The organism is Dysgonomonas sp. Marseille-P4361 (assembly GCF_900343125.1).
Taxonomy (GTDB): domain Bacteria; phylum Bacteroidota; class Bacteroidia; order Bacteroidales; family Dysgonomonadaceae; genus Dysgonomonas.
The window spans coordinates 171,800-229,470 of sequence record NZ_OPYL01000001.1 but is presented as its reverse complement, the minus strand read 5'-3'; the positions used below and the strand labels follow the sequence as shown (position 1 = coordinate 229,470).

The following is a 57,671-nucleotide window of genomic DNA, read 5'->3' as shown; positions in this document are numbered from 1 at the left end:
TGAAATTATCGATTGTCATACCTGCTTATAATGAAGCACCTACTATCCATTTTATATTGGATAAAGTGTTAGCTGTAAATCTAATAAATGGGATAGGAAAAGAAATAATCATCGTGAACGATTGCTCAAAGGATGATACTGTTGAAGTGGTAAAAGCGTATATGGCGAATCACCCCGAGGTCGATATGCATCTTTACGAACAGCCAGTTAATATGGGTAAAGGAGCAGCCCTTCATCGTGGGATTAAAGAGGCGACAGGTGATTATATTATTATACAAGATGCTGACTTGGAGTATGATCCGGAAGAATATAATATATTATTAAAACCAGTAGTGGATGGCTTTGCAGATGTTGTTTATGGTTCTCGGTTTATGGGAGGAAAGCCTCATCGTATCCTGTTTTTCTGGCATTCCATAGGAAATCAGATTTTGACATTTTTCTCAAACATGTTTACTAACCTGAATCTTACAGATATGGAGACATGTTATAAGTTATTCCGTTCAGATATTATAAAATCAATTCCTCTTAAAGAAAGACGATTTGGTTTTGAACCGGAAGTAACGGCTAAAGTATCAAGATGGCCAAACGTGCGTATCTATGAGGTAGGTATTTCCTATTATGGACGAACATACGAAGAGGGTAAGAAAATAGGTTGGCGAGACGGTGTTCGGGCTTTTATATGTATGCTTAAATATGGTCTGTTCCGTATTAAATAAAACAAAAAGAGTCAGGAACTTCCTGACTCTTTTCTTTTTTTATATCGTAATTAGTATTTAGGTCTTCTTGAGCCTCCTCCTCCATTTCTTCGAGAGTCCTTATCTTGTCTTCCCTTTCCGTTGGAATTGCGGTCGAAGCGAGGTCTTCCGGAATCTCTTCGGTCATTTGAAGATCCTCCACCTCCTTGTGCTACCTCAACACTGATGCGTCTGCCTTTCTCTTCTTTTTTGTTTAAAGCTTTGATCACTTTTTGAGCATCTTTTTCTTTCACTTCAAAGAACGAGAAATTTTGCATGACGTCAATTCGTCCGATAGAGATCTTGTCGGGCATATAATCGTTTACCATCCCCATCAATGTGGCAGGGTTTACATTGTCGGTACGCCCTAGATTAATGAATAGACGAGAATATCCTTTTTCTGCTACGCGTGGACCATTTCCGTTGCCTCTGTCGTTGCGGTCGCCACGATCACGATCTCTTCTACGAGAGAAACCGCTATCTTCTCTGGAAGAACTACTTCTTTCTCTAGGAACTTCAATTTCTTCAGCGCCTTTATAGTATTCAATTAAACGGTTGAACTCTAGAGCTACTATACGTTTGATAATATCTTCTTTCTCTAACCAGTCTAATTTTCTGTAAACAGAAGGAAGTAAAGCCGAGATCTCTTCTTCGTCAACTTTAGCTTTCTCTATTCTGTCAACCAGGTTGAATAGTTGTTTTTCACAAATAGCTTCTCCCGAAGGAATTGCTCCTTGTTCAAACTTCTTGTTGATGATTTTTTCTATCTCTCTTACTTTGCTCTTCTCTTTTACATGAACTATCGCTATTGATGTTCCTGTCTTTCCTGCACGTCCTGTACGACCGCTACGGTGCGTATATGACTCTATGTCATCAGGCAGACCGTAATTGATAACATGTGTAAGGCTATCTACATCCAATCCGCGTGCAGCTACATCGGTTGCAACAAGTAATTGTAGATTGCGGATGCGGAATTTTTGCATCACATAATCACGTTGAGCTTGAGATAAATCTCCATGCAAAGAATCTGCATTGTATCCGTCTTGGATTAATTTATCTGCAATTTCTTGCGTTTCACGACGAGTACGACAGAATATAATACCATAAATATTAGGGTAGTAGTCTGCAATTCTTTTTAGTGCCAGATATTTATCCTTAGCATGCACCATGTAATATACATGTTTCACATTACTAGATCCCTCGTTCTTACGTCCAATAGTAATCTCTTTAGGATCGTTCATATACTTCTTAGTGATCTTAGCGATCTCTTTTGGCATAGTTGCCGAAAAAAGGAGCATAAAACGCTCTTTTGGAACTTTAGAAAGTATTTCGTCGATACTCTCTGTAAATCCCATGTTCAGCATTTCGTCAGCTTCGTCTAAGATTACATATTTTACAGCCTCAAGATCTACAGTCTTTCGGTTGATTAAGTCTATCAATCGACCGGGAGTAGCTACAATTATTTGTACCCCTCTCTTAAGCGATTTGATTTGACTGTCTATACTCGAACCTCCGTATACAGGAAGAACCCTTAAGTTGTCAATGTATTTAGAATATTCTGCTAAGTCTCCGGCTATTTGTAAACATAGCTCTCTTGTAGGACAAAGAATCAATGCCTGAGGCACATTTTTCTTAACATTAATTTTTTGTAATACCGGTAGTCCAAAAGCTGCAGTCTTCCCTGTACCTGTTTGGGCTAAAGCTATTACGTCGTTTGTTTCGCCAAGTAAGTACGGAATCACTTCCTCTTGCACTGGCATTGGGTTCTCGTAACCCATTTCTTCGATTGCTCTGCGGATATCCGCTGCAACACCTAACTCTTCAAATGTCTTCATTAAAAATTTCAAATATCTTATGTGGAAAAAACTTAAAGCCGTCTCTCCGCCATAATAATTGAGAGCTAGCCTTTAAGGAGGTGCAAAGGTAGTGATTTGTTTTTTAGTATTTATACGATCTTTTAATTTAGTTTTATCTTTTAACGTATTATTCGGCAGAGAATCAAAACGAAAGGGAGGAAATATTGTATATAATTCTTTGTTTTCGGGCATCAATAAGTTCTGAAGAAAATATTTATAAATAATTTATTACAAGCATAAAGAATCTTATTCTTTAATTATTAACTTTATGATCTGTTCTAAATATCAGCATATTAAGAGAACTGAATGCCCTTTTTAGAAATCTTTAATCTTAATCTAATCATGAAAACGAATAGAATTGTAGTTTTGGGAAGTTGCAATACCGATATGGTAGTTAAATCTGAGCGACTTCCAGTTCCAGGGGAAACTATACTGGGTGGCACCTTTATGATGAATCCCGGAGGAAAGGGAGCAAATCAAGCAGTTGCAGCGAGCAGACTTGGCGGGGATGTAATTTTCGTAACAAAAGTAGGGAATGATCTTTTTGGGAGTAAAGCAGTAGAATTATATAAAAAAGAAAACATTAATACAGATTATATCTTTTCTGATCCTGATGAGCCGTCTGGAGTAGCCCTTATCTCTGTAGATAGTCTTGGTGAGAATTGCATCGTTGTAGCATCTGGTGCGAATATGACACTTTCCCCTGCTGATGTAGAAAGTATAAAAGGCGTTATTATCGGAGCAGATATCCTCTTAATGCAACTTGAAATTCCATTAGAGACAGTAGAGTATGCAGCAAGTTTAGCAAATGAAAATGGAGTTAGGGTTATATTGAATCCGGCTCCGGCACAAGCTCTTTCAAATGAACTGTTGAGTAATCTTCATATTATCATTCCCAACGAAACAGAAGCAGAAATGCTTTCTGGAATAAAAGCCTCAGATTGGGAGAGTGGAGAACAGGCCGCAAGGGCAATCGCTTCTAAGGGGGTTGACATCGTTATTATTACTCTCGGATCACGAGGGGCTCTTCTACTAGAGAACAATCATTGTGTAAGAATTCCGGCATTCAAAGTAGATGCAGTAGATACAACTGCTGCCGGAGATACATTCTGCGGTGCATTAGCAGTTGCTTTGTCCGAAGGTAATAGTTTAGAAAATAGTATTCTGTTCGCAAACAAGTGTTCTTCCATAGCTGTGACCTCTATGGGAGCTCAGAATTCTATCCCATACAGAAAAGATATAAAATTTAACCTTTAATATTAATACTATGTTTATAATAGGCAGTTACGGAGTAGCAGTTTTATTTTGCATCATAACTATGATATGTTGGGGCTCGTGGGGTAATGCTCAAAAGCTTGCCAGTAAAAAATGGAGATATGAACTGTTTTATTGGGACTACACGATAGGGATTCTTTTGTTTTCCATTGTAATGGCATTCACTTTAGGAAGCTTTGGAGAGCAAGGAAGAAGTTTTATAGACGATTTGTGTCAGGCCGATTCTTCAAATCTTATGAGTGCAGCAATAGGAGGTGTTATTTTTAATGCATCTAACATTCTTTTGGCAGCATCTGTATCTATTGCAGGGATGTCTGTTGCTTTTCCTTTAGGCGTAGGGCTTGCTTTGGTGTTGGGCGTGTTTATAAATTATTTTAGTAGTCCTAAGGGTGATCCTGTTTTTCTGTTCATAGGGGTTGCACTCATTGTCTTGGCTATTATAATGAATGGTATAGCGGCAGGGAATAATAAAACGCAGGCAGCGAACAGTAATGGAAAGAAAGGGATATATCTTGCAGCTGCAGCCGGAATATTAATGTCTTTCTTCTATCGATTTGTCGCAGCAGCTATGGATCTGGACAATTTCGAATCGCCTCAGGAAGGAATGATAACTCCTTACACTGCATTTTTCATCTTTGCAATAGGTATATTTGGTAGTAATTTTCTGTTTAATACTATTGTAATGAAAAAGCCATTTGTTGGCAGTCCTGTTAGCTATAGCGAATATTTTAAAGGCTCGTTAAGTACGCATATGGTTGGAATCCTGGGTGGTTGCATCTGGGCTCTTGGAACCCTGTTTAGTTATATTGCTGCCGGAAAAGCAGGTTCAGCCATTTCGTATGCACTGGGACAAGGGGCTCCTATGATTGCTGCTATATGGGGGATATTTATATGGAAAGAATTTAAAGGCGCATCAAAAAGTGTTAATGCTCTTTTATTCTTAATGTTTATTTTATTTATCACGGGTTTGAGTCTAATTGTTCTGTCAGGAACAAATTGACATTATAGTCTAATTACGTAACCTTATTTTTTATGAAAAAAATAGCATTTATACCTGTTCTTATCATTTGCCTACTCCTTCTTTCGTGTCAGGAAGAAAGAAAAAGTGGCAATCATTTGCCAGAAAAGCTAACTATGACAAAAGAGCAACTGTTAGATAAAATAAAAGGAGGTTGGGCTGGGCAGACCATAGGGGTTACATTTGGAGGACCAACCGAGTTCAGGTATCAAGGAACATTTATAAAAGACGATCAGCCTATTGATTGGCGTTCGGGATATGTAAAAGAATTGATGATAGCTTCACCCGGTCTTTATGATGATATTTATATGGACTTAACCTTTGTCGATGTATTGGAAAGGGTAGGGCTAGATGCCCCAGTCGATTCATTTGCATATGCTTTTGCAAATGCAGAGTATACATTGTGGCATGCTAATCAGGCGGCCAGATATAATATTTTGCATGGCGTGAAAGATCCCGGACATTGGTTGAATAATCCTCATGCAGATGATATAGACTATCAGATAGAGGCAGATTATGCAGGACTGATGAATCCGGGGATGGTAAACTCAGCATCTGAAATCAGTGATAAAATAGGACATATAATGAACTATGGGGATGGATGGTATGGTGGTGTATATGTTGGAGCCATGTATTCTCTTGCCTTTATATCTGATGATGTAGAATTCATTGTTACAGAAGCGTTGAAGACTATTCCGGCAGAAAGCAAATTTTATAAATGTATGGCTGATGTTATCAATTGGCATAAGGAATATCCGGATGATTGGAAGCAAACCTGGTTCGAACTGGAACGTAAACATTCAGACGATATCGGATGCTCTGAAGGTGTTTTTTCTCCATTGAATATTGATGCCCGTATAAACGCAGCATATATAATATTAGGACTACTTTATGGACAGGGAAATTTTACCAAGACAATGGAGATTTCTACTCGTGCAGGGCAAGATTCTGATTGTAATCCTTCGTCAGCCGGTGGAATTTTAGGAACCATGTTGGGCTATAATAACATCCCTGAATATTGGTTGAGAGGTCTGGATGGCGCAGAAGATATTGACTTTAAGTATACTACGATGTCGTTAAACAAGGTATATGCAATTAGTAACAAACATGCTTTGGATATGATCACGCGTAATGGCGGAGAGATAAACGAAACAAACGTTACAATTAAAGTTCAGAAGCCCGAAGCAGTTAGGCTTGAGCAAAGTTTTGAAGGGATGTATCCTATAGCGAAGAAACGTTTTAGTAATTCTGATTTCAAAACACTGACATTCGAATTTGAGGGAACAGGCTTTGTCTTAAGAGGAGATGTCCTTAAGCGAAGCAAAGATATGCCTGACGGGTCACTGACTGCAACAATGTATATTGACGGAGAAAAGATAGAGAGAGCTGAATTCCCTACTGCATACCGATATCGCCGTCTTGATTTATTCTGGAGGTATCAATTGCCAAAAGGGAAGCATACAGTGATGATAGAGGTTGAAGGAGCAAGTGATAAATACTATCTCCGTTCGTGGGATTATGTAGTGTACTCCGATGCTCCAATTACCACTGTTCATCCGGAATAAAATAGATAATAATATTGATTAATATAGAACAATGATGAAAACAAAATTTTCTTTTTTTATTATATGCCTGCTACTTCTTGTTGGCTGTAAGAATAATAAATCTGCACAAGCAGAAAAAATAGATCAGGATTCAAATATAATCTCTATCATCTTCGAAACCGATATGGGGAATGATGTAGACGATGCTTTGGCTTTGGATATGTTATATAAATATGTAGATGAGGGAAGAATTAATTTACTCGCAATATCAACCAATAAGGAGAGTGAATACTCTGCAGGTTATATCGATATAATGAATACATGGTATGGTTATCCCAATATTCCTATAGGTGTAATTGCAGAGGGAGCGACAAAGCTAGATGTAGACCCACACTTTGTGAGAGCTGCTTGTACTCTTGAAGAAGGAGGAAATCCAGCTTTTGAGCGAACAGTAAAGAATCATGTTGATTTTCCCAAATCAGTTCCTTTGTATAGGAAGATATTAGCAGCACAGCCAGACTCTTCTGTGGTTATTGTCTCGGTGGGATTTTCTACAAATTTAGTGCAACTTCTGGACTCAGAAGCAGATGAGTATTCTTCTTTGTCCGGGAAAGAATTAGTTGCTAAAAAGGTGAAGTACGTTTCTGCTATGTTGGGATGCATTCTAAGCGAAAATCCTGAATTTAATATAAACTGTGATATCCCTTCAGCCCAAAGATTAATGCAAGAATGGCCCACAAAAATTATTGTTTCTCCTTTCGAAGTAGGAGAGCAAATTCTTTATCCGGGATCAAGTATAGAAAATTATTTTAAATGGAAAGAGCCAAATCCTTTGGTTGTCGGATATGCCAGCTATATGCCTATGCCATACGATCGTCAGACATGGGATTTGACTTCAGTTCTCTATGTTGTGGAAGAAGATAAAAACTTTTTTAATGTCTCCGAAAAAGGAGTTATATCTATTGACGATAAAGGTATTGTTCGTTTCAAACCTTCATCTGACGGGAACCATAACTATTTAATGGTAACAAAAGATCAAGCGGAAGTAATCAAAGACTATTTTGTGCAATTGATAACAAAGAGACCATTAAAGTATCAAAGCGAAAAGTAAGATTTATACTATTTTACGATAAGTTTGCAACAATGGATAGGCTCAGAAAAATAAAATGCTAAATTTGTATTTGAATATAAAAGTATTTAAACGAATTTTGAAACAAAAAGCAAACAATATGAACATGAAAAAACTACTATCTTTCTTTTCTTTTGTATCGCTTATGCTAGTGTCGTCGTTGGCGCTTAATGCACAAGAAAGAACATCTGTTATAGAACTTAAAAATGAAGCAGATTCCGCATCATATGCTCTTGGTTCTGTTATCGTGCAGAGCGGACTAAAATCTTATTTGACTCAAATGGGGGTTTTGGCGGATACTACTGAAGTAGAGGATGCAAATAAACTAGATTCTATAAAAACAGCAAATACCAAAAATCTTTCTGAGTTCTTGAAAGGTTTCTCAGATGCATTGAATCAAGATAAAAGCAGTACTTCATACAATTCGGGTATTGCGATCGGAAGTCAGCTTGCTGCAACAGCCGATAACTTCTCTAAAGAAATTTTAGGCGGAGAAGGTAAATTTAATAAAGATGCTTTCTTTGCAGCTTTTTCCGGAGCATTGAATGAGGAGAAATCTCTGATTGAAAATGGCGAAGAATTGATACAAGAAATGTCTGAAAAAGCAGCTCAAAAGAAAGAGCTGCAACAAGCCGAAGAGCAAAGAGCTCAGTACGCAACAGAGATTGCCGAAGGTGAAAAGTTTATGACTGAAAATAAAACTAAGGCAGGAGTTGTAACCTTGCCTAGCGGTCTTCAATATAAAATATTGACTAAAGGAACAGGAGAGATTCCAACAGAAGCAGATAGAGTTAAGGTTCACTACAAAGGGACATTGCTGGATGGAACTGTTTTCGATAGCAGTATCGATAGAGGAGAACCATTGGTGTTAGGAGTTACACAAGTAATTAAAGGTTGGTCTGAGGCTCTTCAGTTAATGCCGGTAGGATCTAAATGGGAACTTTATATTCCTTATGATCTGGCTTACGGAAGTAGAGATCAGGGAACGATCAAACCGTTCTCAAACCTAATCTTTGAGGTAGAATTACTGTCTATAGAAAAGTAGATTACCTTAGCGTTAGACACATATTAAGATTTTGTTAATATACTGGTAGCAGGGTAATCCCTGCTACTATTTTTATATATCTTTGCATCACTTATAAGAAACATAGTTATGAGAATAATACCAGATTCTGAACTTATAATAAATGACGATGGAAGTGTATTTCATCTTCATCTGAAACCGGAACAGCTATCTGATAAAATAATAATGATGGGCGACCCTGCTAGAGTTGCCCTTACAGCATCATTCTTTGATGAAATAGAATGTGAAGTTCAAAGCCGCGAGTTTCGTACAATCACGGGGAAATACAAAGGGAAGCATATTACAGCCATCTCTCATGGTATTGGTCCCGATAATATGGACATTGTACTAACAGAGCTGGACGCTTTGGCGAATGTTGACTTTGAGACAAGAGAAGTTAAACGAGAATTTAGGCAGCTGACAATGGTGCGTGTGGGAACATCGGGAGGTCTGCAACCTCATTGCCCTATAGGGTCTTATGTCGTTGCCCAAAAATCAATAGGTTTCGACGGTGTCCTGAATTATTATGCAGGGCGAAATAATGTAACTTTACAAGACTTTGAAGAAGCATTTAAAACTTATGTTCAATGGAACCCTCAACATTGTTCTCCTTATGTAGTAGAGGCAAGTCAGGAACTGGTGAATAGGATAGGACATGATATGATTAAAGGAGTGACTATCTCTGCAATTGGTTTTTATGGACCTCAAGGGAGATATGTACGCTTACCTTTGGCAAATCCGGATCTGAATTCAAAGATCGAATCTTTCCAGTTCAACGGCGATGTTATTACCAATTATGAAATGGAAAGTGCCCCTCTGGCAGGATTATCTAGATTGATGGGACATCAGGCAATGACAGTCTGCACTATTATAGCAAATCGTATAGCAGGAGATTCTAATTCAAACTACAAAGGCTCCGTTGAAGAATTGATTAAAACAGTTTTAGAGCGTATTTAATGAAACTTAAAACTAAAAAGCTTCTTAAGCGTATCTTATTGTTTGTTGGGTTGGCAACGCTATGCGTAATTCTGTTGATTGTATTTGCCAATTGGAAAATACCTCACGATACTCAAAAATTTGTTTTTGATAATGTAGAAGATGTGCCAAAGCAAAGGGCAGCATTGGTACTAGGTGCAGCGAGATACATAGGGAATAGAGAAAATCTTTATTTTTCATATCGCATACAAGCTGCAAAAGAATTGTATGAATCGGGGAAAGTAAAGATCTTTGTTGTAAGTGGAGATAATGGGAGACATACCTACAACGAGCCGGACGATATGCGCAATGCTCTTATCGAGGCAGGTGTTCCGGATAGTATTATACATATGGACTATGCCGGGTTTAGGACATTAGACTCAGTAGTAAGGATGAATGCCGTTTTTGGTCAAGAGTCGTTTATCATTGTTTCACAAAAATTCCATAACGAACGGGCAGTCTTTCTTGCTCAATGTTACGACTTAGAAGCTTATGGCTATAATGCGAAAGACTTAGGACTAAATCGCTCATCTTACAGAACTAAGATACGTGAGTTATTTGCCCGAGTTAAAGTGTTTGTAGATATTATTACTAATAAAAAGCCTAAATTCTTAGGTGAACCAATAAAAATAGATTGATTGTGATTATGAAGAAAGTATTGTTTTTGCTTTCCTTTATTTCGTTAGGCTTGTTTGCTTACGGACAAGATTCTAATGATGCTCTTTTAAAAAAACTTGTAGAGAAAAATGTAATTACTCAGGCTGAGGCTGATTCATTAAGCCTGTTTGCTTCAGAAGAGAAAAAAAGTAATCTCTCGCCAAAAAATACACTAGAGAAAATTAAAGAGACTGTAACTTCTCCTGCTCTGCAATTAGGAGGATACTCTCTGTTTATGTATAAATACAGTGATCTGGAAAATGTAAAACATTCGGCCGAACCCAGAGTTGTATTTCTTTCCTTAAAAGGAGAACCTATAAAAAACTTCAAATATTGTGTCTTTGCAGACCTTGCACATGCTACTATTTATGAGTTCTATGGTGAGTGGACGCCGTCTGCTGCTTTCAATGTAAGATTAGGACAGGCAAAGACACCTCTCTCTATCGAGAATCAGCTTTCTCTCACAGCTATAGAAGGTGTCTTGAATACCCGTTCTATTTCAGCCCTGATGGGGATGAAGGATGATGTAATGTATTTACAGGATAAAATAAGTAGTGCAGGTCGAGATATTGGAGTCAAAATATATGGAGAATTGATAAAAACCAAAACTCATAATTTGCTAGGTTATGATATAGGGCTTTATCAAGGAACAGGTCTCAATACAAAAGATAATAACAATACAAAAGACTTCGCTGCGAATGTTCTTCTTCAACCGATTAAGGGATTTAGAATTGGAGGAGGTGCTTATTTTGGTCAGGCAACTTATCTCAAACCGGGAGACTTGGAAGTGAGTGACCATGTTCGTAATCGTTGGATATTCAGTTCCGACTATAAATTCGACCAATTTTATGCTCGCTTGGAGTGGATCATAGGAAATGATGGAGGTATAAAGAAAGAAGGCTTGAATGGTATGGGAATGTATTATTTTGTTCCTTCAAAATTTAACTCTTTCGCTAAAGTTGATTATCTGAATCAAGACAAAAGTACGAATAACGAATTAATGGAATATACGGTAGGCGTGAACTATTACTTTTACAAGACCTGTCGTTTACAGCTCAATTATACACATACCGATTATTCAAAGAAGTGGGGAGCTAGAGATTCGAATGTTGTTATCGCACAACTTCAAATTGTTTACTAAAAAACTTTTGTTTGATAATCAGCGTTATATACAATAGCTTGTTTAGAATTTAAACATTATATATGGAACAAAAAAAGCACTTAATAGGGCTGACTGATGCCCAGGTAAAGGAAAGTCGCGAAAAAAATGGAGCAAATGTTCTGACTCCGCCGGCTAAAGAGCCTTTATGGAAATTATTTTTAGAAAAATTCGAGGACCCTATTATCAGGATCTTACTTATCGCAGCTTTCTTATCATTAGCTATAGCTATTTTCGAACACTTGTCTACAGGAGAAGGTCATTATACCGAGACGATTGGTATTTTCTGTGCAATTCTTCTGGCTACCGGAATAGCTTTTTGGTTCGAGATGGATGCGAATAAAAAGTTCGATATTCTCAATCAGGTAAACGACGATACGCTTGTAAAGGTTATTCGTAACGGCAATGTGATGGAGGTTTCTAAGCAGGATGTAGTTGTAGGAGATATCGTACTGTTAGAGACAGGAGAAGAAGTTCCTGCTGATGGTGAACTCGTAGAAGCTGTATCATTGCAAATAAATGAGTCATCACTCACGGGAGAACCTATTATTGATAAGACTACCAACCCGAAAGATTTCGATCACGAAGCAACTTATCCTTCAAACTGGGTAATGCGTGGAACTGATGTGATGAACGGTCACGGAATATTTGAGGTCAAAAGAGTCGGAGATTCAACAGAATATGGTCAGGTTGCCGAGAAGTCAACCGAAATGACTGGTGAGGAAACTCCTTTGAACAAACAACTTGGCGGACTGGCAAAACTGATCGGTTTTTTAGGACTTATTCTAGCCACTCTGACATTCTCTATTTTGTTCCTGAAAGATATATTTGGAGGAACTGTTTCCTATTCGTTAGGACAATTAGGTCTTCTTGGGGGTGTCATGATCGGGATGGTTATCATGTTGGTTAAGGTATGGATGCCTATATTATATGATGGATTTGAATTAGCAGGGAAGACCAAAGAATTACCGAAGAGTGTTTCTTCGGGTAGCTGGTTGAAGTGGTTCTTGTTTGGAATTCTAGCTTTTGTTCTTATTGCTGCTATAAGCTTCCTTTTTGGAGTTAATCCACTAAATCCAGAATCGTGGGTGAGCATAGAAACAGCGAGCCATATATTACAATACTTTATGGTTGCTGTAACTCTTATTGTAGTTGCTGTACCCGAAGGCTTGCCTATGAGCGTAACTCTTAGTTTGGCGATGAGCATGAGACGTATGCTTAAAACAAATAATTTAGTTCGTAAGATGCATGCTTGTGAAACAATGGGGGCTGCAACTGTTATCTGCACAGATAAGACTGGAACCTTGACCCAAAACCAAATGAGAGTGCATGAAACTCAATTCTATACACTACAAAATCAAGAGATTGGTGATGATGAAGTAAGCTGTCTTATTAAAGAAGGTCTATCGACAAACTCTACTGCCTATCTGGATTTTACAGATCCTAATAAAATAAAAACATTAGGCAACCCTACCGAAGCAGCTCTTTTGCTTTGGTTGAATGCGAATAAGATAAACTATTTAGACATTAGAGAAAATACTCCGATCGTAGGTCAGCTAACTTTTTCTACAGAGAGAAAGTATATGGCAACTATTGTTGATTCTCCGTTGTTGGGAAAGAAGGTGCTGTATGTAAAAGGAGCTCCGGAAATAGTATTGTCTAAATGTTCTACTGTACAATCTAAAGAGGGGAATGTTTCTGTAAAAGAAGTAAAAACTGAAATAGAAAGCCAACTGTTAAACTATCAGATGCAGGCAATGCGAACTTTAGGGTTTGCATATAAAATATTGGAAGGAGATCTGGCAGATGCAGATGTACAGGAATTGGCTGAAAAAGATTTGGTGTTTCTTGGTATAGCAGCTATCTCTGACCCGGTGAGAGAAGATGTGCCGGCTGCTGTGGCCACTTGTTTGAATGCTGGGATAGATGTGAAGATTGTGACAGGCGATACTCCGGTAACAGCACGCGAAATAGGTCGTCAGATTGGCATTTGGAAGGATACCGATACGGATGAGAATATAATAACCGGACCCAACTTTGAGGCATTATCAGACGAAGAAGCCTTTAAAAGAGTTATGTCTCTTAAAATAATGTGTCGTGCCAGACCTACAGACAAACAACGTCTGGTGGAGTTGTTGCAAAAGAATGGACAGATAGTAGCCGTTACTGGTGATGGAACAAATGATGCTCCGGCACTGAATCATGCTAATGTGGGACTTTCTATGGGGTCAGGTACTGCTGTAGCTAAAGAGGCTAGTGATATAACATTGCTGGACGACTCGTTCAATAGTATTGCTACCGCTGTGATGTGGGGACGCTCTTTGTACAAAAATATTCAGCGATTCCTTCTTTTCCAGTTAACAATAAATGTAACAGCGTTGATACTGGTATTCCTAGGATCTATATTTGGACATGAGCTACCTCTGACGGTAACACAGATGTTATGGGTGAACCTAATAATGGATACTTTTGCTGCAGGAGCATTAGCGTCATTACCACCAGATAAGAATGTGATGAATGAGCGTCCTCGCAAAAATAATGACTTTATACTAACGCCTTCTATGCGCAATAATATTCTCTTCACAGGAATATCGTTTGTAATAATTTTATTGGGAATGTTATTTGCTTTCACAAATAATGAAGTGCTAGATACAATGTTTGCTCATATAGAGGCTTCGGGCAGATATGCTTACTCATTATCTTTCTTCTTCACAGTATTTGTATTATTGCAATTCTGGAATATGTTCAATGCTAAGGCATTTATGACAGGTAAATCTGCATTTCTCAGTATGGGACAAAGTAAGGGCTTTGTATCAGTCGCTTTCCTGATTCTGATAGGACAATTCTTTGTGGTAGAAGTTGGAGGAGATGTTTTCCGTACAGTTCCATTGATGTTACAGGACTGGCTAATAATCATAGGAGGAACCTCAGTTGTACTATGGGTTGGTGAATTATCTCGCCTTATAAGAAAGAAATAGTCGATTAAGACAAAATAAAAAAAGCGGGACGATATTATCGTTCCGCTTTTTATGTGTCTAAAGAGAAATTAGTTTTTAGAAGCTTCGATAGATTTCTTACGAAATTCTTTCAATGCTTTTTCAATTTCTAAAGATGCTTTTCTCGCACGAGTTCCAGCTGCTTTATTACCATTCTCTATTTGAGCAGTTGCATCTTTAGCAAAAGCTTCAAAGTTCTCTTTTAATTTTTCTACTAATTCTTTCATGTTTATACAGTTTAAAAAAAATCTATACAAAGATAATCGCATTAATGAAACATGCAATAGTTCCCCTTGTTTTCAGGAAAAAATATATGGAAAACCACATATTTTATAATAAAAACGATTTGTAATGTATATACTAAATTAAATTTCTTAGATAGTAAAAAATGTAATAACTTAGTATGCATATAACGATTATATAACGAGACTATGAATCTAGATAAAATATCGGAAGAGCGACTTTTCCAAAACAATACGAAAGAAGAGGTAATGCGTTGGTGCCAAAATCTTCAATACTTTCATTATATGCGTTCGCGCGGAGGACACAACTGTGAGGGTGATTCTTTCTGTGTATATTTTAAGTATACAGATCGGGAAGATCTTATTAATAAACTACAACAGATAGGAGTAACGCTCAATAGACTAGAAGAAGGTTTTATTGCTTTTGATCCATTTGAGTCTTATTCTATAGACGATCTGGATAAATTGAAAATAACAATAGCACATCTTAGTGATCTAGAACAGCCTCAATATGTAGAGGTCTTTGGACATAAAGCTCACATATGGGTGATATCGGGACGTTTCGAAATCTCTATATCTGGAACTAAAGATGGACAGACATACAAGGTATCAGAAGAAGATTTTCAGGTTTGCCAATCTTTAGAGACTGAATTTGATAAATTAGGATGGAGTGCAATTCTTGATGAGGAGATTAAGCAACAGATACATTGTGTTTCAAAGGAAATGTATCCCGAATTATTTGAATAAGTATTGTATCTCTTATGAATATAAAAGAAAAGGTAGTTGACTATACGCAACTACCTTTTGTCTATATAATTTATATATTATTTTTTAAGAAGAGGCTGGTGGACATATACATTCGAAACCCCATTCGGAGATACGATCCACATGGCAGTATAGAAGGCTTTAACTCCTCCGTTGTTGGCTATGATGTATACCGTCGATTTCTCTGGATTGTAGTAAACCGCCATATTTTCCAATTCGGGATTGAGTAGATGTTCATAAACCTTTTTAGGAAATACAATCTTTTTCCCTTTAATAATTACACTCATAGAATGATAGCGAAGTCTAGGAGAGACATTGTTATTGACTCCCATTGCCGTTTTGTTATTTATGGTGTAACCTCCGTAAATATCTTGTCTGATTGATTTATCATTCTGAGCAATCTTTGAAACAGAGATGTCTATACGTACATCGTCATTCTTGAAAAATACGTTTCCATAGGCCGAAATCTTGCCTACTTCAACCACATCATAGTCGTCGACACGCATAAAATCAGTTCCTCTTATATATCCTCTTTTTGTGGTTCTATTTGGGCTATAATGATCTACATATCTCCAAGGATCTATTTCTAAATCAGGAGGGTATAAATAGAACACCGAATCGTTCGGAACTGTTATAGCGTTGTTAAAATCACTGGGACGTGGGCAAAAATCAATTGTTTTTCTGATTGTATCTTGTGCAATAATAAATTGGGCGAAGGAATCTAATTTGCAGAAAAACAACATAATGAATAGTAGCGAAATTGTGTAATTTTTCTTCATAAGCATATCTTTTATTTTGTTTGTTCGTGTTTGTAATCCTGCCCCTTTGCAATTGTTTATGGGATTACCTCATAATTCTTTCTGGCTTCAGTAAGCGATACTGCATTGAAATGCCACCATTCACCCCTTATAGTTAAGAATCCGGCATAAGTCATTATTTCTCTTAGAAATTGTCGGTTTTTTACTTGCTGAGGTGTTAGAACTCCTCTTTCTATAAGTTCAGCTTCTTTGTTTATTCCGGCAGCACTACCAAAATAGTCGAAAGGGGTTCCCATGTCCAGAGGTTTCCCATTTTTGTCACATATGGTAAGATCAACAGCCATGCCATAGTTATGCAGACCTGTTCGCGAAGGGTTTGCTACATAAGCAGCAAACTTGGTATTCTGAACGACTTGATACATTTTTTTCTGTACACTAAGAGGTCTTACAGCATCATAAACAAGCAGGCTAAGTTTTGGGTTGATAGTTTTCAGACGCTTCTGAGCTTTTATCAGTTTTTTTGCAGCAACAGGATGCAGATATATATTTAACAAACTGTCGTAAAGAATTGTTTTAGTAAAGTTGTCTGTGGTCGCATATTTCAAATCGAAACGGATGCTGGAGTCTAACTCATTGACATTAACCAGATTCTTGGATTGTAGGTATTGTTCTAACTTGGAAGTCTTGCCTATGCTTTGTGCCACTACGATAGATGGCACAAAGCATAGGAATAGTATTATATATATAAGAAGATTATTCTTCGTCATCGTCTTCATCGAAGTAAGGAATTTCGAAAACCTCTCTACTAAGAACTTCATCTATCTGCTTACATACAACAGAATATTCGTCTGTATCAGATAGACGGTCGATTGACAAGAGGGCTTCTCTCAAAGTTTTTAATGTAACAACGTCTTCTTCACTTGGACCCGCTTCCGGAGTACTTGTAAACCATACGAGCTCACCTTTAAACTCCGATTCAATCGCTTTGTAAAATGAAAGAGCAGTTTCTTTTTCTCCTATTTGCTCTTTGATGCGTGCAGCCTCTATCATATCCGGACCTAGTATATTCTTGTAGTGGCTCATGACTGATAATGAAAGCTGCGTTCTGTTCATCATCAAAAAATGCAGGGCTTCGATATTATCCTTTAGCTTATAGTAAAAGATGAAAGCATTTAGTGCTGCCCTCATTTCGGCACCTTCAGCCCAAATAAGAGGATTAATGGCATTCTTAGGGTAATTCTTTACCTGCTCCTTAATCGAATTTACTGTATTAGGTATTACGGAATCAAAAAGCCTCTCACCAATATATAGTCTAAGGTCTTCTTTTTCTCCGTTTATATCTAAGGATAAAACGAGTTTTACCAAGTCTTGTGCAAGAGTACTATTTCCTTCTTTAATTAAACCGAAGTTTTTGTTTTCCAAAGTTTCACTTTTTCCAGTTGTGAATAATTCGGAAATGATTATGTTCAGTTCATCATCAAGATCTTCAGATGTGATGGATGTTATTTTATCTGTATCGTCAGTTGAAACAGCTCCCCAAAGCTCTCTCTTATCACTATTTAGATATGTTTCTATCTCTTCACTCAGTGTTAGTTTGTCCTTCATCAGTATCTATATTTTCGTTGATATTATTATCTGTAATTAACTCTTCTTCTATTTTTTCTTTGCGCATTGCCTTGTATATCTCTTCTTGAATCCTTTCTCTAATCTTTAAAGCCGAGAGATTGGTATGAGTGCGTTTTTCGTGAACTCTATTTGATAAAAAGATATAGATCATATTATTATCCGGATCAATCCAGAAGCAAGTTCCGGTAAATCCTGTGTGCCCATATACACTGGCAGGAGCACTTAGCGATGTAGGTCCTGATTTGTTTGTTCGCATTTCCGGCTTGTCAAAACCTAAGCCTCGGCGCGATGTAGAGCTTTTTGTGCTTGTAAATAATCGGCATGTTTTCTCTGAGAGGTAGCGCTCTCCTCCATAAGTCCCATGGTTTAGCCACATCTGGTATAATTTGGCCAGATCGTTTGCATTAGAGAATAAACCAGCGTTACCGGATATTCCTCCCATGAATGCAGCGCCTTCGTCATGTACATATCCTTGGAGCAATTGTTTGCGAAGGAAATCATCTTTTTCGGTAGGAACTATGCGCTCCTCTTTAAATTTAGTCAGAGGATTGTAAGTTGTAGTCGTAGTTCCGAGTTTTTTGAAGAAATTATCTTGGGTAAAAGTGTTTAAATCTGTTTGGGCTATATCTTCAATTGCCTCTTTCAATAACATGAAATTTAGGCAGCTGTATAAATAATTTTTCCTTTTTCTTAATTTCGAGTCTGCAATTGCGCTAATAATAGTGTCTTTGTAGGTCTTGTTTATGAATAGCCCCTTTGCTAGTGGAGAATAGCCTTCTTTTTTGATTTCTGAAATTAATCCAGTCTTAAATTTGTAATCTGTTCTAGCCCATGTTCTTCCATCAAATTGAGCCTGATATACAGAAGTTCTACTTCTATTAAATAGCTTTCCTTCGTAACTGCTATCATCAATTGCTCTCATATAATAAGGAATAAAGGAGACCAATCCCGTTTCGTGCAATAAGGCCTCTCTTATTGTAATTCCCGATTTGTCAGTCCCCTTTAGTGCAGGTACATGAGTGCTGATTAGTGTAGTTAATTTAATTTTGGAATCGTCATATAACTTCATTATTGCCGGAACAGTAGCTGATGCTTTTGTCATAGAAGCAATATCATAAATAGCATCATTGGTAACCTTTTGCTCTCTGTCATATTTATATGATCCAAACGAACGATTGTATATAACAGTCCCATCCTTTACAACTAAAACCTGACATCCAGGGAACGCTTGTTCCTTTATCCCTTCCTGAACAATAGTATCAATAGGGTTAAATCGGTGAGACGTTATGCCTACAGATTCGGGCATCCCATAGCTTAACCTTACTTTCGGTGTTTGTATGCCTTCTCCCATCGCGTATAATCCACTAATATTAACGGGGTTTTTACCTATAATGTCATTTCCTCCGAAAAGAGCCTGAGCGGAATACTCCTGAGCCAATTCTGACCCTTCATAGGCCAGGATGACACCGTTTGCTTTCTTGATAGATGAAGCATAAGAAGTCATTCTGTATGGTACAATAAAGAAAGCAAGAACGAGGTCTTTCTTCTCTGATATGTTTACTATTGCTGTATTTACATTGCTCCTTGTAGAATGGATAGAAACTATAACAGTATTATAAGCCTCTAGCTTCTTTTTTAGTTTTAGTAACTCATCGTTACTAGATGCCGAAAAGCAATCAACATCAGCATATAGCTTTAATGATTCGTGAAACTCGTTTTGAGAAGATTCTCCAACCGATATAGCAGCAATTTTTCGTTTGTTCAGTTTCTTTAAAGGGATAATAGAATCGTTGTTTTTAAGTAAGGTGATAGCTTCTCTGTGTAATTCTCTATTCAACCATTCTGCATAGGGAGTATTTAGATTATTTATTAAGTTTTCTGTTTCTATCTTTTGCCTTTTGTTTATTCTTAAAAGATATTTGTAGGTAAGCACCTTCTTACATTTATGTTCTATAAGGGAATTGCTTATAGTCCCATCCTCTACAGCCTTTCTTACAGAGTTATATTCTCGTTCCAGATCTACAGGTCCAAGAAGAATGTCATTCCCGGCAAGTAAAGCCCTGACACAATAATCTTTCTCTGTAGAAACGCCTTTCATCTGCAATCCATCAGTAAAAATCAGACCCGAGAAACCCAATTCTTTTTGTAGTAAATCAGTTACTATTTTAGGAGATAGAGAACTCGGTTGACTTGTTTTATCCAAAGCTGGTATGTTAAGATGGGCGACCATGATCCCTGATAAGCCTGCATCTATATACTCTTTGAACGGCTTTAATTCTATTTCGTTGAGCCTCTCTCTGTTGTGATTTATTATTGGTAAGACCTTGTGCGAATCGGTTGAAGTATCCCCATGTCCAGGGAAATGTTTAGCTACAGCCATTACTCCTCCTGCTTCAATTCCTTTAGAATACATTACTCCTTTGCGGGCAACACTAATAGGATCTTCTCCAAATGAGCGGTTACCTATAACAGGATTGCTTGGGTTGCTATTAACATCCATGTCTGGAGCAAAGTTGACATGAATGCCCATCAGTTTGCACTGTCTGGCAACCTCTTGTCCGTAGAGGTATAAAAGCGAATCATTCTGAATGGCGCCCAACATCATGTTGCGCGGAAATCGAGTTGTATTGGATAGCCGCATTGATAGTCCCCATTCCCCATCTAAAGATATCATTAGAGGAATCGCTGCTTTTTCTTGGGCGGCATTAGTTAAATTTGCTTGCTCAATAGGGGTACTTTTAGAAAAAAGCAAGCCTCCTACATATTGGTTCTCTATATATCCTTGTATTCGCTTGCGATTCGATTCTGTATCGTTACCAAAAACTACAGGCATAAAAAGTTGTCCTATCCGCTCGTCTTCCGACATCTGATTGTACACGGAGTCGACCCATAAAGCGAGCTTTAGGGTGTCAGCTGAATTGTAAAATGAAGTTTCTTTCTTAATTGTTATTGTATCTGATGCTATACCTTGGAGGTAACCAGCGAAGATGATAGTAAATAGGGCAGCAATATATTTTATTTTCATTATTTAGCAATATCTATATTAAAGAGGTTAAATTCCTCTTTACAAATATAAGATGAATATGTTTATATCCCTAAACTATATATTTGCCGAGTAATAAATTTAAGTTAAAATGCATTTTCTAAACTAAAACTATAGTCATGTTAAGATGCTGATAAATGAACAAAGGAAAGCCAATTGGCTTTCCTTTGTTATATGAGTTTTATTTTATCTGAATTATTTATTCATAACCCGGATTTTGCTCCAATAGAGTATTTGCTTGTAATACTTCGTAATGGATAGGGAAACGATGTAGATTTTTATCATTAGTCGCTTTGTGATCCCACCAGTCTTCAGTTACATAAGCATCCCAACGGATTAGGTCTGTACGACGACGACCTTCGCCAAGGAATTCAAGCATCCACTCGTCTAGCATACGATACTTGTCAAGATTAGCTGCAGTTACAGGATTTGGATCTCCATCCTTGAAGTAACGAGCACGAACTTTATTGATTAGTTGAGCTGCTTCAGCCTTTTTACCTTCACGCATTTTACACTCGGCAAGTGTATAATATATTTCAGCTAAGCGTATAATTGGCACGTCAGGATCATGCATGCGGTTTTTTTCATCTTGGTTAGGTCTTGGACTACGCTTAATCAAACGTATACAAGAATTTTCCTCTGCATGCGCAATTGTTGAAGGTAGAGATTCTAGTGTAGGATATTCTTTACTTCCTACTTTAGATAGATAACCTACCATGTCTACAATTTCTAAAACTTGTCCTACATATTCTCTACCTCCTTTGCAAACGAAATTAGGGTTTAGAGGATTGACTAATTTGCCAACAATGAACATCCCTCTGTGTTTGCCATTACCCTCATAAACATATGGTTGCTTACGAACGTCTTTGTCGTGGAACTTCTCGTATATACCTCCTAGTTTGTAGTCGTATTTCTTACCAGTAGGAGCATAGCTTGGAATTAGGCCATAGCCATTATTTCCTCCTGAGCTTTCAAGACCTCCTAAGTAATCTTTGAAATTGTAAGGAACCATGGTTGCCCAATTGACACCTTGTGTCTCTAATTTAGCATTTTCACTAGGGACACTCCAGATAATCTCTGTACTTGTTTCATTTTCAAAACCAAATGTCTTAGTCCAGTCTGTGTCTAGCTCGTACTTGCCATATTTACCATCAATAATATCTTGGCATATAGCTGCAGCTTCGTTGTACATCGCTTTGCCGATATATGGTTCTGCATTGAAGTATAACTTAGCTAACAAGGCAGCGCCTGTGGCTCTATTGATACTACCATTTTCAGCTTTCCCTAAATCTGCTTTTATAGGTAAGTTAGGGATGGCTTCGTTGAATAATTGCTCTATATAATCAAATGTTTCTTGTGCAGAGGAACGTCCTTTAACCTCTTCTTGAGTAGTGGAATATAAAGGAACCCCTCCAAAAAAATCTAATCCATCTAAGTAAAAAGATGCTACAAGCGCTTTTTGCTGGTTTAGCATAGATTCTCTAGTACCTTCAGCAAAGCCAAGGGCGTCAAAATTTACATTCTCCAGATCTTCTAATGCATCCCACGCCAAAGCAACACCCATGGCATAATTACTCCAACCATCTTTTATTGCTGTCATATCATCTGAATATTTGTGGTGGTGGAAATTCTGGAATACAGCACCATTGTACCAGTCACTACCACGAGTAGGAAGACATATCTCATCTGTACCTAATTCCTGTAAATTCCATCTGGCTTCACTTTGAGCAAGATACCAACGCCAGTGCGTAAAAGGACGGTTGAATCGTTGCCAGACAGCATCTTGTGATTGGTAAAAAGTTTCTGGTGCAACCTGTGAATAGAAGGTCGGTTCTACATTACATGCAGTAGCCGTAAGTAGACAAGCTAGACCTATAGCTGCCGATTTAAATATATTTCGTTTTCTCATTTCTTGTATTTTTAGAATTTAACTTGAAGACCCAAGGTGTATGTTCTTGTCGTAGGATAATAACCAGACCAGAAATTTTCTGTACCACCAGCCCATCCTGTGATATTAACTTCAGGGTCCATGCCGTCATAACCGGTGATTGTAAATGCATTCCCTACAGTACCATATACGCGAATTTGGTTTAAAAGCTTAGTGTATTTAGACATATTTAAGGTATATCCCAGAGTGATTGCATCAACTTTTAGGAAAGTTCCATCTTCTAAGAAATAGTCTGTTTGCTGTTTCTCTCCTGTGATGTGTGCATTCTTGCCGTAAGCAGATTTAAGTTTATTAGTGGATTCTGGAGTTTGAAGTCCAAAATACATTTCCACTGCGTTATATACATCAAAATCAATCCAACTACGCATATTGATACCCAAGTCGAAATCTTTATACTGGAAGGTATTTCTCCAACCTATCATTAGTTTAGGAATATAACTTCCTATGTATTGCTTATCATTCACTGTTTTTTCAGATGCAGGTATAACTTCTCCCTCTTTGTTATAGAGCAAGAAATCTCCATTATCGTCGAATCCGGCAAATTTCCATAAGAAGAATTTACCAATTTCAGATCCGGCTTCTATTCTGGCAGCATCACCAGGGTCTCCAGGAGAAGGAAATCCATTTCCATTAATTGTTGTATTGGCCATTGCTAAGTTAACTATCTTAGATTGGTTTTGAGAGAAATTGATATTTGATGTCCATTTAAATTCTTTATTGTCTATGATAGATGCACCTAAATCGAACTCCCATCCCTTACTTTCCATTTCTCCGATATTTTGCCATTGCGATCCATTAGGATATGGAGGCTGTGGAACTCGCATATCATATAAGAGTCTATCTGTTGTTCTTATGTAATAATCAAATTTTCCATAGACGCGATTGTTGAATAAAGAAAAGTCTAATCCAAAATCCCACTCTGCTTTTTCTTCCCAACCTAAATTTGGATTTATATTCTGGCTTTTACCATATGAATAAGCCCAAGTTCCATCAGGTAGCATCCAATACGTATCAGAACCTAACATATTTGCCATATAAGAAGAGTCGAAATCATTATTACCTGTTACTCCATAGGCTGCACGAACTTTAAGGTCGTCTATCCAGCTGATATCTTTCATGAAACTTTCATTCGAGATTCTCCAACCTGCAGATGCTGACCAGAATGTACCCCATCTGTGATTTGCCCCGAACTTGGAAGAGCCTTCATGGCGAATAGATGCCTGTAGCATATAAGTGTCTTTGTATGAATAATTGGCTCTGGCAAAGTATGCTAATAAGCGTTCTGTTATAGCTTTACTTGAAGATATGCCAGCTTTACCATCGTCTTTTGCTTTACCATTACCCATATTCCAGAATTCAATACCATCAACATCGAAATTATAGTTACTCATGCTGAAACCTTCATTGTTCTTTTCAAAATAAGAATAACCTCCTACTGCACTTAAGGTATGTTTCCCTTCATCGAAATCTCTGATGTAGTTGAAGTAACCTTCGGAAGTTAAGTTCTCTGTTTTTGAAAATTCAAGTTCAGCTGTTCCTGTCTTTTTTTCTTCAAGCTCACTTCGATGATATTTAGATCTGTAATAATGTCTTTCCCATTGGCGATTTTCGTAACCAACAACTTGTTGATAAGAAAGACCCCGTATCGGTTTGATATTTAATTTAAGAGTAACTTCAGGTTTAAACCATTTGTCAAGACCTTCATCTTTAGAAAGCTTTCTGTCAGCAAGCATGTTGTAGTCAAGGGTATTCCCTGTCCATACATTGTATCCTGTTTCGCTTTCAGGATCATAAGGCGATCTTGTCGGGTTGTTGCGTAGAGCTTGTTGGAAGTTAACAAATCCTCTTTCTCTCCAAGCTTGTCTATAGCTGATATTAGGTTTGATTTCTAACCAGTCATCAAGAACTTTGAAGTTCGCATTTACACGTCCACCATAATCCTCGCGTCCGTCTCCTATAGCAATACCTTGATTGTCTTCATAGAAGAAGTTCATGTAGAATTGAGCATTCTTAGTCCCAGATTCAAGAGATAGTTCATGTCTTTGAGAAAGGTTATCATGGTTGATTAGTTCATCCCACCAATCTACATCGTGACCATAATCTTCGCCGATGCCATATTTTACGTACTCTTCAGCAGATAATAGATCGGGAGCATTGTAAGATTGTCTTTTTCTGAATTCGGCACTGTATGTCATTCTTACTTTTCCATCAGTATTGCTACCTTGTTTTGTTGTGATAAGAATTACACCACTGGCAGCTCTCGTTCCGTAGATAGCTCCTGCAGAAGCGTCTTTTAGAACATCAACGCTAAGGATATCATTCGGTGAAACTGAACGGATGTCTCCGCCAGGGAAACCATCAATAACAACTAGAGGAGCTTTGCCAGCATTGATAGAGCTCATACCTCTCAGCTGTATTGTTGTCCCGTCATTAACACTCCCATTGTTAGCGAAAATAACACCACTGATAGCACCCTGTAGGGAGGATGTGATGTCTGCTCCTCCAACACCTACCATTAGGTCTTCAGATTTCAGAGAAACAACCGAGTTCGTTACTTGTTTCTTATCCAGAGTACCATAACCAATTACTACAACTTCATCCAGAAGGCCAGCATCTTCAGATAGTATAATATTTATGGCGCTTTCTCCATTTAATATATACTCTTGAGGGTGGAAACCTACATATGTGATAACGATGGTTGCATTTTCTGCTACATTTCTGAAAGTGTAAACTCCATCTACGTCAGTAGTGCCTCCATCGGTAGTTCCTTTTACAATAACACTGGCTCCAATTAGAGGCTCGGTTCCATCAGTTACAGTCACTTTAACACTGTGAGTCTTTTGTAGAGGGCTTAAGCTTTCAGAGTTCTTGTCCACATTTTTATCAGTAGTAGCCATCATTGATGGACTTGCTAAGAATAAACCTGCACACAAAACAGCAGTACCAATACATGATTTGTTTAGCAATCTGTTGAATAGATCACCAATCTGTCGATGTGTTTTAATCATCCTTTTTTAAGATTTAATTAATAATACGTTAAATTTTTTAAGGTTATTCCACTTAAATAAACGGACATTATGTAATAATGTGTAGTTTGTTTAAGATTAACAACCGGCATACAAAATAAAAATTCGAGCAAATATAAATATAACTTTTGTATAAACAATGTCTTAATATTTTTAACAAAGGGGGGAATGGTTAACAATGTGGTCGCAAACAAAGCTAGTAGGTCGTTTGACTTTGTTTAGATATGAATGTTAAATTTTAAATTATGTTAACCGAACATGTTTGAGGTGAGATTTTTTGAGATAAAATAATAATTAAGACAGTCATTAATAAGCGTTGTTTATCCTATTTACTAATGACTGTTTTGTTATAGTGATAGATGCTTAGTCCTTTTGTGTATCTAATTTCCAATTGTCTCTTCTGAACGGAGATGCAGGTAGTTCTGAACTATTGTAAAAATTGACATCTGGGTTGATTTCCCAGCAATAGCGAACGGCTATGGGGTTACTTATGCTTTCTGAATAGACCATTATTTTATCTTTATCAATAAGTTTGGCCTTAGCCCATACAAATTTTTGATCCTTCCCTGCAATAGAGAATCCTTCAATATAGCCATATCTATTTTTGACTATTATCCCATTTTCAGTATTGTCAAACGTGATTATAATTTTGTTATCTTTCTTTTCCATTGATCTATATGTCGGACCTGAATATACTATGTCTTTTATGTTAAAATCTTTGTTTAGAGCAATTAAAGCTAAGCGTTTACCCACATCTTGCTTGTTCCGGGGATGGATGTCGTTCGCATCTCCAATGTCGGTAGTGACTGCCTGTCCTGTTTTTTCTAGCGATAAAGTGAGATTTTGTGCTTCTCTTAATTCCGCCCAATGGTCGTAAGTTGGTGGTTGTTCTGACTTATGCATAAAAGAAGCTAATTGAACCCAGTAAAAAGGGAGACTATCATTCCACTTTGAGCGCCAATCATTGATGAGTAACGGAAATAATGTGCGATAATTAAAAGCAGCTCCCGCATTATTCTCTCCCTGATACCATATAACCCCTTTAATTGCAAATGATTTGATAGGGTCTATCATTGCATTGTATAGTAGGCTGTTGCATATGTTAGGTTCTCCATCTATGAAATTAAATCCTTTACTACTTACCGTTTCTTTGTATAGCCAGTTGCCTGCAAGGGAATATTGTCCTTCTTCGGTGGTGATATAAAGTTCATTAGGTGTGCCTGTAAATCCGCCTGCCCCTCTTCCATCCATGACTTTGACGACAATTGAATTAGCACCAGCTTTTAAAATATTGGCTGGGATGTTATAAGATCTATCATGCCCTGCGCCTTCGGTCTTACCTATTTCTACTCCATTTATCCATGTAATGTCATCATCGTCTATTTTTCCTAAGTTTATAATTGCAGGTTTGCCAGCATCTTTATCTGCGATATTTAGGGTGTATCTGAACCATACAGCTCCATCAAAATCAGCTAAATCTGTATTCGACCATTCTTGAGGGATGGCCATTTCTTTCCACGAATCAGTGTCTAAATTGATTTTTTGCCATTCCTCTTCTATACCTATATCGTTTGTAACTAATTCTGTGAAAGCTTTTTTATTGTTGGCATTTTGCTTTAAGATTGAGTCTACTCCTATTTCATAGACTTGTTTATATCTTTCTTTAAATAAAGAAGGGAGCGTATCGAATGCATTTGAGCTTATCCATGTTTCTATGTCAGTCCCGCCCCAAGAGGAGTTTATTATTCCTATTGGTAGACCAGTTTTATTATGTATTTCTCTTGCAAAGAAATAAGCTACAGCAGAAAAATCAGATACTGTTGCAGGAGAGCATATCTCCCAGGTACCTTCAATGTCTACATTCGTACTTGTAGAATAGTTTGGTTTTACATTAAAAGAGCGAATATTTGGATAGTTCGCATTGTTCTCTTCATTTTTGTAATTATACACTTGTCCTCCTCCGGCATTTACTCTCATAGCCATGTTGGATTGACCGGAGCATAACCAGACCTCACCTATTAATATATTAGATAATTGAATTCGATTTTTATCGCCTATGATATTAATGTCACACGGATCCCCGTAGTCTAGAGCTGGGAACTCTACGATCCAGTTGCCATGTTTATTAGCTTTTGTTTTCTTTTCTTGTTTTCCTAAACTAACTTTTAGATTTTCTCCTTTTTTGGCTGTCCCCCATATTTTTATAGGTTTATGGGCTTGTAGTACCATATTGTCTGTAAAGATATTTGCAACTTTAACTTGTGCTGAAAGTGTAATTGTTGCACATAATAATAGAAATAATAGTATTGGTTTTTTCATGGTATTGGCATTTGTTTTATTTGTTGGAATTATAAATATATACAAATAAACTTTATCGTTAAAGCTTATGACTGAAAAAATAGTATTTTGGTAGAAGAAGTAATAATTAATTATTTCATTATTAATATGTTTGCCCTTAATTTATTTTTTGTCTTCTGCCTGTAAATAGCAGCGATTAGTTTTCTCGTATTGAAATAATATGAATCTAAAGCTATTGAAAATATTTAAAATGATGTTTTTTCTGCTTTTTATGTTAAAAAAGTCAGATTTGTAGAGAAATATTTGCATAATATAAAGTCAAATCATAAATTAGCGGAGGTTTAACGATTAAGTTATTCTTGTTGACTTTATTTATAATACTAAAAGCCTGATCGACAATGAGAGTTTCATTAAAAGATATAGCAGAAAAATTGAACTTGTCCAAGACCACAGTCTCGTGGGTATTGACGGGTCAGGCAGAGAAGAAAGGAATTAGCAAGGCTACCCAAGAGCTTGTTAAAAAATGCGCTGAAGAAATGGATTATCAACCTAACTTGATAGCGAGAAGCTTAAATGTTGGTAGTTCAAAAACGATAGGACTGATCTTACCCTCTATTTCTGATGATTTCTATTCTTCTGTGGCAAGAGAAATAGAGAAAAATGCTAGTAACAATGGGTACTCTTTAATGATTGCCAGCTCAGAGTCAAATGTAGAAAAGGAAGATAAAATACTACGTTTGTTTAGAGCAAAGGGTGTTGATGGAATTATTTTAGCTCCAACGAAAAGGTCGAAAAGAGAGATAGAAAGATTGATAGACAGTAAGTTCCCTTTAGTTACTTTCGACCGTTTCTTTCCAGAGCTTCAGGCTAGCTATATTATAATTGATAATAAAGAGAGTAGTTATGAATTAACTAAGCATTTGATTGAAAAAGGCTGTAAGAATATTGCCTTGATCACTACTAATCCACACTTAACAACAATGGGTTATAGAACAGAAGGTTATGAGCAAGCTTTGGCAGAGGCTGGTATAAAACTAAATCCAGCATTGATTGGTTGCGTTGAGTATGAAGACTATGATAAAAACATAGTGAAGGTATTAGATTCTATTTTTGAAAAAGTTCCGGATGTTGATGGTTTCTTTTTTGCTACTCATATTTTGGCTATAGAGACATTCTTGTATTTTAATAACAGAGGGATTGATTTTAATGAACGCTTTGGGTTAGCATCTATACATAAAGTCTCTACTTTCGATATTGTTGCACCTAAAATTAATGTAGCAGAAATGCCCGTCTTTGATATAGGTAAAAATGCAGTTGATGTTTTGTTAAGAGAGATAGAATCGCAGAAGAAAACAACTGGGAAAAGAGGTCAATATAAAATCGTTTTACCTTGTTCTTTGTTCTTGTTTGACTAATCCTTGTTGGGAGTTAGTCTTCGTTCTTTGTGTTATGTATTTTTTTTATCATTTTACTTTATCGTTAAAGTTGATAAAGTAAAGATGTATAGATGTAATTATAAGAGATTAATTGTTAACCAAATGCCCTATATGAAAAATACTACAATGTCTTTAATTGTAATCCTAACATTGATTGGACTTTTTTCTTGTTCAAATCAAAAAGATCGAGTAGAGATTACTGAAATGAAATGTGAATATCAAACCTTTCCAATAGGTATTGATGCTCAGAAGCCTCGTTTTGTCTGGAATTATAGCTCGACAGATAATGCTGGATTTATCCAAAAAGCCTTTAAAATTGAAATAGCTTCTAATAAAGAAGTGTTGTTGAAAAATGAATCTGGAGACATATGGTCTTCTGATCTCGTTAATTCAGAAATTAGCTTTGTCGAATATAATGGAGAGGCTACATTAAAGTCACATGCTAAATATTATTGGAAAGTAAAGGCATGGGGTGCTTCGTCATATAAAAGCATAGAATCTAAGATAGATAGTTTCGAAACAGCTAAATTATCTCAAGACGACTGGAAAGCCTCATGGATAACAGATCAGTTTGATAAAGAATACGGGCCGGCTCCTATGCTTCGTAAAACATTTGAAGTAAATAAAGCGGTCTGTAAAGCTCGTGCTTATGTAAGTGCGACAGCTTATTATCAACTTTTGATAAATGGTTCCGATGCTCAGGTTCATAGTTTGGAACCGGGATATACTCACTATGATAAACGTAATTTATATACAAGTATAGATGTAACATCTCTGTTGAAAGAGGGAAAGAATGTAGTAGGTGCGGTTTTGGGTAATGGCTTCTACAACGAGGCAGCACCCGTAGCTACTTGGGACTTCGAAAAAGCAAGGTGGCGCGATCGTTCAAAGCTGATAATGGAGCTTCATGTATGGTATACCGATGGCTCGAAAGAAGTTATTCTTACCGACAAAACGTGGAAGACCTCAACAGGCGCTTCTGTTTATAATAATATTTATAGTGGAGAAAGATATGATGCTCGCCTCGAAAATAGTGGTTGGAGTAATGCTGATTATGATGAATCGACATGGCAACAAGCAATCGAAACGAAAGCACCATCTCCACTCTTGGTAGCACAACAAGTAGAGCCGGTGAAAGTAGTGAAAGAGATACCGGCAGTTTCTATGAAGTCTTTTGGAGATACATTATATGTGTTCGATTTTGGAATTAACCTAACAGGTGTATGTCGCATCAATCTGAAAGGAGAGAAAGATACAAAGGTGACTTTGATGCATGGAGAATTGAAGAAAGACAATGGACGCATCGAAATGAGGAACATTGATATATATTACAATCCGATGAAAGATATCGAATTCCAGACTGATACGTATTACATGAAAGGTGGAGAGGTAGAGACTTTTGCCCCTAAATTTACCTATCATGGTTTCCAATATGTAGAAGTTAAATCAGACAAACCATTGAAACTTAAAAAAGAAGATGTAACGGCTTTGTTTATGCACTCAGCAGTCGAGCAAGTTGGACATTTTAGCTGTTCGAATGAGTTATTCAATAAAGTATGGGAAGCGACCCTCCGCTCTTATGTTGGAAACTTGCATAGTATCCCGACAGATTGCCCTCAGCGCGAGAAAAATGGATGGACAGCCGATGCTCACGTTATCATAGACTTAGCATTGTTAAATTATGATGGTATTAAGCTTTATGAAAAATGGATGGATGATTTTATTGACAATCAGCTTCCAGCGGGAAACATTTCGGGTATAATTCCGAGTTCTGGGTGGGGGTACGATGATTGGATAGGACCAGTATGGGATGCAGCTTTATTTATTATTCCTACAGCGATTGAAAAATACTATGGAGATACAAGAACGATCCATAAGCTATATGCAACGTACGAACGATATCTTCAATACCTGAAAAATAGAGAAGACGCTAACGGTACGGTTACTTACGGCATTGGAGACTGGGTGTTTTATAAAGCTCAGACCCCAACAGATTATACAACAACTTGTTTCTATTATTACGATAATAAATTGATGGCTCACTTTGCTGAAGTGACAGGTAATGATCCTACTCCATATTTGAATAAAGCGCAAAGTCTGAAAGAATTTATTAACACGAAATATTTTGATGCAGAGGAAGCGATATATGCCAATGGAACACAGGCAGCACAAGCTGTAGCCTTAGGTCTTGGTATAGTTCCCGAAGAATATACCCAAAAGGTGGCTGATAAGCTTAATCAAATAATAGTAGATAATAATTATTTTCTCGATTTTGGAGTACTGGGTAGTAAATATGTACCAAGAGTACTAACTGAGTATGGATATGTTGAAACAGTTTACAAGATGGCAACGAAAGAAGAGGCTCCTTCGTGGGGAAATTGGATTAAAAGTGGATTGACTACTTTAGGTGAAACATGGGTATTGTCGCCTGAATTTAGAGACGCTTCAGTTAACCATGTATTCTTAGGCGATATTAGTTCTTGGATGACAAGAAGTATAGCCGGAATAGACTGTGATGAAAGTGTACCGGGCTTTTCTAAGATTGTTATAAAACCTCATTATGTGGAAGACCTTACTTGGGCTAAAGGTGAATACAAGTCAGTAAAAGGTATGATAAAATCGGAATGGAAACGCGAGGGGAATAAAATAACACTAACGGTTGTTATTCCTGAAAATACATCAGCTATTGTTTATACTGATAAGAAAGAAAATGTCAAAGGGGGCAAACATACATTCTCTTTTACTCTTTAGTTAAAAGTAAACAAGATTAAACTTAAACAAGTGATATAATGAAAATTAAACACACGACACACTATTTGATTCTACTCGTTGCTTGCATTTTGATGTCTTCAACGCTAGGAGCTGAAAATATATCTCTGAATGGAACCTGGAACCTGAAATTCTTCCCTCAGCCAAGAGAGGTGGTTAGAACTCCTCAGGATATGATAGCAATACAAGGGACAGAGATAAGAGCAACCGTACCTGGAAATGTGGAATTGGATATGCTGAAAGCCGGTATTATTGCAGATCCTATGATCGGTAATAATGTGTATGATCTCCGAAAATATGAAGGACATCAATGGTGTTACTCTAAGAGATTTGCTACACCTCAGATAGGAGAAGATGAACATGTGAAGCTTTTCTTCGGAGGGATAGACTGCCTTGCCGATATCTGGTTAAACGGAGAGCAAGTCGGTTCTGTAGATAATATGTTTATCGAGCATGAATTTGATGTGACAAGATTATTGAATAAAGGAGGAGATAATGAACTTCAGGTGATTATCCGTTCCTCAGTAATAGAAGCTCAGAAATATTTTTTGGGAACCTTCAGTGTTGGCAATTTTGCGAACGAAGAATCGGTTTATCTGAGACGAGCTCCTCACACATACGGCTGGGATATCATGCCTCGGTTGGTGAGTGCTGGGCTATGGAGAGATGTTGAGTTACGCGTGGTAAACAATACTAATATTGTAGATGCGCATTGGATGACAACTACTATAGATTTGGAGAATAAAAAAGCTCAATTATTTCTGGATGTTCAAACAGAAATACCTTTCGATCAGCTAGACAAAAGCAGAGCAATTGTAACTCTTACAAGAAAAGGGAAAGAGGTTTATAAGTCCGATTTTGATATTATAAGACACGCTTTTCGTGTTGTCGTAGATTTGGAAAATGTAGATTTTTGGTGGCCGCGAGGATATGGCGAGCCTGCTTTATATGATGCTAAAGTTGAATTAGTATCTGAAGAAGGAAGGGTACTGTCTAAACATGAATCAAAAGTTGGAGTAAGGATAACAAAGCTAGACCTTAAAGATGTAAACCGTATGCCTGATGATCCTGGTCGCTTTTGCTTTATCGTAAATGGCGAAAGACTATTTATCAAAGGGACAAACTGGGTGCCCATTGATGCCTTGCATAGTAGAGATGCTTCTTTGGTAGAAGATGCAGTTAATCTGATGGTTGAAATGAACTGTAATATGGTCAGATGTTGGGGTGGAAATGTATACGAAGATTCTCGTTTCTTTGAGTTATGCGACGAAACTGGTATTATGGTATGGCAAGATTTTGCGATGGGATGTACATTCTATCCTCAACGGCAGGACTTTGCCGATGCAATCGAAAAAGAAGCTATATCGGTAGTACGAAAATTCAGAAACCATCCATCTCTAGTTCTTTGGTCCGGTAATAATGAAGATGACTTGGCTCTAAGATGGAGCATGCGCCCGTTCAATATAGACCCAAATAAGGATCTCGTGACAAGAACGACACTTCCGCGAGTTATATACGAGATGGATCCAACCAGAGATTTTTTGCCAAGCTCACCGTATTATAGTCAAACTGTGTATGATGAAGGTAGTCACGATGATTTATTACCGGAAAATCATCTGTGGGGGCCAAGAGGTTATTATAAAGATCCTTTCTATACCGAGGCAAAAGCTCAGTTTGTAAGCGAAATAGGGTATCATGGTTGCCCTAATCGTGAAAGCCTTGAAAAGATGTTTACTCCAAAGTGTGTTAGCCCCTGGCTTAATGGAGAAGTTGGTCTATGGAATGACGAATGGATGACCAAGGCTGTGAGAATATACAGTCAATCTCCAAAACAGGGCGGAAGGAATGATTTAATGACTAATCAAGTGAAAATTTTATTTGGCTCTGTTCCTGCAGATCTGGATGATTTCATCATGGCTTCTCAGTCAGTACAAGCCGAAGCAATGAAATTCTTTGTTGAGATGTGGAGAGGAGATAAGCCAAATAGATCGGGAATTATCTGGTGGAACATTCGTGATGGATGGCCAGTGTTATCTGATGCTGTTACAGATTACTACAATTCGAAGAAATTAGCCTTCCATTTCTTGAAAACAGTGCATGAAGATGTTTGTGTATTTGTTAATGACGCTAAAGAAGGTGTACATCCGTTGGTAGTCGTAAATGATACTCGTAAAGTGTCTAAAGGGAATGTAAAAGTGGTAGATGTGGCTACTGGTAAAGAAATATATAAAGGGTCGTTTACTATAGAAGCAAACGGAAGAGCGGAGATAACAAAATTGCCAGAAATGAGTGGACAGGGGATGTTATTGATTAGTTACGATGTAGAAGGTAAGAAGTTGGCGAACCATTATTTATATGGCGAACCCCCATTCAAACTAGCTGATTATAAGAACTGGCTGAAGAAGACAAATATATATACAATCAAATAATTAATGAGTTAAAGTCTCATTATTAGAAATCTTATGAAATGAAGGATTACATGTTATAGAATAAAGGGCACTTGTCGATTATCACAGCATCTCTTATATCTTTTATCAGGACTGAGAGATGCTCCAAGAGCCTTTATTTTATGCTTGCAACAATATTCTCCTCTATACTATCTAGAATTTTTTTCAATAATTATAATAATATAGATCATACATACAATTTACTTAATCGTTAAAGTTAAAATCTAATGAACCGAATCTAATAAACCTACTTAAAAAATGAATAGCCCAATAATGTAATTGTTAAACAAAAATATAAGGATAGCCTATGAAACTATAAATAACACATCTGTGAGAAAGATAACACATCTTTCTATCAAAGCCTTTTACTAGTTGAGTAAAATTTGCTAGTAATGTACTTTAGAAGTATAGAGATACTTCGTTTGATAAATTTCAACTTTAAATATTAGAAACACTATGAAATATAAAGTTTATTTATTAGCATTCAGTGCCTTTTTATTGACATCAATATGCACTAATGCCCGAAATGTAGGAGACAGTCCCTTGGTAGATATATCCAAGGATTTGGAAAGATCTACCTATGCTGATGGTAACTCTGGTAAAGAAATAAATCAGGAGAAAAAAATATCAGTCAAGGGTAAGATAATTGATAGTAACGGAGAAGCTATCATTGGTGCTGCAATTATAGAACAAGGAGTTCCAAATAATGGAACTATTTCAGACTTGGATGGAAATTTCACACTTACTGTTAGCAATAATGCTACTTTAGAGATTACATATGTCGGATATGTAACTCAGCGTATACAAGCTGTTGAAGGTCAAGATTTGGTCATTACGTTACGAGAAGATCAACTTCTTTTAGATGAGGTTGTAGTTGTTGGTTATGGTCAACAGAGAATCTCTACAGTTACAGGTTCTGTATCGCAGATTAAGACAGATAAGATTACTGTAGCACCACAAGGTAATGTGACTCATACCTTAGCGGGACAATTGCCGGGCTTGGTTACTAAGCAGAGCTCTGGTATTCCTGGAGCTGACGATGCCAGTTTGAATATCCGTGGTTTCGGGTCCCCTCTTGTTATTGTAGATGGTATAGAAACAAGTTTAAATAATCTGGATGCCAACCAAATTGAGACCATTTCTATTTTGAAAGATGGGGCCGCTTCTATTTATGGGGCGCGAGCTGGTAGTGGAGTTATCCTGATCACAACAAAACGCGGACATCAATCTAAACCAACTGTAACGGTGAACAGCTCTCTAACTTGGCAGGGATCAACTAAGGTTATCAGACCGGGAAGTGCAGCAGAGCGTGCACAGTTCGAAGTTGACAAATGGATATACGCCGGCAATGATCCGGCTGAAGTTCCTTTTACTTCAGAAGATATCCAGATGATGAAAGACGGAACACATCCTAAGTACTATAATACCGATTGGTTCGATGCTTCAATACGTCGTTTTGCCCCTCAGCAAAACCATAATGTGACTCTTTCTGGTGGAACAGAGAAGGTGAAATATTATGGATACTTTGGTTACAATACACAGGAAACAATCTTGAAGAAGAACGGAGGAAATTATGATCGTTACAACTTCCAGTTAAATGTGGACGCTAAAGTTACCGACCGACTTTCTATTGCAATGGATATGCAGCACTATAGAGAACAACGTTACTATGCAGCAGGAGCAGATGGTGTAGGTACAAACAATAACTTCTGGAAAGATTTGATCTACGGGGCGGATCCTATGTTTGCTTTATCATTACCGGATGAAACTAAGTTTGCATACGCTGGAATTCCTTATGGGAGTCCGGTATGGGCTACCAACTCAGAATTGAGTGGCTATCAAGATAAACGCAACAATACAACTCAATTTAGAGGTGAAGTTAAATACGATTTTAAACATGTACCGGGATTAAATGCCAAAGGCGTAGTCATATATCGCAACAGTGCATTCGATCAGAAAGTGGTAAAAAAACAAGAAGACTTTTATACATACAGTGCCGAGACTGATGCATATACTTTTGTAAGAAGTTCTCAGGATCCTCAATCCTTGAGTAGAGCAACTAACGATGCGACCAAAATAGTACAACAATACTCATTGAACTATAGCAATGTATTTGCTGATGTACATAATGTGACAGGATTGTTCTTGTACGAACAACAAGAAGAAAGTTTTAAAGACTTCAATACATCCAGAGGTGGCTATAACTCTATGATACTTGAAGAATTCTTTGCAGGAGACCCTTTAACAGCAGCAAATTACTCATCAAGTTCTAAAGTGGGACGCGTATCTTGGATTGGGAGATTAAATTATAGTTATATGGATCGCTATATGATCGAAACAATCTTAAGAGCTGATGCTTCTTCATTTTTCCCTGACGGACACAGATGGGGGTATTTCCCAAGTGTATCATTAGGATGGAATATTTCGAACGAAAACTTTATGAAAGCTTATGATGCTGTTGATAATTTGAAACTTCGCTTGAGCTATGGTCAGGCTGGTAATGATGGTGTTGGACGATTTGCTTACTTGGCAGGCTATACATATGATGCGACGTATACTATTGGTAAAGACCTCATCTCAGGGTTGATCCCTTCCAGTCTACCAAATCCTAAACTGACATGGGAAGAAATGTCGACCTACAATGCTGGGATAGACTACTCTTTCTTCAATCGTAAATTATATGGAGAGTTTGATTTCTTCTACCGTGAACGCTCGGGAATACCGGGAAGAAGATCCAATTCAATCCCTTCCAGCTTTGGAGCAATACCTCCGGAAGAAAATTTGAACAGCATGGGAACAATGGGTTTTGAATTGAGAGTAGGTACAAGTGGTAAATTTGGAGATGTAGGTTATGATATTACAGGTAATATTGCACGTTCGAGATCTAAATGGATAGACTATGATGAAGCGAGCTATACCGACCCGGATGAAGAAAGACTTTATAAGAATAGCGGACGCTATACCGACCGTCGTATAGGATATGTTTTTGACGGACTATTTACAAGTCAGGATGAAATCAAGAATTGGGATAAAACTTTTGACCAGTTAAACAACGATAATTCATCGCTCAGACCTGGGGATGCGAAATACAAAGACCTGAATGGAGATGGAGTAATCAATTGGCGTGACCAAACAGAGATAGGTAAAGGAGCTGAGCCTCATTGGACTTTTGGTTTCAATATCAATCTGAATTATAAGAATTTTGATTTCTCTGCATTGTTACAAGGAGCATTTGATTATACAACATATATTGATCTGACTGGAGGTTATACAGAACTACAATTCAAAAACTATTGGAATGAAGAAACTAATAACAAAGCAGACGCTTTGCTTCCAAGACCCAATGGTTCTTCTACAAATTGGTTCTATTCAGATTATCGTAATCATAATACAACCTATTTACGCTTGAAAAATTTGGCTGTAGGGTATCAAATTCCTCAAACAATCCTAAACAGAACAGGGATAGATAGATTGAGATTTTATGTTGCAGGTACTAACTTGTTTACTCTTAATTCACTAAATAAGTTTGGAGTTGACCCTGAGATGCCGGAAGGTTACGGTGCAGGTATCTATTATCCACAGCAATTTACTTTAAGTATTGGTTGTAATCTAACATTTTAATTTAGTAGAGGTATGAAAAAGAAATTTTATATAGCTATAGTAGCGTTAGCTACAATGACAATGACATCTTGTTATGATGTGTTGGAACAGAGTCCAACAGACAGGTATACAGATGCCGTGGTATGGGATGACCCTTATCTGTTAAGTGCTCACTTAGCTGAGTTATATGCATGTACTCCGGTTATGGTTCAAGATGCAGTTTGCTTAATGAATACATGGAATGGAGCTCCTATGAATGTCGATGATAATAGTTGGGGAGCAATCATGGGTTTTAGCGTGCAGATGGAAGGTACAGTTCGTACAATTGAAATTTCAGATGAGGCTAAATATAATTTTGGAGGGCAAGCACATATATTAGGCGTGAAAGAAAATGGAATACAAGCAAACGGAACAGAGTTGCAGTGGTGGGGAAACTCTTATTATACTATTCGTAACCTAAATAACTTTATTCAAAAAGCAGGAGAATCAAGTATAGATAAAGTAGAAGAACGAATTGGAGAAGCTCGCTTCTTAAGAGCATTCTGTTATTTCGCTATGGTAAAACGCTATGGAGGAGTTCCTCTTATTACCGATGTACAATCATTGGATGATGATGAATCGGTCTTATATCCAAAGAGAAATACAGAGAAAGAGGTGTTTGACTTTATTCTTCAGGAAACGAAAGAAATAGCTGAAATTCTTCCTTCGAAGACAGATGCAGGACGAGCCAGCAAATGGGCTGCTTTAGCCCTTAGAAGCAGAGCTGCATTATATGCCGCAAGTGTTGCTCAATTTGGAAAGCAACAACTAGATGGCATTTTGGGGTTCCCTGCAGGAGATGCAGCTAAATACTATGAGATATGTTATGAGGCTTCCAATGAAATCATGACTAAAAGTCCTCATGGGCTTTATAATGAAGATCCTGATAAAGTGGAAAACTTTAAGAATATCTTCTTGAAGAAAGGGAATATCGAGGCTATTATGGTGAAACAACATAGTGGAAAAGGCTTCCAAGATGGAGGTAGCAACAGATGGTCTTGGGATATGGTACAATGCCCTCGTCCTAATGTGTGGGGAGTAGGGAATTATAATGGCCCGTATTTAGAACTGGTAGAATCATTTGAATACAAGGATGGCCGATCTGGTGTGATTGATCGTGAAGCTGCAAAAAAACGCTTATGGACAATGGACGAGCTTTGGGGTGATAAGGATCCTCGTTTCTTCGCTTCCATATGGACAAACGGTACTTCATGGCCGGGAGCTGTCGGTGGTGTTTTGGGCGAAAATACGATCGATATGCATAATGGTATTATGTCTAAAGATGGGAAATTGATTGATGGACGTAATGATTCATATGAGGGAGTTCCTGCTATTGGAGACCAATTAGTTCGCTTCAAAGAGGGAAATACACCAAATACAGGCTTCGGTGTGATGAAGTATCTTGATAAAGAGGCCAATAATTTCAATTGGTTCAGCGAATCTACTACCGACTATTTGATTTTTCGTTATGCAGAGATTTTGTTGAATTATGCAGAAGCCGCATTTGAATTAGGTAAAACAGGTGATGCACTGAATGCAATCAATCAGATTCGCGATCGCGCAGGAATTTCAAAATTAGGTTCTGTTGATAGAGAAAAAATACGAAACGAAAGAAAAGTAGAGCTAGTTTTCGAAAATCACCGTTATTGGGATTTAAGACGATGGAGAACAGCTGTTAAGGATCTGACTCGTACTTATTCAGGCTTGCGTTATATTTATGATGCAGCTTCAGGCAAGTATCGTCTTGATTTTATCGATAATATAGATGGAAGAGCCCAGACTCCAACTTTCCCTGAGAAAAATTATTATTTCCCTATTGGTCAAGGACGTATTGCGGCTAATCCAAACCTAGTGCCAAATCCAGGATATTAGTCTTTGAAATACTGATGTTTACTGAATGTAATAATCTTATAAAACGAGATATTATTTTAATAAATTCGTTATATTCGTTTGATGCTCAATAACGACAACTTTATCAGAAATTATATTCGGTAAACATCAGTCTCTTATTTAAACCTTGATCTAATGAAAATCGGCTGATTTAGATGAATCATAAACACAGGTGTAATGGGACACAAGATATCAAAAGGAAGAAAATCAATATTTGTATAATTTAATAATAAGAGTGATGAAGAGATATCTATTAGGAGTGGATATAGGTGGCACAAAATGTGCAGTAAACTATGGCTATGAAGAAGACGATAACCTATATATTGTAGATAAAATTAGGTTCGAAACAACTACAGTTGATAGAACTTTAGAGGATATATTAAAAACAATAGAGTTATTGATCGAAAAACATCAGCTTACAGCCAAAGATATTTGTGCCATAGGTATTAGTAGTGGGGGACCACTAGATAGTACAACAGGGGTGATCATGTCTCCTCCTAATTTGATAGGTTGGGATAATATCCCAATTGTAAACATAATCGAAGATAAATTTGGAATAAAGGCCTTTTTGCAGAATGATGCAAACGCATGTGCATTAGCTGAATGGAAATTCGGATCAGGGAAAGGTACTCGCAATATGGTTTTTATGACATTCGGTACCGGGTTGGGAGCCGGACTTGTCATCGATGGGAAACTATATACCGGAACAAATGATAATGCCGGAGAACTGGGACATATCAGGCTTGCTCATTATGGCCCTGTAGGATATGGGAAATCAGGTTCTTTTGAGGGGTTTTGCAGTGGTGGAGGAATAGCTCAGATAGCTAAAATCCTGGTACTCGAAAAACTTCAGATGGGAGAAGAAGTTAGCTGGTGTACTCGCGAACAACTAGAATCAATTACTGCTCAGAAAATAGCAGAAGAGGCTAATCGCGGAGATGAACTTGCATCTGAAATATTTAGAATATCAGGTGAGAAATTAGGAGAAGGACTTTCTATTCTGATCGATATTTTAAATCCTGAGGTAATTGTCATTGGAAGTATTTTTACCCGATGTTCAGAATTGTTACGGCCTCATATGCAATCTGTAATAGATAGAGAAGCACTTCCGCTAGCAAGCCGTGCTTGTAGAGTAGAAGTTTCTAAACTAGGAGAAAATATTGGCGATTATGCAGCTCTATCAGTAGCTGCTAATTCGTTGTAACAAAAAATATAAATATAAGACTATGAAAACCAAGATAACAGTAATAGTATACTTATGCCTAAGTATTGCATTCTTTTTCTTGTCATCATGCGAAAGCAATAATGAAGTAAAGAATCCTACAATAGGAAACATCAGTATAGGAGCTAAGAATATTAACAATCTGGAAGCGATGGGTGCGGAGCTTGATCCTCACTTCTTTTCTCAGAACTTAACTCGTAACGATGGCTCTAAAGAATCCGATTGGCAGTTTGTTGTTGATCGGGTGAAAGCGATGAAGATTAAGAAATTCAGAATCATGGCACAGCCTCAGTGGTATGAACCTATAAACGATAATTCTGATCCTCATACAACAGATTTAAGCAAATTTACCTTTGAATCTGCTGAAATGAAATCTTTATATAAAGTATTGGATCTGGCTCAAGAACAGAATATGGACGTGTGTATTGTTGTATGGGGATGCCCTACGTCTGTTCGTTTGCTTGACCCTGATTATGCCCATGTCAAAACATGTTTTATGGCAGACCCTACAAAGACTGGTGTGTGGATAACCGGACCAACAGACTATGATGAATGGGCAGAGAACTATTCTGTACTAATTAAACATTTAGTAGAAACGAAAGGCTATACATGTGTAAATGAAATAACACCAATGAACGAGCCTGACGGAGGTCCATTGTTGGATGAGGTGGAGTATGTGAAAATGGCAAAGGTATTGGATGCCCGTTTCAAAAAAGATGGACTTCGAGATAAAATAAGATTCAACTTATCGGACAATACAGATACAAGAACATTTTATTTAGAGGCTTGTGCTGCAAACCTTCAAAATGAAGCAGATATTTTCAATTCACATACATATATTTTTGGATACGAAACTCCTAATAAAGTAATACAAGATTGGGAGAAGAATAATGTAGCAATAGCAGCATCTGCAGGTAAAAAGCATTTAGTTGGCGAATTTGGTTCTAATCAGTGTGTGGGAGCTACAAGACAAACTGATATTGATTTGTACGAAAGAGGTGTGTTAATGACTCGTTTGGTATTGAACTTCCTGAACTCAGGGGCTTGCGGTGTTAGCTATTGGAGTCTGATTGATCAATATTACGGAAAAGATGCAGGTTATCAGGAAATGCAGCAGTTAGGACTTTGGAAATATCTGAAAGAAATATATAAGCCAGATCCAGATGTATATAATAGCATTAAGGAAGATTACGAAGTACGTCCTCAATATTATTCTTATACTTTATTGACACGCTTTTTGACTCCGGATTCTGAAATTTATCCTATTGATTTAGGTAAAGATTTCGCCATCGGAACAGCCTTTAAGGATACTGAAGGAAAATGGACATATGTATTTGCTAATGGTAGTAAACAAGAAGAACGCTTTATGTTTATTAATCAAGGGGTTAATTCTTCGTTTGATTGTTATGTATATGCAGAAGATGCACTGCCTGTAGGCGATAATCTGGTAGAATCTAAAGAACAGGTGAAGGCCAATAAAGCCGGACTCGCTGTAACGCTTAAGCCTCAGACAGTAGTTCTTTATAGACAGAAATAACCGAAAATATCTAAAAACAGATACTATGGAAAGAAAATCCTCAAAATTGGCTGTCTTCGCCGTAATGTTCGGATTCTTCGTTATGGGGTTTGTGGACATTATCGGCATGGCAGTTAATCATGTCAAAATAGATTTTCAATTAGATGATACATTGGCGAATTTGCTGACGATGTCTTGTTTCTTTTGGTTCTTGGTACTTTCAATACCTACAGGGATGTTGATGAACAAAATTGGAAGGAAGAATACTGTCCTTATTAGCTTTGTATTACATATCATTGCTCTGTGCATTCCTCTTATTTCTTATGATTTCGTTTCCATTTTGATTGCTTTTGCAGTTATAGGAGCAGGGAATACATTGCTACAGGTGTCTCTGAACCCATTGGTAACAAATGTTGTAAGTAAAGAAAAGCTGACAGGTACACTCACTCTTGGGCAATTTGTTAAAGCAATATGCTCTTTCCTGGGGCCTGTTTTAACCAGTTGGGCTTCAGGAATGGCTTTTGGTTGGAAACTCATTTTCCCGATATATGCAGTAACGTCACTTATAGCTTTAGTTTGGCTATGGCTGATCCCGATAAAAGAAGGGGAAAGGAACAGAAGTGTTTCTATTGGAGATACGCTGTCACTTTTTAAAGATAAATATATCATTACTTTCTTCATTGGAATTTTAGTTTTGGTTGGCGTTGATGTCGGTATTAATACGACCTTTCCTAAGTATCTAATGGAACGTTGTTCCCTTGAATTGGATGAAGCAGGGTTAGGAAATAGTGTTTATTTCTTTGCTCGTACAATAGGGGCATTCCTAGGTGGTATTATTTTGCTGAAATACACCGAAATAAAATTCTACATATACAGTGTTTTTGTTGCGGCTATCGGTTTAGCTGCTATGCTCCTGACAAATAATTTGTGGATAATTCTTGGCAGTGTTGCTGTCTTTGGTCTGGGTTATTCCAACTTATTTGCCATAATATTCTCATTATCGCTCAAGCGTATTCCTGCTAAAGCAAATGAAATATCAGCATTATTAATAATGGGGGGTTCGGGAGGAGCTTTAATCCCTCCTATACTCGGAGTAGTATCAGATTGTTTTAACACTCAGGTAGCGGCTCTAGCGGTGCTGATTATCGTATGGATCTATATGATTTGGCTAATCAGCAGAATAAAAAAGATAGGTAATATTAAAGACGCTTAAATAGAGAATTATGTATAAAAGATTATTGGTGAATACAACTATACTTCTTTTCCTTTTAGGTTTATTGGGTACTGATTGGGTCGCAGCTCAGCAAAAGAAAACGTATACAGCCAATCCTGTACAAATATCTCAATGGATAAACTCTACTTTTGCCCGAGGTAAAACTCCTCCGTTCTCATTTGTATATGATGGAGTAGAATCTAAAAACGTTATAAGATCATGGTCTTTTACCTCAAATAAGCTAAGAAGTGAAGATCCCAACGTGTTAAAATATCGCTTTACTTACGAAAGTAAACGAACCGGACTAAGGATTGATTGCGATGTGGATGGATATACCGACTTTAATGCGGTAAAATGGGTATTGTACTTTACGAATATCGGGGATGGGGATTCTAAAACGATCTCAGATCTTAAGGTGATCGACCTTGATTTTGAGTATGTTAAAAGTGGGGATTTTATTCTTCATTCAGCAGAAGGGAATCATATCTCTAAAGCAGATTTTCATCCTCGCTCAAGAGTTATGGCTGTAGGTGAAAATATTCAAATAGCCCCAGAAGGAGGACGTTCATCGGAAGTTGCATTTCCCTTCTTTAATATAGAGTCTCCGGCTGATCAGGGTTTTATTTTTGCAGTTGGCTGGTCTGGTACATGGGGAAGTGATTTTGTGAAAAAATCAGATAAAAGCATCACTGTAAAGTCAGGTATGAAACGTTTCGAGAGCTATTTAAAGTCTGGTGAGACGATTCGTACACCTAGTATGTGCTTGATGTTCTGGAATTCTAAGAATCGAATTGATGGGCATAACAAATTCAGAAGATTTGTATTAGCTCATCAAAGTAGGAAAATTGACGGGAAATTTGCAAAATATCCTCTTTCTAGTGGTTTTAACTATAGAGATCCGGCACCATGTACAGAATACTCTTGTCTGACAGCAGACTATGCAATAGCCATGATTCGCAGATATACTCAATTTGGCTTAGTACCCGAAGTTTATTGGCTAGATGCGGGGTGGTATACAGGAGCGTCAAATTTCGAGAATGGACAAACTTGGGCTAATACTGTCGGCAATTGGACTGTTGATAAATACCGATTCCCAAATGGATTGAAACCAATATCGGATGAGGCACACAAAGTAGGTGCAAAATTTATGGTGTGGTTCGAACCAGAAAGAGTAATAAGAGGAACTCAATGGGCAGAAGAACACCCTGAATGGATGTTGGATATTCCGAATAGCAATAAAGATACTTATCTGCTATTTGATTTAGGAAATGAGGATGCTCGAAAATGGATGACCAAGTGGATTATTGATATGATGCATGAGAATGGAATTGATTATTATCGGCAAGACTTTAACATGCAGCCGGATATTTACTGGGAAGCTAACGACGAGCCCGGACGTGCAGGGATTAAAGAGATTCGCCATATAGAGGGATTATATGCTTTTTGGGATGATTTATTGAAAGAATTTCCAAATATGTTGATAGATAACTGTGCCAGTGGAGGACGTCGTCTCGATTTAGAAACAATATCCCGAAGCGCTCCTTTGTGGAGAAGTGATTATTATCATTACGATGATCCGGATGGATATCAGGGACACACTTATGGGTTAAACTACTTTTTACCTTTACATGGAACCGGTATTTTGCAAACAGATAAATATTCGTTCCGTTCTAGTATGAGTAGTGCACTGATATACAATTGGAAGATAACAGATAAACATGTGTCTTATGTTGATATGCAAAGCTGTTTGAATGAATATGCAGATATACGTTCCTATTATTACGAAGATTATTATCCGCTTGTCGGCATAGAAGATATTACCCGTGATAATATATGGGTTGCCTATCAGTTGCATAAGCCTTCGGACGAAAGTGGTGTTGTTGTAGCTTTCCGTAGAGAGAAATGCAATGAAGATAAGCTGACTGTCAAGCTGGGTGGAGTCCTAGCCGATAAGAGTTATATTATAACGAATAAAGATAATAGCGATTTCAAGGTAATAAAGACAGGAAAAGAACTGTCAGAAGGTTTTGATCTGAAGATAGATAATCCGAGGGGTTCGTTGCTATTGCATTATACGCTTGTTAACTAAAAAACATAGAAATGAAAAAATACAGTGTCATATATATACTTCTTTTGGCTTTCCTTGTTTCATCACCATTATTAGGACAAACTACATCTAAGTTTGAAAAGGATGAAGTTGAAATTTCTAAATGGGTAAAAGGAAACTTTAAAAAAGGGAAGATCCCTCCGTTTTCATTTGTGTATGACGGAAAATTGTCTAGTGATTTTATCAAGAAATGGAAGTTCTCTTCTCAAATGTTAGGGGAAATAGAAAAAGATATTTTCAATAATATTTATACTTGGCAAGATAATGAGACTAAAATGAAAGTGGTCTGTGATGTTCGATATTATCCAAGCTATAAAGCGGTAGAATGGGTCTTGCGTTTTACGAATGAATCATCGGCTAATTCTCCTACAATCGAGAAGGTGAAAGTGATTGATATGAATTTTCAATACGAAGCTAATGATATAATATTACATTATGCTGACGGAACTCATGTATCTAAAGCAGACTTTCATCCACGGAAGAAAATCCTCAAGAGTGGAGAATCTTTTGAAATCTCACCTCAAGATGGACGTTCTTCAGATAACGCATTTCCGTTTTTTAATATAGAATCGGGCTCAGGTCAGGGTTTTATGTTTGCAGTTGGTTGGTCGGGAACTTGGTATTCTCAGTTCGAGAAACAATCGAATAACAGCATTTCTTTCAATTCCGGAATGAAATGGTTGGAGACTTATTTGAAGGCGAATGAGACTATTCGTACTCCAAGTATCTGTTTATTATTCTGGAAAGGTGAAGATCGTATGATCGGACATAATGCATTTCGTCAGTTCATGATTCATCATCAGGCACCTAAGGTAAATGGTAAGCCGACAGTATATCCAGTATCAACAAGTTTCAATTATGGAGATCCTCATCCTTGTAATGAATATACCTGTCTGACTACCGACTATGCGCTTGCCATGATTAATAGATATAAATACTTTAAGTTAGTGCCGGAAGTGTTTTGGCTAGATGCAGGCTGGTATATAAAAGCAAATCAAGTAGAGAATAATAAAAACTGGGCCAACACGGTAGGTAACTGGGAAGTAGATAAAACGAGATTCCCGGGAGGATTGAGGCCAATATCTGATGCAGTTCATGAAGTCGGAGCTAAGTTTATGGTTTGGTTCGAACCCGAAAGAGTGATAAAAGAGTCTAATTGGGGTAGAGAGCTGCGAAAATATATGCTTGACGCCAAGGGAACAGATGCTTATTTGTTTGATTTGGGCAATAAAGAAGCGCTCGATTGGCTCTGTAAGTTCATTGGAGACTTTATGGAAGAAAATGGGATCGATTATTATCGTCAAGACTTTAATATGAGGGTTGATAATTATTGGCGCGAGAATGAAGAGCCGGGAAGAACTGGTATCAGAGAGATTCGTCACATAGAAGGATTATACGCTTTCTGGGATTATATTCTGAAACGATTTCCTGAGTCGCTAGTTGATAACTGTGCCAGTGGAGGACGACGTATCGACTTTGAATCGATGAAGAGAAGTGCGCCAATGTGGCGTACCGACTATCATTACGGTGAGCCTATAGGATATCAGAGCCATACTTATGGTCTAAATTTCTTTCTGCCACTGACAGGAACGGGTGTAGAGAAAAGTGATAAGTTTACATTCCGTTCCAGCTTAGGTACTTCAGTCATATTTAATTGGAAGATAACCGAAGGATCGTCTTCGTTTACTGAGATGCAAAGGTGTTTTAAAGAGTTTATGAATCTGAGACCTTATTTCTATGAAGATTATTATCCACTGACTTCTTATGAAGATATGACTACAGATGATATCTGGCTTGCTTATCAGTTACATAGGTCTTCTGACGATACAGGTGTGGTGGTTGCTTTTAGAAGGGAACAAAGTCCGGATGAAACTATAACAGTGAGACTGTCGGGTGTAGATGTAAAGAATACATATAAGGTGACGAATCAGGATACTAATGAAACTGTGGAGAAAACAGGAGAAGAACTTAAAAATGGCTTAAGATTGACCTTGCCTGATAAAAGATCTTCTCTTATCCTTACATATAAGAAATAAGCATACATGAAAACAGGTAGTACTATACTTGTTGTTTTAAATTCATTCTTTTTTTGAGATACAGCAAGATGGGAGATCTTGCTGTATCTAATTTTTTATTACAATTTAAATGTTAATACTTTAATATATACGACGATGAAAGAGATCATAAATAATAGTCTAAATGAGGCTTTGGCTGTTTTACAAAAGTTCATAGATAAATCAAGAAATACGGAGCTTATTGAACAAGCAGCAACAATGATGGCTGACTGTTTAGCTAAGGGGAATAAAATAATAACATGTGGTAACGGTGGGTCTATATGTGATGCAGCACACTTTGCAGAGGAACTGACAGGGCGATTTAGAAGAAATAGGAAGCCATATTCTGCAATAGCAATAAATGATCCTGCTTATTTAACATGTGTGGGGAATGATTTCTCTTTTGATGAAATTTTTTCTCGCTTTGTGGAAGGAGTAGGTCGTGAAGGAGATGTGTTATTGGCAATCAGTACAAGTGGAAATTCGGAGAATGTAGTTAGAGCCGTTCAAAAGGCGAAGCAATTAAACCTAAATGTTGTGGCATTAACTAAAGAGGGAGAGAATATGCTTCAAAAGCTATCAGATGTAACAATTGCTAGTCCGGAAGCTCCATTTTCGGATAGAGTACAAGAGATACATATTAAAGTTATCCATATATTAATTCAATTGATAGAAGCTAAGCTAGGACACTAAATAATAGTTCAATTGACTCTTTGATGATAAATGGAGGTGGTTAACTTGATAGTTTTTCCACCATTTTTGTGTACTTAATTCGAAAAATTATATCCATACTTGAAACTGCTACATAGATTATACATATTTGCAATTTGATGCAACACTATTTCTTCGTTATATTTTTGCTACCTTACAGCTCGCTTTAGGTACAGATATTTATATAGTAAGTAGGATATTGACTTGCAAAATATTTATACTCCTCAGATTCATACAGAGATAATATAATCTGATAAAAAAGAATCGATAAGTAAGGTTAGTTTAAAATGAATACAATTATCAAAAATATACGACTCACAAGTCATCAATTGTCAGAACATAAGTTCGATACTCCTAAAGAATTAATTTCATGGATGGGTGCAATACAAGCTCAGGACTTTACTATGGCTAAATGGGCAATTGCTATCAGGTTGAAGTCTTGTACTGAGCAGGAAGTAGAAGACGCATTCAATCGCGGAGACTTCCTTCGCACTCATATCATGCGTCCAACATGGCATTTCGTTTCTTCAGAAGATATCAGATGGCTTCTGAAGCTGACAGGAGATCGAATTAAATTAGCATGGAAATATGCTAAAGATTTGAAAATTGAAGAGCAAGATTTAATAAAATGTTATCGGTTATTAGAGAAGACGTTACGAGACAATAACCATCAGACAAAGGAAGAGATTGCTAAATTATTTGAGCAAGGAGGGTTGGGAGCTACTCCAAGGCATATATACCACTTTATGATGTGGGCGGAAGCTGAAGGAATTATATGTAGTGGCTCATTGAAAGGAGAAAAACAAACATATGCACTATTGGACGAAAGAGCTCCTCAAAGCAAGGACATATCCAAAGACGAAGCATTAGCCAAATTAGCACGACGATATTTAATGAGTCATTCACCTGCTACTCTACAAGATTTCATTTGGTGGTCGGGATTAACAATTAGAGATTGCAGACATGCTTTTGGTTTGATCGAAGATGAATTGATAAAAGATTACTTTGATTCTACAGAACTGTATATCCATAATACTTATAAAGATAATATTCCGTTAGAGGACGAAATACTTCATTTTCTTCCAGCCTACGACGAATATCTCATCAGTTACAAGAATAGAACTAATGTTTTGGACTTGAAACATTATCCCAAAGCTTTCAATAATTACGGAACATTTAAGCCTGTTATATTATACAACGGTCATGTGATGGGTAATTGGAAATCAAAGGGAACTGATTTAGATGTAACCTTTTGGCATGATAAGTTCAAGCCGAATAAAAAGCTACTTACTCAGGCAGAAATGAAATTAAAGCATTATAAAAAAGCTACTGATAAATGAATTATGCTTGTTTATATGAATTTTCGAGCTAAGCTTTCGCAACGAATCGGCATGAACGATATTCATGAAATGATATTCTTAATTCAAGGAGATCATAAAAGGAAGCAAGAACTATACGATTTACTTTTTGATGAAGATGATAAAATATCTTATCAATCGGCTTGGATTATGACCCACTTTTCTTCGGAAGAAAATAAATGGCTACATAATAAGCAGAATGAATTGATTGATGAAGCCTTGAAATGTAGTCATATAGGAAAACGCAGATTAATACTTGCAATACTTTACAGACAGCCATTAGCAAATCCTCCGCGAGTAGATTTTTTAGACTTTTGTTTGGAACGAATGATTTCGAAAACAGAGCCTTTTGGGACACGAGCGCTTTGTATGAAGCTAGCTTATGCACTATGCCGTTCTATTCCCGAGCTGAAACAAGAATTGAAAATCACCCTCGAAATGATGGAAAGTGAATTATCTCCAGCAATACAAGTAACGAAGAAGAACATACTAAAGGTGATGAGAAAAGGAAAAAGCTTACAAAAGTTCTAACCATTTCTACAAATTTTAAACCCAATTAATTGTTAAGGCACATCTATCATTTAATTATTATTGTTCCATTCTGGTATAGCATCAATGCCTCATCTAGTATAGATTTTATCAATTCTATAGGTAAATCTTCGTTTGGATCAATTCTTAGAATTTTCATCCGAGAACGGCTCCCTATTTCCAATTCACGATTCTTAAGAAGTTTTCCTTCGACAAAAAGGATGTATGGTTCACCTGTTTTTCTATCAGTCCAGAGATAACAAAATATCTTTTTCTTATAACAGAAGCAAGGCATTCCATATTTCATTGTTTCTGAAATATTATTATCCTGAGCAAGAATAATATCTCTCAAAGTAAACATGCAACTCTTCTGAGGTTCTTTCTGTTCAATATAATAATTATAGAGGTCGTCGATCATCTCCAAAAGGTTCTTAATGATAAATATTAGCAACACAACGCAATTTAATAAAACCTCATAAATAATCCGAGAATTTCAAGCTGAGTTTACATGTTTTGTTAAAATAAGTGATGCTAGAAAACTAGATACAAAATGAATAATAAGAACTGCAAAATAGAACATCATGGTAAAGCCCTCAATTCTTATTGTTGAGGTGTTTGTGTATAATTTGCTTATTTATAGCGGGTTGTTAGGGTGGGTGAAGGGGATGTTGTTTGATTTTTTGCAAAAAAAGCACCTCTTTTTGCAAGATAAATCCCAGGAAATTCCTTATAAAAATACCTTTGTCGCAAGTCTTTTAATTGACATCAATGGATTAATAAACTTTACAACTTTCAAAAAGATTGAATTAAATTAAGAGAGTATACATACTTCAGTTTCAATTCAATGTCATACACAAAAAAACAGATCAAATGGTTAAACTATGTAGCCTCTTTGTAGGCTTATTTATTATTGTCAACCTGCAGGCTCAAGTAACAATCGGCTCCCTTGAAGCTCCCTCGGATGGAGCCCTGTTGGACTTAAAAGAAGATGCAACTATGGGTGCTAATTCTAAAAAGGGATTAATGCTTCCTAGAGTAAAGCTAACAGATCCTACACTTTTGTATCCGATGTTCGAGACAGTACCTGGAAGTGGAGTTGCTAATGAATATTATAATTCGGATGAAAAAAGGAATTCTGAAAATCTTAATCACATAGGGCTTACAGTATACAATTTGAGTAATTGCGATAAAAAGTTTAATAAAGGAGTTTATTCTTGGGATGGAAGCAGATGGAATCAACTCCTTAATATCCCTATTTTAGGAACACCTAGTATTTCAACTAATTATTCTAAAGATTTTATTGAGATTCCCAGCGGATTGGATGCTAGAGTAATGACCTCTCCTTTTACTTTTACAGCAACTACTATTAGCGATGGTATGACTCTAAATACAAAAGGGGAATATACTAATTACGAAACACTATTTTCGCCCATGCCTTGGACCAATAACGGGCAAAAAACAATAGGTAGCAGCTCCGATGGATATAACTTAGAGGTAAACTCAATGGATGACTTAATAAGTTTTCCTAATATAAAACCTAATGCAACCAAACCTGTAAAGCCTTGGTATAGTAGACAATGGGAATTAATATATATGCCAGATCCGAATGAATGTGGTCCAGGAACACCAAAAACGATTATATTAAACCAAACTAACTATGCTATCAAAGTTGGAGATTTTGTCAATAGTATTACCTACTCTTTTTATAACAGAAGCGATTTTGGAAGTGCCAAACAAGGTAGCTTTCCTGTATCAAGTAATGTAAAGTGGACAACAGAAGTGCGTGGATTAGAAGATGGTAACCTTGTCAGCGTAACTCCTGCTATAGGTGTAGAGCACGGATCTAACAGAAATGATGGTACTAAAGAAGATTTGGCTGGAGATTTTTCGTTCATATTAAATCTTCCTCAGACAACTCCAAAATACCACAAAAATGAAGTGGTCTTTAAGGATGCTAACACTGATGTGAAAAGAGCAAAAGATATTGTTGTTACTTTTATTAACTGTACCAATGAAGAACCTACCTTAGAAGAGTGGAAGGTAAGAGCCGGAGTAGATGCTCTTGCCGAAGGAGTTGCTCATCCCATAAGCACTATAGCATGGCACAAAGACCAAGGAGGACGGACTTTTTTCTCTGCAGACTTTGGATCAGCAGGACGCTGGATGATTAATAACTTAGCTGTAGACAAATATGATACCAGAAGATCTGACGGCTCTACTATTGATGCGCGAGACATATTGGAACGTAAATATTTAACAGGAACAGCTCCGGAGGTAGCTTATGATCCTTCTTATGTATTCCCTACTGACCAAGCTGCAGAAATAGCAAACATAGATGATGATGCTGTATTCCAAAGCAATCAACGATATGGATATATGTATAACTGGACAGCCATATCCAAAAATAGAGATGTTATTTTTGATGTACAAGCTCCAGATCCTATAACAGGTGATACTGGACACAGATATGTAGACCTTCCTAGCGAGATAGGAACAGATCATGCAAAGATACAAGGTATTTGCCCATACGGATGGCATGTCCCATCGGATAAAGAGTGGACTATTCTGGAAAATGAAATAATTCACAATACTTCCTTCTACAGTAGTACTTCGGATATAGACCCTAATCAAGAAGAGAGATTTAATCCCAATAATACCACAACAAATAGGGAAAATCTAACACATGGGCTTCCAATGAAAGATATGTGCCAGCCATATGGAGATTTTCTTGCTAGTCAACCCGAGGGTACTCGTTTTAAACCGACCCAAGGAACATCTAATATAATGTCTCCTACGACAAGAGCCGGATTCAATTTGCTTTTACCCGGTGTTGCCAGTACAAAGGCAGGTGGAACCATCAGCTTCTTCGGTTGGATGGCAAATTATTGGAGTAGCAGTGTAATAAATAAGGGACAAGTAGTGGGGCGCTTAATGCAATATACAACAGACGTAATGACTAGAGGTCAGCTAGCAAAATCAACATTACTCCCTGTTCGTTGCAAAAAAGACGAATAATTTTATTTCTTTTTTTAAAAGATATCTATAATAGTACGGGGGTAAATACAAAAGGCGACAAACTCTGAACGCGACAAACTGAACGCGAACACTTATAAATAAAGGAGTTAGCCTTGTTTTGTGGGTGATGAGGTGAGCAAACATAATGCGAATTATATGTTAACTCAGTATTAACTGGGGACGAAAATGGAGGGGCTTTATAGCCTCTTTTGTTGTTTTTGGGTGTAAACATAGGCGAGAACTGTTTAAAACGCGGGTGCGACCGTTTAAATGACTTTGATAAAATACTAATAAAACACCATTAAAACACTATTTAATCACTTGCCCTAAAACGTGCAAAATATGGCTTTTTTGACTTAAAAGGGACAAATGGGGGGACAAATGGGGGGACAGAATACCGACTTTTAAGGGCATCATAAAGATACATAACAACGAAAAAGAACACTAAAACCGCTAAAATTACAGTTATCATACCCCTTATGGAATTTATTTAATACATGTAATAGTTTAAATGATAGGTATTTATATGTTTTCAGTCTGTGTAATTCTTGTTTTTAATCAAACCGACAGAAATAAGAGCTCCAAAAAGCAAGATTATAATACCAAACGCATACTGATTGACTAAAATAAGAATGAGCGCAATAATTGAAAATAATATTGCAAAAATGACACCTATTGTTTTACCCGTTTTCCTTTTCATAATTTATAATCTTTTATCCCATACTGTTATAACGAATACTTGCTTTTACAAGGGCTAAGGCTCTGATATTAGACTTTAGTATGTGAACGGGCTGGTGGTTTCCGTTATGGCTTACTAAATAAACATAGTCGTCGCCTTTGTCTGAGCGTTGAATATATTTTATAGTGAGGTATTGTTCACCCTCGACGTCAATATCTATTAAATACATTTCGCCCCAAAAAATATTATTCGGGTCGTGTATTGTCTTATACGCTACTATATCGCCCGATTTTAATATCGGGTACATGCTATCGCCACGCACATATAGCGCCCCGTCGCATTTAGGGGCGTTTGGTATGCTTATTTCTCCTACTGGGTTTTGTGTTATTTGGCTATCAAATAAGGTTATAAGACCCGCCGATGCGTCAATCTCATAAAGCGGTATAAACTGATTATTTAAATTGTAGTCAGTTTTAAGTTTAAAAACTGTTTGAGAGTTTTTGTCGTACTCTTTCAACATTTCACCTTTTCCAGTTATTAGCCAATTCGCATCTAAACGAGTATCCAAGTTTAGAAATTTCTCAACTATTAACAAGCCGACTTTGTCTCGTCCGTTAATAATAGAGCTTAACTGACTACTAGATATGTCAACAAGACCCGAAAGCTCTTTTTGTGTAATCTTGTTTTCTTTTGAGTACCAAGAGCAAAACTCTTTTATCCGATTATTTACCTCCATTAGTTTAGAATATTCTAAATAATTTAGATATTTCTTTGCTTGTTTAGAAATTTCTAAATATATTTGTTGCGATGTTAAGAACAAAGTAAACAATAAAAATACAAATTGTTGTGATTATGCAAACAAAAATTTTCAACTCCGACGAATTAAAAGATTTAAAAATCGCAGTTATCGCGCGTAAACACAAGTGTTCAACTGAATATGTGCGCATGGTATTAACTGGAGAGAGAGAACGAAATACCGAATTAGCTAGAAAGATAGTAAAAGATGCTTGCGATGTATTAGAAATTATTAACCGTGAAACAAAGGTAACGCTATGAATGTAAAAGATTTAAAAATTGACAATGTGTATAACTGTGAAAATCAGCAACACAAAGCGACAATGATGTATTACGGCATGAGCGGCGACAAATACCTCTTTATCCCTTGTCACCCGAAGAAAAGACACTTTAACGGCGTGCCGTGCTATCTAACAGAGAACGAAGTAAAAAAGCAAGTAAAGGCGAGTGTGTAGCTCAGTAGGTTAGAGCGGTAAAGCGTCGGCGGTTCGATTCCGCCCACACTTACAACAAAAAAAGATTTAAGATTATGGAATATTACAAAAATTTACTTTGCGTTTCGGCTAGTTGGTTAGTGGAAAATGATATTCTAACATTAGACAATTATAAGGCACTCGCAAAACGTAAACAAATATACGTTGTACGTCGCGCCAGTCGCAATACTCCAGCGCTGGTGTCTTATGATAGTATGCCCGACCGATTTAAGGAACTCGTAAAAGAGAAAATCGGCGGCGACCCTTACGAGATTGTACAACTTAATCTATTGGACGAATATATCGCCCCCAGCACTGAGGCAAACAATTTCTTTGAAAATTACAGACTGAGCGACGGGCGATATTTGCCAAAACAAACACGTATAGAGTATTTTAATAATGCGCGCATATTGGATGCTATAAAGCGACTTATCGCTGATAAGGTAGCCCCAAAGAAAGTAAAGGGCGGTAAAATGTCGCGCACCTGGGAGAGCATAAACAAGTATGTGCAAGCCTTAGACCGTACCGTGTACCCTCACACTTTGCCCGCTTATCCAGCCAGGCTGAGAGATAGATTTAACCTTTACAAAAAAGAGGGTTTAGAAAGCCTTATACATAAGAATTTTACTAACCAGCACGCGGCTAAAGTGGACGACAATGTAAAAGAAAGCTTAATAATTGAGCTTTTAGGCGACCCGCGCAATTTTGACAATGAGCGTATCGCAAGGCTTTATAATCAAGTGGCTGAGGGTGCGGGCTGGCAGAAAATAACGGGGCACACTATCGCCCGTTACAGAGATAAATACGATTTAGAAATATTTTCGGGACGTCGTGGCTCGGTGGCTATGTACAATACTAAAATGATGCAAGCCAAACGTAAAGCGCCACAAAACCCGCTTTATTTTTGGACGCTTGACGGCTGGGACGTAGAACTCCTTTATCAAAAGCACAACGGTAAAACAATAACTTATCATAATCGCCCGACGGTTGTCGTAGTGTTAGACCCATGCTGTAAATATCCGATAGGTTACGCAGTGGGTACACACGAAAGCCCCGAACTAATAAAGGCGGCTTTACGCAATGCGGCACGCCACACCTCCGAACTATTTGGCAAGATGTACCGTACGCACCAAATACAAGCCGACCGCTACGCAATTAAAGCCTTAACGCCTCTTTATGCGGCTATGGGTAAACACGTAACGCCCGCCCGTGCGAAGAACGCAAAGGCAAAGATAATAGAGCCGTATTTCGGTTATCTGAATAAAACATATTGTCAGCTCCAGCCTAACTGGTCGGGCTTTGGTATTACGTCGAATAAGGACAAACAACCAAACATCGAGTTTTTGAACAAATATAAAAAACACTTTCCCGACTATGATGGGGTATGTGCAATGGTTGAACTTATTATCGAAAAGGAACGCCAGGAAAAACGCGACGAATATCTGAGATTGTGGGCTGAGACAAAAGACGAGAATAAAATCGAGCTATCGTACGAAAGTTATTTATATCACTTTGGCGAGTCAACGGGTCGCAAAAACTTAATGCAAGGCGACGGTTTACACGTAACCATTAAAGGGATAAGACAATCTTTTGACTGTTTCGACCTGGCGTTCCGTCGTTTTGCTTCGACTCAGTGGTCTGTTATGTACGACCCAGCCGACACCGACCGCGTATTGGCTATAAACGACGACGAAACGCTCCGCTTTG

40 protein-coding genes and 1 tRNA gene (2 of these 41 running past the window's edge) are annotated in these 57,671 nt (G+C 37.3%); 29 read left to right on the top strand and 12 right to left on the bottom strand.

Annotation, left to right across the window (positions count from 1 at the left end; translation table 11 throughout):
• Positions 1-716, top strand: partial view of a glycosyltransferase family 2 protein gene (locus tag DHU68_RS00995; RefSeq protein ID WP_108821107.1) — the 3' portion only. The gene continues 1 nt to the left of window position 1, outside the view; only the last 716 of its 717 coding nucleotides appear in the window; the start codon is cut by the window's left edge — 2 of its three bases fall inside, at positions 1-2; it ends in the stop codon at positions 714-716.
• A gap of 50 nt (positions 717-766) precedes the next feature.
• On the opposite strand, the gene DHU68_RS00990 is transcribed toward DHU68_RS00995, so the two are convergent.
• Positions 767-2,569, bottom strand: coding sequence for a DEAD/DEAH box helicase (locus DHU68_RS00990; RefSeq protein ID WP_108821106.1), 1,803 nt, complete (start codon positions 2,567-2,569; stop codon positions 767-769).
• Between the two features lie 363 nt (positions 2,570-2,932).
• Between DHU68_RS00990 and rbsK the strand changes: the two genes are divergently transcribed.
• The 9 genes from rbsK to DHU68_RS00945 all read left to right on the top strand — a co-directional run bounded on the left by rbsK (position 2,933) and on the right by DHU68_RS00945 (position 14,388).
• Positions 2,933-3,847, top strand: a complete 915-nt coding sequence (gene rbsK / locus DHU68_RS00985) for a ribokinase (protein ID WP_108821105.1) — start codon at positions 2,933-2,935, stop codon at positions 3,845-3,847.
• Positions 3,848-3,857: 10 nt separating this feature from the next.
• A complete protein-coding gene (locus DHU68_RS00980) occupies positions 3,858-4,865 on the top strand; it encodes a GRP family sugar transporter (protein WP_108821104.1) in 1,008 nt (335 codons plus the stop codon).
• Between the two features lie 32 nt (positions 4,866-4,897).
• On the top strand, positions 4,898-6,448 hold the full coding sequence (locus DHU68_RS00975; RefSeq protein WP_108821103.1) for an ADP-ribosylglycohydrolase family protein: 1,551 nt from the start codon (positions 4,898-4,900) through the stop codon (positions 6,446-6,448).
• Between the two features lie 34 nt (positions 6,449-6,482).
• Positions 6,483-7,538: a nucleoside hydrolase gene (locus DHU68_RS00970; RefSeq protein ID WP_255412393.1), complete on the top strand. Its 1,056-nt coding sequence runs from the start codon at positions 6,483-6,485 to the stop codon at positions 7,536-7,538.
• A gap of 124 nt (positions 7,539-7,662) precedes the next feature.
• Entirely contained in the window at positions 7,663-8,601 is a 939-nt protein-coding gene (locus tag DHU68_RS00965) for an FKBP-type peptidyl-prolyl cis-trans isomerase (RefSeq protein ID WP_108821617.1), read from the top strand.
• A 108-nt stretch (positions 8,602-8,709) separates the two neighbouring features.
• Entirely contained in the window at positions 8,710-9,576 is an 867-nt protein-coding gene (locus tag DHU68_RS00960; RefSeq protein WP_108821101.1) for a nucleoside phosphorylase, read from the top strand.
• On the top strand, positions 9,576-10,232 hold the full coding sequence (locus tag DHU68_RS00955) for a vancomycin high temperature exclusion protein (RefSeq protein WP_108821100.1): 657 nt from the start codon (positions 9,576-9,578) through the stop codon (positions 10,230-10,232). Before DHU68_RS00960 ends, DHU68_RS00955 begins: the two co-directional genes overlap by 1 nt.
• A gap of 8 nt (positions 10,233-10,240) precedes the next feature.
• Complete coding sequence (locus DHU68_RS00950; RefSeq protein ID WP_108821099.1) at positions 10,241-11,392, top strand: porin; 1,152 nt, start codon at positions 10,241-10,243, stop codon at positions 11,390-11,392.
• Between the two features lie 62 nt (positions 11,393-11,454).
• Entirely contained in the window at positions 11,455-14,388 is a 2,934-nt protein-coding gene (locus DHU68_RS00945) for a calcium-translocating P-type ATPase, PMCA-type (RefSeq protein ID WP_108821098.1), read from the top strand.
• Between the two features lie 68 nt (positions 14,389-14,456).
• On the opposite strand, the gene DHU68_RS00940 is transcribed toward DHU68_RS00945, so the two are convergent.
• Positions 14,457-14,633 (bottom strand): histone H1, encoded by a 177-nt coding sequence (locus DHU68_RS00940; RefSeq protein WP_108821097.1) that lies wholly within the window; start codon positions 14,631-14,633, stop codon positions 14,457-14,459.
• A gap of 204 nt (positions 14,634-14,837) precedes the next feature.
• Here DHU68_RS00940 and DHU68_RS00935 point away from each other — a divergent pair, with 204 nt between their 5' ends.
• A complete protein-coding gene (locus tag DHU68_RS00935) occupies positions 14,838-15,395 on the top strand; it encodes a hypothetical protein (protein ID WP_108821096.1) in 558 nt (185 codons plus the stop codon).
• 77 nt (positions 15,396-15,472) lie between these two features.
• Here the strand turns inward: DHU68_RS00935 and DHU68_RS00930 are convergent, their stop codons facing one another.
• The 7 genes from DHU68_RS00930 to DHU68_RS00900 all read right to left on the bottom strand — a co-directional run bounded on the left by DHU68_RS00930 (position 15,473) and on the right by DHU68_RS00900 (position 28,133).
• Positions 15,473-16,192, bottom strand: coding sequence for a hypothetical protein (locus DHU68_RS00930; RefSeq protein ID WP_108821616.1), 720 nt, complete (start codon positions 16,190-16,192; stop codon positions 15,473-15,475).
• A 56-nt stretch (positions 16,193-16,248) separates the two neighbouring features.
• Positions 16,249-16,947 carry a M15 family metallopeptidase gene (locus DHU68_RS00925; RefSeq protein WP_255412392.1) on the bottom strand — a complete coding sequence of 233 codons (699 nt, stop codon included), beginning with the start codon at positions 16,945-16,947 and terminating at the stop codon, positions 16,249-16,251.
• Complete coding sequence (locus DHU68_RS00920) at positions 16,925-17,776, bottom strand: hypothetical protein (protein WP_108821095.1); 852 nt, start codon at positions 17,774-17,776, stop codon at positions 16,925-16,927. Before DHU68_RS00920 ends, DHU68_RS00925 begins: the two co-directional genes overlap by 23 nt.
• A complete protein-coding gene (locus tag DHU68_RS00915; RefSeq protein ID WP_108821094.1) occupies positions 17,751-20,822 on the bottom strand; it encodes a glycoside hydrolase family 3 N-terminal domain-containing protein in 3,072 nt (1,023 codons plus the stop codon). Before DHU68_RS00915 ends, DHU68_RS00920 begins: the two co-directional genes overlap by 26 nt.
• 217 nt (positions 20,823-21,039) lie before the next feature.
• Complete coding sequence (locus tag DHU68_RS00910; RefSeq protein ID WP_108821093.1) at positions 21,040-22,749, bottom strand: RagB/SusD family nutrient uptake outer membrane protein; 1,710 nt, start codon at positions 22,747-22,749, stop codon at positions 21,040-21,042.
• Positions 22,750-22,760: 11 nt separating this feature from the next.
• Positions 22,761-25,796: a SusC/RagA family TonB-linked outer membrane protein gene (locus DHU68_RS00905; RefSeq protein WP_108821092.1), complete on the bottom strand. Its 3,036-nt coding sequence runs from the start codon at positions 25,794-25,796 to the stop codon at positions 22,761-22,763.
• A gap of 381 nt (positions 25,797-26,177) precedes the next feature.
• Positions 26,178-28,133, bottom strand: a complete 1,956-nt coding sequence (locus tag DHU68_RS00900; protein ID WP_108821091.1) for a sialate O-acetylesterase — start codon at positions 28,131-28,133, stop codon at positions 26,178-26,180.
• A 377-nt stretch (positions 28,134-28,510) separates the two neighbouring features.
• On the opposite strand from DHU68_RS00900, the gene DHU68_RS00895 reads away from it, so the two are divergent.
• The 13 genes from DHU68_RS00895 to DHU68_RS00835 all read left to right on the top strand — a co-directional run bounded on the left by DHU68_RS00895 (position 28,511) and on the right by DHU68_RS00835 (position 51,005).
• Positions 28,511-29,527 carry a LacI family DNA-binding transcriptional regulator gene (locus DHU68_RS00895; RefSeq protein ID WP_108821090.1) on the top strand — a complete coding sequence of 339 codons (1,017 nt, stop codon included), beginning with the start codon at positions 28,511-28,513 and terminating at the stop codon, positions 29,525-29,527.
• A gap of 132 nt (positions 29,528-29,659) precedes the next feature.
• Positions 29,660-32,299: a family 78 glycoside hydrolase catalytic domain gene (locus tag DHU68_RS00890; RefSeq protein ID WP_255412391.1), complete on the top strand. Its 2,640-nt coding sequence runs from the start codon at positions 29,660-29,662 to the stop codon at positions 32,297-32,299.
• Positions 32,300-32,337: 38 nt separating this feature from the next.
• A complete protein-coding gene (locus DHU68_RS00885; RefSeq protein WP_108821089.1) occupies positions 32,338-34,746 on the top strand; it encodes a sugar-binding domain-containing protein in 2,409 nt (802 codons plus the stop codon).
• Between the two features lie 474 nt (positions 34,747-35,220).
• Positions 35,221-38,385 carry a TonB-dependent receptor gene (locus DHU68_RS00880; protein ID WP_108821088.1) on the top strand — a complete coding sequence of 1,055 codons (3,165 nt, stop codon included), beginning with the start codon at positions 35,221-35,223 and terminating at the stop codon, positions 38,383-38,385.
• Between the two features lie 12 nt (positions 38,386-38,397).
• A complete protein-coding gene (locus DHU68_RS00875; RefSeq protein WP_108821087.1) occupies positions 38,398-40,275 on the top strand; it encodes a RagB/SusD family nutrient uptake outer membrane protein in 1,878 nt (625 codons plus the stop codon).
• 256 nt (positions 40,276-40,531) lie between these two features.
• Positions 40,532-41,497 (top strand): ROK family protein, encoded by a 966-nt coding sequence (locus DHU68_RS00870; RefSeq protein ID WP_108821086.1) that lies wholly within the window; start codon positions 40,532-40,534, stop codon positions 41,495-41,497.
• A 22-nt stretch (positions 41,498-41,519) separates the two neighbouring features.
• Positions 41,520-43,052, top strand: coding sequence for a hypothetical protein (locus DHU68_RS00865; RefSeq protein WP_185117483.1), 1,533 nt, complete (start codon positions 41,520-41,522; stop codon positions 43,050-43,052).
• Positions 43,053-43,077: 25 nt separating this feature from the next.
• Positions 43,078-44,244, top strand: a complete 1,167-nt coding sequence (locus tag DHU68_RS00860) for a sugar MFS transporter (protein ID WP_108821085.1) — start codon at positions 43,078-43,080, stop codon at positions 44,242-44,244.
• A 10-nt stretch (positions 44,245-44,254) separates the two neighbouring features.
• Entirely contained in the window at positions 44,255-46,333 is a 2,079-nt protein-coding gene (locus DHU68_RS00855; RefSeq protein ID WP_108821084.1) for a glycoside hydrolase family 36 protein, read from the top strand.
• A gap of 11 nt (positions 46,334-46,344) precedes the next feature.
• Positions 46,345-48,387: a glycoside hydrolase family 36 protein gene (locus DHU68_RS00850; protein WP_108821083.1), complete on the top strand. Its 2,043-nt coding sequence runs from the start codon at positions 46,345-46,347 to the stop codon at positions 48,385-48,387.
• 135 nt (positions 48,388-48,522) lie between these two features.
• Positions 48,523-49,098, top strand: a complete 576-nt coding sequence (locus tag DHU68_RS00845) for an SIS domain-containing protein (protein WP_108821082.1) — start codon at positions 48,523-48,525, stop codon at positions 49,096-49,098.
• Positions 49,099-49,403: 305 nt separating this feature from the next.
• Positions 49,404-50,456 carry a winged helix DNA-binding domain-containing protein gene (locus tag DHU68_RS00840; RefSeq protein WP_185117482.1) on the top strand — a complete coding sequence of 351 codons (1,053 nt, stop codon included), beginning with the start codon at positions 49,404-49,406 and terminating at the stop codon, positions 50,454-50,456.
• Between the two features lie 15 nt (positions 50,457-50,471).
• Positions 50,472-51,005, top strand: coding sequence for a hypothetical protein (locus tag DHU68_RS00835; protein ID WP_108821612.1), 534 nt, complete (start codon positions 50,472-50,474; stop codon positions 51,003-51,005).
• A 46-nt stretch (positions 51,006-51,051) separates the two neighbouring features.
• Here DHU68_RS00835 and DHU68_RS00830 read toward each other — a convergent pair whose 3' ends face one another.
• Complete coding sequence (locus DHU68_RS00830) at positions 51,052-51,420, bottom strand: DUF1801 domain-containing protein (protein WP_185117481.1); 369 nt, start codon at positions 51,418-51,420, stop codon at positions 51,052-51,054.
• Positions 51,421-51,872: 452 nt separating this feature from the next.
• Between DHU68_RS00830 and DHU68_RS00820 the strand changes: the two genes are divergently transcribed.
• Positions 51,873-54,017, top strand: coding sequence for an FISUMP domain-containing protein (locus DHU68_RS00820; RefSeq protein WP_108821080.1), 2,145 nt, complete (start codon positions 51,873-51,875; stop codon positions 54,015-54,017).
• Between the two features lie 532 nt (positions 54,018-54,549).
• On the opposite strand, the gene DHU68_RS14105 is transcribed toward DHU68_RS00820, so the two are convergent.
• Positions 54,550-54,717: a hypothetical protein gene (locus DHU68_RS14105; protein ID WP_160111036.1), complete on the bottom strand. Its 168-nt coding sequence runs from the start codon at positions 54,715-54,717 to the stop codon at positions 54,550-54,552.
• A 13-nt stretch (positions 54,718-54,730) separates the two neighbouring features.
• Positions 54,731-55,432, bottom strand: coding sequence for a S24 family peptidase (locus tag DHU68_RS00815; RefSeq protein WP_160111035.1), 702 nt, complete (start codon positions 55,430-55,432; stop codon positions 54,731-54,733).
• A gap of 116 nt (positions 55,433-55,548) precedes the next feature.
• Between DHU68_RS00815 and DHU68_RS00810 the strand changes: the two genes are divergently transcribed.
• From DHU68_RS00810 to DHU68_RS00795, 4 genes are all read left to right on the top strand, one after another.
• Entirely contained in the window at positions 55,549-55,752 is a 204-nt protein-coding gene (locus DHU68_RS00810) for a hypothetical protein (protein ID WP_108821078.1), read from the top strand.
• Between the two features lie 26 nt (positions 55,753-55,778).
• Positions 55,779-55,946, top strand: coding sequence for a hypothetical protein (locus tag DHU68_RS00805; protein ID WP_160111034.1), 168 nt, complete (start codon positions 55,779-55,781; stop codon positions 55,944-55,946).
• Positions 55,937-55,998 (top strand) — tRNA-OTHER (locus tag DHU68_RS00800). The genes DHU68_RS00805 and DHU68_RS00800 overlap by 10 nt, the downstream gene beginning before the upstream one ends.
• A gap of 22 nt (positions 55,999-56,020) precedes the next feature.
• Positions 56,021-57,671 carry the 5' portion of a hypothetical protein gene (locus DHU68_RS00795; protein WP_160111033.1) on the top strand. The gene runs 341 nt beyond the window's last position, so 1,651 of the gene's 1,992 nt are visible here — the first part of the coding sequence; its start codon is at positions 56,021-56,023; its stop codon lies off the right edge, out of view.

What these genes read in the sequence shown, in the direction of transcription:
- DHU68_RS00895 (WP_108821090.1), top strand. Translation starts at nt 28,511, where the DNA reads ATGAGAGTTTCATTAAAAGATATAGCAGAAAAATTGAACTTGTCCAAG.
- DHU68_RS00855 (WP_108821084.1), top strand. Translation starts at nt 44,255, where the DNA reads ATGTATAAAAGATTATTGGTGAATACAACTATACTTCTTTTCCTTTTA.
- DHU68_RS00940 (WP_108821097.1), bottom strand. Translation starts at nt 14,633, where the DNA reads ATGAAAGAATTAGTAGAAAAATTAAAAGAGAACTTTGAAGCTTTTGCT.
- DHU68_RS00840 (WP_185117482.1), top strand. Translation starts at nt 49,404, where the DNA reads ATGAATACAATTATCAAAAATATACGACTCACAAGTCATCAATTGTCA.
- DHU68_RS00885 (WP_108821089.1), top strand. Translation starts at nt 32,338, where the DNA reads ATGAAAATTAAACACACGACACACTATTTGATTCTACTCGTTGCTTGC.
- DHU68_RS00810 (WP_108821078.1), top strand. Translation starts at nt 55,549, where the DNA reads ATGCAAACAAAAATTTTCAACTCCGACGAATTAAAAGATTTAAAAATC.
- DHU68_RS00955 (WP_108821100.1), top strand. Translation starts at nt 9,576, where the DNA reads ATGAAACTTAAAACTAAAAAGCTTCTTAAGCGTATCTTATTGTTTGTT.
- DHU68_RS14105 (WP_160111036.1), bottom strand. Translation starts at nt 54,717, where the DNA reads ATGAAAAGGAAAACGGGTAAAACAATAGGTGTCATTTTTGCAATATTA.
- DHU68_RS00845 (WP_108821082.1), top strand. Translation starts at nt 48,523, where the DNA reads ATGAAAGAGATCATAAATAATAGTCTAAATGAGGCTTTGGCTGTTTTA.
- DHU68_RS00835 (WP_108821612.1), top strand. Translation starts at nt 50,472, where the DNA reads ATGAATTTTCGAGCTAAGCTTTCGCAACGAATCGGCATGAACGATATT.
- rbsK (WP_108821105.1), top strand. Translation starts at nt 2,933, where the DNA reads ATGAAAACGAATAGAATTGTAGTTTTGGGAAGTTGCAATACCGATATG.
- DHU68_RS00905 (WP_108821092.1), bottom strand. Translation starts at nt 25,796, where the DNA reads ATGATTAAAACACATCGACAGATTGGTGATCTATTCAACAGATTGCTA.
- DHU68_RS00965 (WP_108821617.1), top strand. Translation starts at nt 7,663, where the DNA reads ATGAAAAAACTACTATCTTTCTTTTCTTTTGTATCGCTTATGCTAGTG.
- DHU68_RS00870 (WP_108821086.1), top strand. Translation starts at nt 40,532, where the DNA reads ATGAAGAGATATCTATTAGGAGTGGATATAGGTGGCACAAAATGTGCA.
- DHU68_RS00980 (WP_108821104.1), top strand. Translation starts at nt 3,858, where the DNA reads ATGTTTATAATAGGCAGTTACGGAGTAGCAGTTTTATTTTGCATCATA.
- DHU68_RS00945 (WP_108821098.1), top strand. Translation starts at nt 11,455, where the DNA reads ATGGAACAAAAAAAGCACTTAATAGGGCTGACTGATGCCCAGGTAAAG.
- DHU68_RS00830 (WP_185117481.1), bottom strand. Translation starts at nt 51,420, where the DNA reads ATGATCGACGACCTCTATAATTATTATATTGAACAGAAAGAACCTCAG.
- DHU68_RS00950 (WP_108821099.1), top strand. Translation starts at nt 10,241, where the DNA reads ATGAAGAAAGTATTGTTTTTGCTTTCCTTTATTTCGTTAGGCTTGTTT.
- DHU68_RS00910 (WP_108821093.1), bottom strand. Translation starts at nt 22,749, where the DNA reads ATGAGAAAACGAAATATATTTAAATCGGCAGCTATAGGTCTAGCTTGT.
- DHU68_RS00935 (WP_108821096.1), top strand. Translation starts at nt 14,838, where the DNA reads ATGAATCTAGATAAAATATCGGAAGAGCGACTTTTCCAAAACAATACG.
- DHU68_RS00960 (WP_108821101.1), top strand. Translation starts at nt 8,710, where the DNA reads ATGAGAATAATACCAGATTCTGAACTTATAATAAATGACGATGGAAGT.
- DHU68_RS00865 (WP_185117483.1), top strand. Translation starts at nt 41,520, where the DNA reads ATGAAAACCAAGATAACAGTAATAGTATACTTATGCCTAAGTATTGCA.
- DHU68_RS00975 (WP_108821103.1), top strand. Translation starts at nt 4,898, where the DNA reads ATGAAAAAAATAGCATTTATACCTGTTCTTATCATTTGCCTACTCCTT.
- DHU68_RS00820 (WP_108821080.1), top strand. Translation starts at nt 51,873, where the DNA reads ATGGTTAAACTATGTAGCCTCTTTGTAGGCTTATTTATTATTGTCAAC.
- DHU68_RS00875 (WP_108821087.1), top strand. Translation starts at nt 38,398, where the DNA reads ATGAAAAAGAAATTTTATATAGCTATAGTAGCGTTAGCTACAATGACA.
- DHU68_RS00925 (WP_255412392.1), bottom strand. Translation starts at nt 16,947, where the DNA reads ATGAAGACGATGACGAAGAATAATCTTCTTATATATATAATACTATTC.
- DHU68_RS00850 (WP_108821083.1), top strand. Translation starts at nt 46,345, where the DNA reads ATGAAAAAATACAGTGTCATATATATACTTCTTTTGGCTTTCCTTGTT.
- DHU68_RS00920 (WP_108821095.1), bottom strand. Translation starts at nt 17,776, where the DNA reads ATGAAGGACAAACTAACACTGAGTGAAGAGATAGAAACATATCTAAAT.
- DHU68_RS00970 (WP_255412393.1), top strand. Translation starts at nt 6,483, where the DNA reads ATGAAAACAAAATTTTCTTTTTTTATTATATGCCTGCTACTTCTTGTT.
- DHU68_RS00860 (WP_108821085.1), top strand. Translation starts at nt 43,078, where the DNA reads ATGGAAAGAAAATCCTCAAAATTGGCTGTCTTCGCCGTAATGTTCGGA.
- DHU68_RS00930 (WP_108821616.1), bottom strand. Translation starts at nt 16,192, where the DNA reads ATGAAGAAAAATTACACAATTTCGCTACTATTCATTATGTTGTTTTTC.
- DHU68_RS00890 (WP_255412391.1), top strand. Translation starts at nt 29,660, where the DNA reads ATGAAAAATACTACAATGTCTTTAATTGTAATCCTAACATTGATTGGA.
- DHU68_RS00815 (WP_160111035.1), bottom strand. Translation starts at nt 55,432, where the DNA reads ATGGAGGTAAATAATCGGATAAAAGAGTTTTGCTCTTGGTACTCAAAA.
- DHU68_RS00880 (WP_108821088.1), top strand. Translation starts at nt 35,221, where the DNA reads ATGAAATATAAAGTTTATTTATTAGCATTCAGTGCCTTTTTATTGACA.
- DHU68_RS00900 (WP_108821091.1), bottom strand. Translation starts at nt 28,133, where the DNA reads ATGAAAAAACCAATACTATTATTTCTATTATTATGTGCAACAATTACA.
- DHU68_RS00915 (WP_108821094.1), bottom strand. Translation starts at nt 20,822, where the DNA reads ATGAAAATAAAATATATTGCTGCCCTATTTACTATCATCTTCGCTGGT.
- DHU68_RS00990 (WP_108821106.1), bottom strand. Translation starts at nt 2,569, where the DNA reads ATGAAGACATTTGAAGAGTTAGGTGTTGCAGCGGATATCCGCAGAGCA.